This window comes from Clostridium saccharobutylicum DSM 13864, assembly GCF_000473995.1.
GTDB classification, from domain to species: domain Bacteria; phylum Bacillota; class Clostridia; order Clostridiales; family Clostridiaceae; genus Clostridium; species Clostridium saccharobutylicum.
In genome coordinates this window covers 4930001-4987671 of record NC_022571.1, presented here as the reverse complement: position 1 = coordinate 4987671, position 57671 = coordinate 4930001, and the positions used below count along the sequence as shown (strand labels likewise).

The following is a 57671-nucleotide window of genomic DNA, read 5'->3' as shown; positions in this document are numbered from 1 at the left end:
ATAATATTATATGAAAGAATTAGCATGAGATTTTACTTTTTACGGTATATTCCATAAATGTTAAATTACATTTACAAATATTAAAATTAAATTTATAATAGTTTACATTGCGTGAACTATATATTTAAATAAAACTTAGGAGGTCAAAATGTCTAATTCAAATACTAGAAAAATGCTCCCGCTGTTCTTATTAATGCTTAATTTGTTTATTGCTTTATTAGGTCAAGGGATGGTTATTCCTATATTACCTGATTATCTAAAACAATTTAATGCAGCTGGTACTGCAGCAGGGTATTTAGTAGCTGCTTTTGGAGCGGCACAATTTGTTTTTTCACCTATAGGTGGAAGTTTATCAGATAAGCATGGAAGAAAAATAATGATTTTATGTGGGTTATTTTTTACGGTTATTTCCGATTTTATATTTGCAATTTCACACACATTAATGCTTCTATATATAGCTAGAATTGTAGGAGGAATTGGAGTGGGAATTATGATTCCTTCTGTTCTTGCATATGTAGCAGACATTACTACAAAAGAAACTCGTGCAAAGGGAATGGGGTACTTAAGTGCTGCAATGAATTTGGGAATTGTATTGGGACCTGGAATAGGAGGAATTATAGCTCAATATGGAATACGAATGCCATATTTTTTTGCGTCAGCGCTAAGTTTTATTTCAACTTTATTAACTTTTATATTACCGGAAACTTTATCTTTAGAAAAAAGAAATATGGCAAAGAAATCAGAAAAGCAGGAATCTATAATTAATCAGCTTGTACAATCTGTTCGTAAATCATATTTTAGATATCTATTAATTATATTTGTGATGACTTTAGGATTAATTAGTTTTGAGACGGTTTATTCTTTATATGTTGAAAATAGATATGGATTTACATCGAGAGATATTTCAATTTTAATAACATTAGGAGCGGCTATTGGTATTGTTACTCAGATGTGGCTTATTGAAAAAGCAATAAAATGCTTTGGTGAACATAATTTGATTAGATTTTCGTTACTAATGAGTGCAATTGGACTTTTATTAATGATAGTAAAAGTTAATTTTATCTATCTTTTAATAGTATCTTCAATATTCTTTGCATTTAATTCATTTTTAAGACCAACAGTAACCACATTGCTTTCAAATGAAGCTGGAAGTGATGAACAGGGATTTGTTTCTGGATTGAACACAACTTATACTAGTATGGGGAGTATAGTTGGACCTATTATGGCTGGCTACCTATTTGATAAACAGATAAATCTACCATATATTATGGCTACCTTTATTCTTATTGGAACTATATTTCTAGTTAGAAAAGACAGAAAAATATATAAGAATGAGGCTGTTGGAAATGAATGATTCATGGGATTAAAATTTAAAGAGTAAAAATTGTAAAGAAATTATTTAAGCTGTAAGCGAATTGTTTTTAAATATTAATAGCTATGTAATTAGTGATATGAGGTTGTTTTACTTTTGATTGTAAAAATGTTATTAATGATATTCAAGAGTGTAGCAATCTCATATTTTTTGAATTTTATATAAAGTGAAAATGTATTATTGACAAATAAACTGATTTAAATTATGATATTTGTTAGAAACCTAACAAATTGATAGGAGAAGAAAATATGGATAGTGAAATACGTATTGGTAAAAAGGTAGGTATACTAGCTAAGAGAATTCATAGAAGAATAGATAAAGAAGCTTCAAAGTATGGTTTGACAGGCGTTCAAGCTAGAATTCTTGGATATATATGCTATCATTCTAGAAACAGGGATATATTACAAAAGGACATAGAAGAAGAACTTGATATTAGACGTTCTTCAGTAACTAGTGTACTTCAGCTTATGGAGAAGAATGGATACATACAAAGGGTGAGCGTTTCTGAAGATGCAAGGCTTAAGAAGATAATATCTACAGAAAAAGGATTAGAAATTCAAAGAAATGTATATGATTTTATCGTTGCGTTTGAAAAATCTTTAAAAGAGGAACTCAACGAAGATGAGATACATATATTAATTTCTTTAATTGATAGATTGTCAGAAAAAATTGCTGATTAATGCAATTTTTTTAAGGCACATGAAAGAAAATAACAAGTCCAATCTGTCATGAATATTTTTTATCAGACAAGGAGGTAGATTGGCTTTATAGCGAGCCTATTAGGGCAATCTGCTGACGAAGAATGATGAAAAATATGCTGTCAGATGGACTTGTTATTTTTTTGATTGTGCCTAAACATTTATTAGTTAGAAACCTAACAAATAAGGAGGAAGATTATGATAAAAAAATTAACAAATTATATAGCGGAGTTTAAAAGAGATACTATTCTCACTCCAATATTTGTTGGCCTTGAAGCAATAATGGAAACAATTATTCCACTTATAATGTCATTAATAATTGATAATGGAGTAAACAAAGCTGATATGAAATATGTATATATTTATGGAGCTATAATGATATGCGTATCATTTATATCTCTTGCATGTGGTGCTTTATCGGGGAAATATGCCGCAAGTGCATCAACTGGTTTTGCAAGAAATTTGAGGAGAGGAATGTATTACAACATTCAAGAATATTCTTTTTCAAATATAGACAAGTATTCTACAGCTGGACTTATAACTAGACTTACAACAGATGTAACAAATGTTCAAAATGCGTTTCAAATGTTGATAAGAATGTTTGTTAGAGCACCGTTTATGCTTATTTTTGCAATGGCAATGAGCTTTTATATCAATGCAAAATTAGCCTTAGTATTTTTGGGAGCAATAGTTTTTTTAGGTGCTGCATTGTATTTTATAATGACAAAAGCGCATCCATATTTCATGGAAGTTTTTAAGAAGTATGATGATCTAAACGCAAGTGTACAAGAAAATCTAACTGCGATTAGAACTGTAAAGGCTTATGTAAGAGAAGATCATGAAACAAATAAGTTTTACAAAGCATCTGAAACTTTATATAAATTCTTTATAAGAGCTGAAAAGTTAATAATAATTAATGCACCAGCAATGCAATTTGCAGTTTATACTTGTATTTTACTTTTATCTTGGCTTGGAGCAAAGATGATTGTTTCGAATACAATGACAACTGGAGAGTTAATGAGTATGTTTGCTTATACAACTAATATAATGATAAGTCTTATGATGATGTCTTTTGTATTTGTAATGGTAATTATGTCAAAATCATCAGCAGAAAGAATTATAGAAGTATTAGATGAAAAAAGTGATCTAACAAATTGTGAAAATCCAATTTGTGAAGTAAAAGATGGATCTATAGCATTTAATAATGTTAGTTTTTCATATAGCAAAAATAAGGATAAATGTGTTTTAGAAGATGTAAATATTAAAATCAATTCGGGTGAAACTATAGGTATCATAGGCGGAACTGGTAGTGCTAAATCTACATTGGTTCAACTTATTCCAAGATTGTATGACACAACAGATGGAAATGTTGAAGTCGGCGGAGTTGATGTAAGAAATTATGATATAGAAACTCTTAGAGATGAAGTTTCAATGGTATTACAAAAGAATGTATTATTTTCTGGAACAATAAAAGAAAATCTAAGATGGGGGAAAAAGGATGCAACTGATGAAGAAATAATCAAAGCTTGTAGACAAGCTCAAGCAGAAGAATTTATTGAAAATTTCCCACATAAATATGATACTTACATTGAACAAGGTGGAAGCAACGTATCTGGAGGACAAAAACAAAGATTATGTATTGCAAGAGCTCTTCTTAAGAAACCTAAAATATTAATATTAGATGACTCAACAAGTGCCGTAGATACAAAAACTGATGCTTTAATTAGAAAAGCATTTAAAGAAACAATTCCAGATACAACTAAGATTATTATTGCACAACGTATTTCTTCAGTAGAAGATGCAGATAGAATTATTGTATTAGATGATGGAAAAATAGATGGCTTTGGAACTCACAATGAGTTGTTAGAATCCAATGCTATATATCGTGAAGTTTATGAATCTCAAATGAAAGGAGCTGATAATAGTGAGTCAAAATAAAGATATGAAGCCTAGAACTATGCGTGGGCCTCGTAGCTCACGTGGACATGCCAAAATGAGTAAAGATTCTTTAAAGACATTAAAAAGATTATTAGTGTATGTGCTTAAAGAATATAAATTGTTATTTTCTATAGTAGTAATAACTATTATCATAAGTTCTCTTGCTAATGTTATTGGTACAACATTATTAAAAAATTTAATTGATGACTATATATCACCATTATTAAATACACAACAAAAAGATTTTGGACCATTGCTTAAAATGATAACTAGTATGGCATTGATTTATTATGTTGGAGTTATTGCAACATATGCATTTAGCCGTATGATGATAATAGTTTCTCAAGGATCACTAAAAAAAATAAGAGATAATATGTTTTCTCATATGGAGACTTTGCCAATAAAATACTTTGATACTCATGCTCATGGAGACTTAATGAGTCTTTATACCAATGATACAGATGCTTTAAGACAAATGATAAGCCAAGGCATACCACAATTGTTATCAGCAATTATAACTGTTATAGGTGTATTTATTGCTATGATACGTCTAAGTTTGCCACTAATAGTAATTGAAATATTAATTATCCTATTAATGCTTAAAGTAACTAAATTTATTGGATCTAAAAGTGGAAAGTACTTTGGACTTCAACAAAAGGATTTAGGTGCAGTTAATGGTTATATAGAAGAGATGATGGAAGGTCAAAAAGTTGTAAAAGTCTTTTGCCATGAAGAAGAAGCAAAGCAAGATTTTGATAAATTAAATGATATGCTTTTTAATAGTGCAAATAATGCAAATAAATACGCTAATGTTTTAATGCCTATTATGAGTAACATAGGATATATAAATTATGTAGCTGTTTCTATTTTTGGTTCAGTTCTTGCAATTGGAGGTTTTGGAGGTTTTACTCTTGGAGGTCTTGCAGCTTTCTTACAATTAACAAGAACTTTCAGTCAAACAGTAAACCAAATGGCTCAACAATTTAACTTTGTTATAATGGCATTAGCAGGAGCAGAACGTATCTTTAAGCTTATTGATGAGAAAAAAGAAATGGATGAAGGATATGTTACTTTAGTTAATGCAAAAGAAAATAAAAATGGAGAAATAGAAGAATGTAAGGAACGTACTGGAATGTGGGCTTGGAAGCATCCACATAGGGATGGTACAACTACTTATACAAAGCTTAATGGTGAAGTAGTATTTGATGATGTCGATTTCGGTTATAATGATGAGAAGATTATATTACACAATATAAAGCTTTATGCAAAACCTGGACAAAAAATAGCCTTTGTAGGGGCTACAGGTGCAGGAAAAACAACTATTACTAATTTAATTAATCGTTTCTATGATATTCAAGATGGAAAAATTAGATATGACGGTATTAACATTAATAAGATTAAAAAAGAGGATTTAAGAAGTTCATTGGGCATAGTACTTCAAGATGCTCATTTATTTACAGGAACTGTTGCAGATAATATCAGATATGGTAAATTAAATGCAAGTGATGAGGAAGTGCATGTAGCAGCAAAACTTGCAAATGCAGATCAGTTTATAAAACATCTACCAAAGGGATATGATACAATTCTTACAGGGGATGGAGGAAATCTTTCTCAAGGACAAAGACAGCTATTAACAATCGCTAGAGCAGCTATAGCAGATCCACCAGTTTTAATACTTGATGAAGCAACATCTAGCATTGATACGAGAACAGAAAAAATTGTTCAAGATGGTATGGATAAGCTTATGAAGGGAAGAACTGTTTTTGTAATTGCTCATAGGCTTTCTACAATTAAGAATTCTGATGTAATTATGGTACTAGATCAAGGTAGAATAATTGAAAGAGGAAATCATGATGATTTAATTGAACAGAAAGGTAAATATTATCAACTTTATACTGGAGCTTTTGAATTATCATAAAAATAGTGTAGCAAAAAACCACAGTAATTTGAACTGCACCCTGTCAAGTAGACAGATGAAAAAATAAAAATTATCAAACCAAGATCTGATTTCTATATTCAATAGGAGTCAGATCTTTTAAGTTTTTCTGCAATCTTTTTGCGTTATAAAAACTATGATTAATTTTGTTAACTGTATTATAAAAAGTGCAGTCCTATTAGATATGTATAATAGGTTAAATTAGTGGAATTATATTTATATAAAAATATCAGTTATTATTTATTTTTAATTAGTTCGTTCATTTCAAATTTAACATAGTGCAAAATCTTATCAGTAAATTCTTTGAATTCAGAATTAGTTAAATTCAAGGTGTTTTTTTCATCATTAATATAGACTAGAGGAATTGTATCATTTTCAATAGCAATTTTAAGGGACTCTTCAGCTTCATCATCTGTTCCTATGAATTCATTAAAATTAATTTTAAATCCACATAGTTTTATAATACTTGCTATTTTACTAATACTTTCATTATCATCAGGTAAACATCTATGTACTGTAGATGCATTTTTAAGATGACTTTGGATTCCTAGAAGATAAGATAAATTAACATTAAGGGCTTTTGCTATTTTATTTAACATTTCAGCGCTAGGTTCTCTATTATTATTTTCGTAATTTGAATATGTTGAGTAAGGTATCTTAAGTATAGCTGCCATATCCTTTTGAGATATTCTTTTCTCTTTTCGTAAAGATTTAATATTATCACCAACTTTAATAATATCATTAACGCCCATACGTACTCACACTCCTATAATATTATGTTAATAATAATTACAGAAATTTGCAACAATTATTTGGAAAAAAATTCAAAAAAATATCTAGTTATAGATTATATTATATATTAATAGCAGAACATACAATAACTTAGAATTATGTGATAAGTGTAGTATATAGTTTTTTCATTTAGGCTATAGAATAAATATGGTCACTGCTCACCTTATAAGTTTAGAATGTTTTGTTTTGATTTTTTGTTTTGATTTTTTGTTGGAAAAAGTTATTTTTTGGGAAAAGATATTACAATTAAAGTTATATAAAATAAGAAATGTGGAACTGATGTCATAGGGGGAAAAATAACCATTGGAAAATGATAGTCAAAAAATTTGGATTAATGATATATATACAAAAAATTAAAATATTATTCAATATAACTTTCATGATAACGATTCAAATGATAAAAATATTTTTTGAAATATAAAAAAATATATTGACATATAATGTGTGGAACTGGTATCATAAAAACAACACAGAGAGTTGTGGTATGTAAAGTATGAAAACGATTTTTAAATAGAGAATAGGGGGATGTTATCTATGAAAGAAAATGTAGTAGCAAAAGAGATATTAGAGAATATCGGTGGAAAAGAAAACATTAAATCCGTTGAACATTGTGCCACTAGATTGAGACTTATATTAAAAGATAAGGAAAAGATTAATGAAAAAGCTATTGAAAATATTGATGGAGTTAAAGGACAATTTTTTGCAGCAGCACAATATCAAATAATCCTTGGAACAGGATTTGTTAATAAGGTATATGATGTAATCGTTAAAGGAGAAGAAAATTTAGCAAATAGTAGTGCAAAACAAGATGCTTATAGTGATATGACATTATTACAAAAGATTTCAAGAACATTTGGGGATGTATTTGTTCCAATAATTCCTGTATTAGTTGCGACAGGATTATTTATGGGAGTAAGAGGACTTCTACAAAACTTAGGTGTACAGATGGGTGATAATTTTGTTCTTTTCACTCAAGTATTAACTGATACTGCGTTTGCATTTTTACCAGCTCTAGTTGCTTGGTCAACAATGAAAAAGTTTGGTGGGACACCAGTTATAGGTATAGTAATAGGATTGATGCTTGTATCACCAAGCTTACCAAATGCTTATGCAGTAGCAGCAGGAACTGCCACTCCAATTAACCTTTCTATACTAGGAATAACTATTCCGGTTGTAGGATATCAAGGTTCTGTATTACCTGCTTTAGTACTTGGAATTATTGCAGCTAAAACTCAAAAGGCACTTAAGAAAGTTGTGCCAGATGTATTAGACTTAATAGTTACACCATTTGTTACTTTATTATTCTCAATGATATTAGGATTATTAATAGTTGGACCAATCATGCATAATGCTGAACAATTAATATTTGGTGCTATTAAGAGCTTTATGGATCTTCCATTTGGAATAGGTGGTCTTATCATTGGAGGTGTTCATCAAATTATCGTTGTTACAGGAGTTCATCACGCATTAAATGCTTTAGAAGTTGAATTATTAGCAAGTACAGGAAAAGATGCATTTAACGCAATGATAACTTGTGGTATTGTAGCTCAAGGAGCAGCAGCATTAGCAGTAGCATTTAAGACAAAAGATAAAAAGAAACGTTCATTATATATTTCATCAGCAATACCAGCTTTCTTAGGAATTACTGAACCAGCAATCTTCGGAGTTAATTTAAGATTTATAAAACCATTTGCATTTGGTTGTGTAGGTGGAGCAGCTGGTGGTATGATTTCAGGAATGCTTCATTTAGCAGGTACTGGAATGGGAGTTACAGCTATTCCTGGTATGTTATTATACATGAACAGCTTAGGTAGCTACATTTTAGTTAATGCAGTAGCAATAGCAGTATCATTCTGCTTAACATATTTCTTCTTTAAGACAGAAGAATAATAAAAATAAATATAGCATATTAAAAATTATGCATTTGGATAGATTTAGTGGAGACTATAGGATTCTACTAGATCTATCTAAATATAATAGGATAATAATCTTACGAGATTATTATTACAAAATATATTATCTTTTTAGATTTATTTAGAAATTAATATGTTTTGTAATAATATAATATTATTCTTAACTAAATAAAGAGTCTAAGTAAATAAAAAAGTATTTAAATATATTTAAAACAAAATTAAGTATACTGATTTACTTGCATCATATGATTCATGTACCTAAATTAGTAATATTACATATATAACTTGATTTTTAATATTATCAAATAATAGGATATAATAATATTAATCAAAAATAACATTAGAAATAATAAGTTGTTATTTTATACGTTATATGGAGGTTATTATGGATCGAAAAGTTACAATTCAAGACATTGCTAACATGGTTAATGTATCCAAAAGCAGTGTTTCTAGATATTTAAATAATGGGTATGTAAGTGAAGAAAATGCTAAAAAGATAAAAGAAGCCATTGAAAAGACTGGCTTTCAAACTAATTTTTTTGCAAAGAGATTAAAAACTAAAAGAAGTAAGCTAATTGGTATTGTGTTACCGAGAATGGATTCAGTTACAGTTGGAAAATTGTTAACTGGAATTAACAGGAGGCTGGAAGAAAATGATTATCAAGGTTTAATATTGATAAGTAATTTAAGTATTGAAAAAGAACTAGAGAATATAAAGAGTCTATATCAACAAGGTGTTGATGGAATCATTATTAATTCTATTGCTATTACTAAGGAACATATAAAATTAGTTAATAAATTAAATGTTCCAATGATTTTTACAGGACAAAAAAATGAATTCACTGATTACATTAAGATAGATGACTATGAAGCTGGAAGAATTATGGGGAATTATTTTAAAGAAAAAGGCCATAGAAATGTTGTTTTTGCAGGTGTAACAGAAGAAGATAAAGCAGTTGGCGTGGAACGTAAATCTGGATTTATAGATGCTTTTACTGAAAATAATCCAGAAAGTAGTGTTGATTTTATAGAGACTGGATTCTCGTTTGAAAAGTCATATGAAATGGCAAAGGAAATGATGAAGTTTAGTCCAACAGGAATAGTTTGTGCAACTGATAATATATGCTTAGGAATACTTAGATATCTGCATGAAAATAATATTAAGGTTCCCGATGAAATTTCATTAGCTGGATTTGGAGGATATGATGTTGGAAGTGTTTTATATCCTACACTTACTACTGTAGCATTTAATTATGATTTAGTAGGAGTCAATACAGCTCAGGGAATTTTAGATCTGATTGAAGGAAAGAAGTTAGATAAACATAATAATGTACCATTAAAGCTCATAGAAAGAGAAAGTGTAAGAATTTTTAGTAGCAAATAAGACTTAGATAATCAGGAATTAGTAGATTTTAAGTGCCTTCAAGAGACTCTAGTTAAGTATATTCATTTATTATTAAAAAATGAACTTTAAGTTAAGGCACAATCCCAAAAATAATAGATCAATATGTTAACCTATTTTGCATCATACTGCGTCGGCAATTTCAGTTAATAGTCTACTATGAATTGAAATTGTCTCCTTGTCTGACACAAAATATACGTCTCATCTTTGAATTATTATTTTCTTTGATGTGCCTAAATGAGGAAAGAGGTAATTATGCTAAATCAAGATTTATATCAAAAGGTAGAAGAGAATTTAAATAATTATTATAGTAATAAAGACAACAACATATGGCGAAATAATTTTCATATAGAAATGCCATTTGGGTTAGTTAATGATCCTAATGGATTGAGTTACTATAATGATAAATTTCATATTTTTTATCAATGGAATCCATTTGGATGTGAACATAAGAATAAACATTGGGCACTAGTTAAAACAGATGATTTTGTTAATTTTACTAAGCCGGAAATAATTCTAAAGCCAGAAGAATGGTATGATAAAAACGGATGTTATTCTGGTGGTGCATATGTAAAAGATAATACTTTAAAATTATTTTATACAGGAAATGTTAAAGATGAAAATAATAATAGAGAATCTTATCAATGTATAGTTGATTATCATAAAGATGGAACTTTTGAAAAGAGAGGACCTATAATAACTAAGCAGCCTGAAGGATATACTGCACATTTTAGAGATCCGATGATATTTATTCAAGATGGAGTTTATTACATGGTACTTGGAGTTCAAACTGAGAATTTAAAAGGAAGAGCTCTGATTTATAAGTCGGAAGACATTGAAAATTGGGAACTTGTCGGAGAGTTAAAGACAAATATGAATGAATTTGGCTATATGTGGGAATGTCCTAATATGGTTAAGTTAGATAAAACTAAATATGCATTTTTATTTTCACCACAAGGATTAGAAGCTGAGGAATTTAGATATCAAAATATATATCAATCAGGATATATAATTGGAGATTTAGATTTAGAAGAAGTATCCTTAAAGAACCATAGTGAATTTAAAGAAATAGATATGGGATTTGATTTTTATGCACCACAAGTATTCACTCATGATGGTGAAAATATCATGATTGGATGGGTAGGTATGCCAGATAAGGACAATGAATATCCAAGTTCAGATAATGGCGGCTGGATGTTTCCGTTAACTTTACCTAGAGTTCTAGAATATAAGGATAATGTATTATATCAAAGACCATTAAAGTTAGTAGAAAATCTAAGAAAGTCACAAATTGTAAATATTAATAATTTAACTTTTTGTAATTATAACTTAAAATTAGATTCAAGAAATGTAGAAATAAAGTTAGATTTTGATTTTGATGAAAGTAATGTTATAGAGTTGAAGTTTAAGTTTAAAGATGAATATATATCTTTAGTTTATGACAAAAGAACTGAAATATGCATCATAGATAGAAATAATATGAAATTAGGCGGAAAAGGGATTAGGAAGTTTAAATTAAAGACTGATAAATCGTTAAGTTTACATATGTTTCTTGACAATTCTGTGATGGAAATATATTATGAAAAAGGTTTACAAACAACAACATTAATGTACTTCCCTAAGGAAGACGAATTAGAAGTAGAAATTAAAAGCGATAATAAACTAAAATTAAACGAAGCAATCGTTTGGAATTTGAGGGGTGTTAAGTATGAATAAAAACATTTTTTGCATTGGGGAACTTTTAATTGACATGGTTTGTGTTGATAATAAAGGCCTAAAATATGGTGAAAAATTCGAAAAGAAAGCAGGAGGAGCACCAGCTAACGTTGCGGCAAGTATTACTAAGTTAGAAGGAAATGCTTATTTCTTAGGTCAAGTTGGAGATGACTTCTTCGGAAAATTTTTAATTGGATTATTAAATGATTTGAATATAAATACTGAAATGGCAGTAGAAAAAGGAAGCACTACAATGGCCTTAGTTGGAATAGATGCAGATGGAGAGCGTAACTTCGATTTCTTAAGAGGAAGCGATGGAGAATATTCATTTGATAATGTTGATACATCAAAGATAACAGCAACAGATATAATTCACTTTGGATCAGCTACAGGATTTTTAGAAGGTGAATTAAAGAAAACATATTTTAAATTATTAGAATATGCAAAGGAAAACAATATTTATGTATCGTTTGATCCAAATTATAGAGATGCATTAATCAAAGATGATATGCTAGATCAATTTATAGCAGATAGTAAGAAATTTTTAAAGTATAGTGATTTCACTAAATTAAGTGATGAAGAATTATACTTAATAACTAAGGAAAAGGATCTTACAGCTGGAGTTAATAAGTTACATGAATTAGGAGTTGGTGTAGTAACTATTACTTTAGGAGCTGAAGGAACTTACTTAAGCGTTAAGGGTGAAAATGCAGTAATTCCATCAATCAAGATTAAACAAGTAGATTCAACAGGAGCTGGAGATTCATTTGTTGGAGCTGTATTAAAGCAAGTATCTGAATTTGAGGATAAGAAAAACATTAGTATGGAACAATGGAAAGAAATAGTTGCATTTGCTAACAAAGTAGGAGCAATAACATGTACAAACTATGGAGCAATAGCATCAATGCCTACATTAAGTGAAGTGCAATAATAAGTTATAGCAATTATTTACCGAAAGAAAGTGTTCTCTTTTTGCTCGGTTGCTAGAGAATATAGATGTGGATTTCTAACATTGTAAGTTGCATCCACTTTTGTATGTTCCCAATATTTATTGGGACAAGCAAAGGTAGAATAACTTATAATGAAGAAATGCTACATCCATATTTTCAAAGCAACACTGTGCAGAAGAGAACACTTTTTTCTAGTTAAGATGTATTTTCAAGCATATAAAATAAAACGATAAGTCCAAAAGGTTATGATTATTTTTTTCATAATGCAAGGAAGTGAATTGATGTTATAGTGAGCTTATCAAGGTAATTTGCTGACTTAACATGACTGGAAATAGGTTTGTCAGAAGGATTTTTTATTTTTTAAATGTGTCTTAGCTAAAAATTAAAGTAGAGTAATGACTTAATGAAATAAGAAAATTTGATATATGGTTCTAATACTATGTATTAATTCCCAAATCACTAAATATAGTAATATAAGTTAATAGGATGAAATTGGCAATTATATTACTTTGATTTATAATATGATATAATTAAAGTAAAATATAAATTTTGAAATTTTAGGAGAGTGATTATTTTTGGACCCTAGTTATACGTGGCAGATAATTAGTTTGATTTTACTGATAGTATTATCTTGCTTATTTTCAATGTCAGAAACTGCACTTATGTCTTTGAACAAAATAAGATTAAGACATATGATTGAAGAAGGGGTGCCAGGAGCTGAATTGGTAGAAAAACTTACTGAGGACCAAAACAAGCTTTTAAGTGCGATTTTAATAGGAAATAATGTAGCTAATATAGGAGCATCATCAATTGCAACAATGGTTGCAACAAATATTTTTGGAAGTAGTGGAGTTGGAATTGCCACTGGAATAATGACTATATTAATACTTATTTTTGGTGAAGTAACACCAAAATCTATAGCTAAACAAAATCCTGAATCAGTATCATTAAAAGTTGCCAAGTTTATAAGATTTGTAGTAGTAGTGTTTAAACCGATAGTTTACATTTTTGCAGCCATTTCTTCATTGGTGATTAGAATTCTTGGAGGAAATCCTAATGAATCTGAATCATCCATAACGGAAGAAGAATTAAAAACTATGGTTGGCGTTAGTGAAGAGGAAGGCGTTTTAGAAAATGTTGAAAAAGAAATGATATTTAATGTATTTGAATTTGCGGATCAACAAGTTAAAGATATAATGGTTCAAAGAGTGGATATTATTTCTATTGATGAAGAAGCAACTTATGATGAAGTAATGGAAGTAATAAAGAATGAGCAATTCTCTAGAATTCCTGTTTATAATCAAACTATAGATAATATTATAGGATTTTTAAATGTTAAAGATCTTGCTATGGTTGAAAATGCAAGGGAAAACTTTAATGTAAATAAATATATTAGAGAACCATTCTATACATTTGAATTTAAGAAAATTGTAGAATTGTTTAAAGAAATGAAAAAATCAAGAAATCATATTGCAGTTGTATTAGATGAATATGGTGGAACTGTTGGAATAGTCACAATTGAAGACTTAGTAGAAGAGATAGTTGGAGAAATTGAAGACGAATATGATGAAGAGAAGAAGTCTGTTCAAGTTATAAGGGATAACGAATATGTAGTTGAAGGAAGTGTGAAATTACATGAGATTAGTGAATTAATTGGGGTCGATATAGATTCTGAAGAATTTGATTCTGTTGGCGGATTTATGATTGGAGAGCTTGGTAGAATGCCAGAAGAGCAGGAAGAAGTTGCGATAAATAAAACAAAATTTATTGCAGAGAAGATAGAGAAAAACAGAATTAAAAAAGTTAGAATATTTACTAATGTTGAAGAGGAAAAATAAAATAAATGGATATTAGTATATTAATTAAAAAATAATGATTGAAGTGTTAGGATTAATATATAAGATAAAAAGATTACTGTATACATTTTTCAGTGATCTTTTTTTGTTGTAAGATATAAATTTTAGTTTTAATTTTTTATATAAACTTAAAATTTTATTTAGATAATATAATTTAGGTAGTAAGATATATGTGAAATAATATTTAAGAAATTTTAATATAACGATAAGGAGATTAAATATGATAGATTTCATGGAAATTGCTAAGAAACAAGCAATTTTAGCAATGGAAAAAGGAGAAATTCCAGTAGGGGCTGTCATTGTAAAAGATGGTGTAGTTATAGCAAAAGCTCATAACTTAAAAGAAACATTAAATGATACTACAGCACATGCTGAAATTTTAGCAATAAGAAAAGCATCGAAGTTTCTTGGCGATTGGAGACTCAATGGTACCGAAATGTATGTAACACTTGAACCTTGCCCGATGTGTGCTAGTGCTATTGTTCAAAGTAGAATATCTAAATTATACATAGGAACTTTTAATAAAGATATGGGAGCTTGTGGTTCAACAATTAATATTCTTGATAACAGAAGGTTAAATTCTTTTGTTAATGTTAAATGGACATATGATGATGAATGTTCTGATTTATTAGTTGAATTTTTCGACAAAAGAAGAAAACAATAATATTTAATGTAATAAACTTGATAACTTTAAGATTGATATGAATTATATAATTATAAATTGAGGATATGGTAAATAGAAGTATGATATTAATAGTAAAAGTGCTTTTTGTTTGATTTAATAAGGTGTATAATTATCTTGTGTGTTTATTTGTGTAATATATGTAAAATAAATGAATTGAAAAATTATATGGAGAGATGGCTGAGTGGTTTAAAGCGATGGTCTCGAAAATCATTGTACTCAAACTAGGGTACCGGGGGTTCAAATCCCTTTCTCTCCGCCAAAATATTTATTTGAGTTTAGCGCTTTAAACCTTATATTACTAAGGATTGTAGCACTTTTTATGTTTTAATATTTTACCTAATATAATCTTATGCTCAATAGTTATTTTAATAAAAAATTGCAAGCAAGAAATTGTGTTGAGGTCTATTTGAGTTTTTTATGGCATAAATTTTTTTATATGAAAATATATTAATATAAATGTATGTTAAAGCGGAAACACTACTGATTAACATAAATGCATGGAAAATGAAGTTAATGGAAAAAAACATTAGGAAAGTAACAGAAAAGGAAATGTTGTTATGAATTCATTTGTTGAATTATTAGAAAATATGTGATATATTAGCACTAACTGGTATGACCACTATGTCGGCGATTTTTACGGAATAAGTGACCTTTGAAATATTTTAAATAAGTAATTATTATTTTAATAGCATATTTTTTAGGAATAATAATACAATTGCTTTTTAACATTATCTGTACCGGAAATATTTTTAGAGTTAATTTTATTTTTTAACTTTGTTTTTGATATAGTTAAAACTGAAATTATTGAAGACATATGCGAAAGGTTAATATCGTGTATGTCATTTTTATTTATTACTATTTGAGTTGGTCTAATGATATTCTTTGAAATCATTAAAGATTAAGTTTTAATTAAATTATTTATGGAGGAATTATTATGATTACTAATAAAGAGAATTCAAAAAAAAATATAAGTCCGATTAATAGATTATTTAATTCTATTGATAATTTATTAATTGAAGAAAGAGAACAAAGATTAAAATCAAAATTGGGCAAGGAAATAAAAAACTGTATATTTACAGATGAAATTGTAGCGAGACTTAATGAAAATGATTTTTCGGGTGTAGTTGATGAACAAAACAATATAGTGGCGCTTTTTTCTAGTATATTTCCTGTGTTTATAAAAAATGGAGATATTATATTTAGATTATATAAGCATAAAATTGAAGTTGATTTATCTGATGAAATGCGTGATAGATACATATATATGTTCTCTGATGGAAGATTAACTTCTGGATTATTTCAATGTTTTACTCTTAGTGATGATGAATATATATATGGAATAAAGAGAATAATTGATTCTATTCCACTATTTAAAACTGCTATTATTGATACATTAGAAAACTTTAAAAAAAATATGGACATACATAATAATAAAATTGAGAATTCAAAAAACAGACAACCATTAGTAGAAAAAAATTATAATCAATTATTCAATTATTTATCAAAAAGTAAAGAGAATAACATTTAAAAGAAATATATAAATGGTAAACTGCGTTCAAAATGTAAAGCTATGTGAAATAGTAATGAAGCTAATAAAGTAAATCGTTAAATTTAATCTAATTTTTAGATTTGTTAATTAAATAAAAATGGGAGATGAATGTCATGATTATTGACAAAATATTTTACAAAACATTATTTAAAAATTTATTTTCAGATACCTTTGAACTAAAACTTTGGGATGGTAGTTCAGAAGTTTATGGACAAGGAGAAAGCCAATTTAAAATAATTTTTAATGAACCTATTCCTAAAGCTGATATTATTAAGGATCCTTCATTAACTTTTGGTGAAGCATATATGACCAAAAAAATAGATATCGAGGGAAGCGTTCAAAAAGTTATAGAATCTTTATATAATAATAAAGAGAGTTTTTTAAGCAATAGTGATAAATATGCAAATTTACTAAAGATGGCTACAAATAATATTAAGAATAGTAAAAAGAATATTGAATTTCATTATGATATTGGAAATGACTTTTATAAATTATGGTTAGATGATACCATGACATATTCTTGTGGTTACTTTAAATCTGCAAATGATTCACTAACTCAAGCTCAAAAAAACAAAGTAGAACATATTATTAAGAAATTAGATTTAAAAGAGGGTGAAACCTTATTAGATATAGGCTGTGGCTGGGGTGAATTGATTATTACTGCAGCTAAAAAATATAAAGTAAAGGCTATGGGGATAACTTTGAGTTCTGAGCAGTTATCTAAAGTTAATGAAAGAATAAAAAATGAAGGACTAGAGGATCTAGTTGAAGTTCAACTTACAGATTACAGAGAGCTAAAGAATAAAAAGTTCGATAAAATAGTTAGTGTGGGCATGTTAGAACATGTTGGGAAAGATCATCTTGCAGAGTACTTTTCAACTATAAATAATTTGTTAAATGAAAATGGAGTATCCTTACTTCATTGTATAACAGCCATAGAAACCGGAGGAAATAATACTTGGATAGATAAATATATTTTCCCAGGTGGATATATTCCAGCAATTACAGAATTAATAGAATATATGTCAAATGAGAAGTTTGATGTCATTGATGTAGAAAATCTAAGGTTGCATTATGGAAGAACTTTAGAAAATTGGGCAAGGAATTTCGAAAATGCACTACCTGAAATAAGAAAAACGAAGGATGAAACTTTTATAAGGATGTGGAGATTATATTTAAATTCTTGTGCAGCATCTTTTAATTGTGGAAATATAAACATTCATCAATTTCTATTTAATAAAGGGGTAAATAATGAATTGCAATGGACTAGAGATTATATGTATAAATAAATTTGTATAAAGCATTTTGTTCATTTAATTCTAGCTTGTTTATTAGCTGATTGATATTTTATTAGAAAATGTTTATTGTATTATAAGTGGTTTAAACCTTATATTTAGGTTTAAACCACTTATAATATTTAAATGTACTTTAGAATTTTAATATTACAATATTTTAGAAGTTAATTTTACTTTTTCTCATACCTACATTTAGCACCAATCCCAAAGACATAAAGTTAACGAGTATTGAGCTGCCACCATAGCTCATAAACGGAAGTGTAATTCCTGCAACCGGCATAATTCCAATAGTCATACCTATGTTTTGAAGTACTGAAAATAAGAATCCAGATGCTGTACCAACACAGATAAGGCGACCGATAATATCTTTAGACTGCTTGGCCAACTTAAGCATTCTATAAATCAAAATAACATATAATAATATAAGAAAAAGGGCACCTAGAAATCCCCACTGTTCTCCAACAGCTGCAAATATAAAATCTGTATGAACTTCGGGAATAAATCCACCAGATGATTTAATGCCTTTTAGAAATCCATCTCCAAATAAACCACCAGAACCTATACTTATTATAGATTGCATTAATTGGAAGCCTGAATTTTGTTGATATGATTCTGGATCTAAGAATACTAGAATTCTCTGCCTTTGATATGGTTTTAATATGTTGCTAAACCATAGAATAAAGCTTAATGGGACTGTAGATAGAAATCCTGCTGCAATAATTTTTAGATTTAAACCTGAAATGAAATATATACCTAGAGTAACAAAAAAACAAATAAGAGTCATTCCTAAATTAGGTTGAATTATTATTAGGAACATTGGAATAAAGGCATATATGGATAAAATAAGAAAGTTCTTTGGAGTATTTATATTTCCATCCATATCATCTAATTTTTTTGCTAGAATTAATATTAATCCCAACTTTACAAATTCGCCGGGTTCTATAGCTCTATTCCCAAGTCGTATCCATGATGATGCTCCTTTTACAGCTTTGCTAGTTATATCGTTATATAATAAAAGTATTACTCCAGACCAGTAAATTAACTTAGAATATATTCCTATCATATTATAATTAAATAATAAAATAAAATATATTATTGCTATGCCTAAAATTAACCATAATATTTGTAATTTAGCATAGTAAAATCCAAGAGTTGAATACGTTACACTATAAATATTTATAATTCCAAAAATAGTAATAAGAAGAGCTGTAATAATCATAGGAGTATCTAGTTGTTTAAGAAGTTTTTTGCTAACTAAAAATCTGTTCATCTTAAATTCTCCTTTAAAATTTTAACAAATAAATGTATTTATATGATAATTATGGAATACTAAATAATAATAATCAATTACTTGTATTAAAAATTAATTTATATGTAATATTTAATATTTAACTGACAGCTTTTTGAACTTAAGATAATTAATTGACGATATAATAGTTTAGATATAATTGCTTAATATCCAAGATGATTCAAGGATGTTATTTTTGTTATTGACTTACCAAGTAGTAGATAGTAAAATAAGTTGAAATTAAAAATAAAATCTTTGTTAGGTGAGGCTCCTATATAGATACATGCTGCTGCCCGGAAACGTCGAAAGACGCCAATGGGTCAACAGGTATTGCCGGATTAAGGTTCTACTTAATGTAGCCGAAGACCGTAGGTTTTCTATGCTATATAGTGCTAAAGCTCAACGAGTGAAGGAAATGTCGCAATTATATGATTAAAATAATTACGTGTATTTGTAACGTTATTGTTTAGGTTATTATCCCTTCACTTAAAGTGGAGGGATTTTTTTATTTTATAGAATTTAGCTTAACTGTTTAGTAAAGGAGGTGCATCCAAATGGATGACTATGATACGGATAAGTGTGATATGAATTTTTATTTAGGTTCAAGTAATACTATTTTTATGGGCATTAATTGGATGTACTTTTGATGCCCTAATTGAAAGGGTGAATAATATGGAAAAAGCAACAAGTTTCTTTTTTAGCAAAATTCTTCATAAGCCAATTCAAAATATATCAGGACAAGTAATTGGTAGATTAAAGGATCTTATACTTGATTTTAGTCAATCAAATCCTACTGTAATGTATATACAAATTACAAATGGAAGAAAATCTTTTTATGTATCAGCAGAAGCTCTTGATATATTAAGAGATGAAAAAGAAAGATATATAATTAAAATTAATAGTGAACGTCTTATAATAAAATTGCCACATGAAAAAGATATTTTTTTAGTAAGAGATTTTTTAGATAAACAAATAGTCGATATTAATGGTAAAAAGGTAGAACGTGTTAATGATGTAAGGCTTGGAAATATAAATTCTAAGTGGCAGCTTGTAGCTGTTGATATAGGAACAAGAGGCTTGCTCAGGCGACTTGGCGTAGAGTATCTTTTTATTAAGTTAATAGGAGCTTTTAAATGTAACTTAAGAAATAAGTTAATTATTTGGGATAATGTTCAGACTTTATCTACAAACGTTAATAATTTACAACTTCATATGCCGGCAAATAAAATTGAAACTTTGCATGCAGCAGATATAGCGGATATAATTGAGGACCTTGATAATACAAGTAGAAATATACTATTTAATAGTTTAAACAATGAAAAAGCAGCTGAAGTTCTTGAGGAAATAGAAACTGATGTCCAAGTAAATTTATTAAAATCCATGTCAGATGAAAAAGCTACTGACATTTTTGAAATCATGCCATCAGATGAAGTTGCTGATATCCTTGAGGAAATAGAGGAAGATAGAGTAGAAAAGCTGTTAACTCAAATGGATACAGAAAGCCAAGGCGAAATCAGAGAACTTATGGAGTACGAAAGAGAAACAGTGGGAAGTATAATGTCTAAGGACTTCTTAACATTTTTACCGGATGTAACGGTAAGTGAGGTTTTAAAGTGGATTGAAGATAACAGCCCTGATGAAGAGGAAAGTTACTATATATATATTACAAATGATAAAGATAATCTTATTGGTATACTTTCTCTATTTTCACTTATTACTTCAGATAAAAATACTAAACTCTATAATGTGATGGGGTCTCAGCCAAAAACATTAAAAGATGAGGATGAAATAGAGGATGCTCTTAGTATAATGCAAAAATATAATCTTATAGGTATGCCAGTTATAGATGATGAGGCTAAATTAATAGGAGTAGTATCATTAAATGACAGCATTTACGAGTATACAAGATTAAGGAGGGCAATAATATGAAGAAGACATTGTCTAATAGATTCAAAAAGTTACTTTTCATTATGACAATTATTGGGCCAGGACTAATTACTGTAAACGCTGGTAATGATGCAGGTGGAATTACAACATATGCATCAGTTGGAGCTTCATATGGGTATAAAATGTTATGGGGACTTTTGTTAATTACATTTAGTCTTGCAGTAATACAAGAAATGAATGCAAGAATGGCAGTAGTAACTGGTAAAGGATTGTCTGATTTAATTAGAGAAAAGTTTGGAGTTAAACTTACTTTTTTTGCAATGGCTATTCTTTTAATTGCTAATATGGGAGTTGTCTTTGGTGATTTTGCAGGTATTGCAGCAAGTTTAGAACTTTTTAATGTAAATAAATATATATCAATACCTATTGCATCTATAGCAATTTGGTTTTTAATAATGAAGGGATCTTATAAAAAGGTAGAAAATATATTCTTGCTATTTACATTTGTATTTTTTACTTATATTATTTCAGCATTTTTGACTAAACCCGATTGGGGAGTTGTTGCTAGATCTATGGCCACTCCAACAATTGAGTTTAATACAGGTTTTATTTTAACATTTATAGGAATGATTGGTACAACAATTACTCCATATATGCAATTTTATTTGCAATCATCAATAGTAGATAAAAAATTAAGTATATCTGAGTATAAGTATGAAAAACTTGATGTTTATTTAGGAGCATTTTGGGGAAATGCAGTAGCATTTTTTATAATTGTTTGTACAGCAGCAACACTTTATAAAGCAGGTATAACTATAGGTTCTGCACAGGAAGCAGCAATGTCTTTAAAGCCATTAGCAGGGGAATGGGCATACATACTTTTTGGTGCTGGATTATTTGGGGCATCAGTCCTTGCTACAGCTGTTATTCCGCTTTCAACATCTTATGCAATATGTGAAGCATTTGGATGGGAAAGTGGTGTTGATAATGATTATAAGGATTCACCAGCATTCTTTAGTATATATACTGGTATAATTGTAATAGGTGCTTTATTTATACTTATTCCTGGAATATCACTTATGCAAATTATACTTATAAGTCAAGAAATAGCTGGAATGCTATCTCCAATTATATTAACATTCATGATAATTTTGATTAATGATAAAAGAATAATGGGTAAGTATGTTAATAATAAAACGCAAAATATCATATCTTGGGCAACAGTTATATTTATTATAACTTTATCATTAATTTTATTTGTATCACCACTTATTTCATAATTTGAATATTAATCAATAAAAAACAAATATATATAATATGTTATTAAAATTATGTTAGTTAATAAATGAGTCTTTTTATTTTAATATTTTAATTATTAAAACATATTATAATAGCGTATATAAAATTTATTAAATAAATTTTATATACGCTTTTTCTTGTCTTAAGTACAATTTATTGCTGTTTAAGAAAAATAATAAAAATTTATATTATTATATGTACTATAAATTATAATAGTTAGTATGAATATTATTAATAAAAAAACAAATAATATAAAAGTAAATTTATATGTTTTAGATATTATCTTTGATTGAGTATAAAAACTAGTTAGTACAAGTTATGGAATTTAAAAAGTAAAACTTATAATATGTGTAATTTATTCAAGAGTAATTAGGTGGTGGTAATGTATTGAATTTTAACCACTATAATTTAAATAATTTTACTGTAGAATAATCTTGAATTTAGAAGACGTATATGTTATTATTAACAAGTATCCTTAATAACATATTTCAAATATGTTATTAATAAGTGATATTTAATTTACAAAGTATAGTGATATATATAGTATTACTATAAAAGTATGCATTTTATTAAAGACTAATGAGCAATGAATAATATGGTCTGATGTCCACTGGGGACTAGACTTTTTCACAAGAGTGAAAAGTTATGGAGGTTCAATCCCTCTTCATTCCACCATTGCCATGCTAGATGGGGAGTTAGCGGTGCCCTGTAACCTGCAATCCGCTATAGCAGGATTTAATTCCTCGCTTAGGTATTAGCGATCTATAGTCTGACTTTTGTAAGTGGTGTTGATGACTGGGTCCCACGCAACGGAAGCCCATGAACCTCGTCAGGTCCGGAAGGAAGCAGCGATAAGTGGTCACTTTCGTGTGCCGTGGATCAATCTGGTCTGAGCTAACTGCAAAAGTAACGTATGGAGAACTAATAACGAAGCGAGGTGCATGGTTCAATTTAAATCTTTAATAAGATTGATTAGAATTTTTCGAATAAAATAGGTTATTCTTCAATAGGATTAACAATATAGGACAAAAATCAATAGGATAAGAAAGTAAGGGAATTTCATTTATGAAATGCCCTTATTTTCTTTTATAAGCATAAATATTAAGTTGAATTAAAAAAACTTATATGATATTATAGAAAAGCATAAAGTTAGAAATAAATTATGGAGAGATGTCCGAGTGGTCGAAGGAGCACGCCTGGAAAGCGTGTATAGGGGCAACTCTATCAGGGGTTCAAATCCCCTTCTCTCCGCCAACTACGAAATACTTATAGTGTCACTTACGCACGGTATAAGAGAGCACACGCTTAGCTATGAAAAAATAGCTAGTGTGTGTTATTTTTTTGAAAAAATATATCTATTTGATATATTAATGAATGAAAAGTGTTAAATTGACTAACAAAGCGACTGTATAGACGATAGTTTTTAGTAACCAAAACAAATGCATGACTTTTATTTTGGTTAACTATAGTATAAGTTGTTTATCTATGCAATCCTATAACAAGCAAAGAGAAGGTATTATAATCTTTGTAAATAAAAATTATAATACCTTCTCTTTGCTTATTATATTACTCATATTATTAATCTCCAAACGGTGCTAAAGCTATGCAGTTTTTTTTATATGTTTTTCTTGATTTATGTCTTTTTGATCCATATTTTTAAGAATATTAGTTAAATTTTTATAGTCATCTGTAGTAAGATTTGGTCGACTAGATAAACTATATAGCATCGCTTTTTTAAAGTTTTCAAAACTAAATATTTCTTTAATAAATTTTATCATATATGCTTTTCTCCATTCAAAGTTTATTTACGATTACAATAGATATACTTCTTTGATGAATTTTATTATGAACTCATCAAAGAAATCAAATACCTTTTATGAAGCAGGCATTTGATTTTTGATTATTATATCATAATTTTAAGTTATGTTTTTTATTATTATAATGAGAATGTTTCAGGTTCTCCTGTAAATGAAGAAATAGTGGCAGTACCTTTTGTAAAATAAAGAACAGCAAAAATACCATCATTAATGTTATACATAGATTTTAAAACTGGAATAGTTTCAAGTGCAAGTTCTTTTACTTCACGTCTATCATCGTTTGCTACCTCACCACTAAGACGAATCCATTGACCTTTTTTGTTCATCCCACTGATTTCAACTTTTGGATTTTGAAGCATTTGTTTGAAACATTTTTTAGTATTGTTTGTTACGATATATAATTTGTGTTCATATTCAAAGACAGCACCAAATGGTCTTACCCTTGGTTGATCACCTTCATTAGTTGCTAGGTAAAAAGTACCACAATCTTTTAAGAATTCTAAAGCTTTATCCATATTTATTGCTCCTTTCATGTGCGTGTGTTAAAATTTAATTATACATAAATGATAACATGTACAAAAATAATAACAAGTACGATTATTTACTTTTGTTAGTATCAAATATATACTAAAGGAAGGAGATAAATGATGGAAGATAATAATGAGTTATTTGGAAAATGTCCATACTTTACAGCTCAAAAAGTATTCTCAGGTAAATGGTCTATATTGATAATTTATCATTTGAGTGAGGGGACTTTGAGGTATGGAGAACTTCAGAGGAAAATGGATAATATTACACAAGCTACGTTAACAAAACAATTAAGAATGCTTGAAGATTATGGGTTGGTTAGTCGTAAAATTTATTCAGAGATACCACCTAAAGTTGAGTATTCTTTGACGGAATTGGGAGTAGACTTTATTCCAGTGCTTGAACAGTTTAAAGTCTGGGGAGATAAATATATTGAAACAATAAATACTAAAAGCCACAATTGAATTGGTAGGTAAGATGGGAAATGTGATAATTTCTCAATGATATCCACAATAAGAGTACATAAGTTTGAATAAAATGTGCTCTTATGTGGATATTTTTTTAGATTCTAATTAGTATGAGATTTAACGATATGTATTACTTTCTTATTAAATTTATAAATGTGTAATTTAATCCGTTTTTTTCATCAGTAAATTTCTCAGAAGTAAATTCTGATTTAAATTCATCGTAATTAATTTGTGGAAAATATGTATCTCCTTCAAAATCAGTATCTATTTTTGTTAGATACAATTTATGAGCATAAGGTAAAAGTTGTTTATAAATTTCAGCCCCTCCAATTACAAAAACTTCATCTTCGCAGTTTGAATATTTTTCAATAAGAGTATCTAAATCATTAACTACTTTCACTTTATCAGAGTCAACTTTAAAGTTTTTGTCTCTAGTTAAAATTATATGTTCTCTATTTGGTAAGATTCCAGGAAGTGATTCAAAAGTTTTCCGTCCCATAATCATTGATTTTCCAGACGTTATGCTTTTAAATCTTTTTAAATCTTCTGAGATGTGCCATATTAACTTATTGTCTTTTCCAATAACATTGTTTTTGGCAATTGCAACAATTATTGATAGCATTTTTAATTCCTCCTTAGTGTTATTAATTTAAGTTATATATAATTTGGTAGCTAGTCACACAAGTTTGAATTTCAGAATAAAGTTTAGATTACACTGAAACAGGCATTTTTATTGATTCATGATGCTTATAATCCTCAAGTTTTATATCATCTGGAGTAAAGTCATAGAAATCTTTGATTTCAGGATTAATCCAAAGTTTTGGAGCATCAAAACCGTCATCTTTTCTTTCTAATTGAGTCTTAATACCTTCAACTTGATTTTCATATATATGTGCATTGTTTATTACATGAGTAAATAATCCAGGCTTAAGTCCTGTAACTTGTGCTAATAAATGAACCAATACAGCATATTGCGTTGTATTAAATGGTACACCAAGTGGCCAGTCGCCGCTTCTTTGAACTAACATACAGTTAAGTCGACCATCAGTTACGTCCCACATTGTGCACCAGCAGCATGGATATAATGCACCAGTATCTAGGTATGATATTTGCCATAAATTAAGCATCATTCTTCTATCTTGTGGATTATTTTTTAATGAATCTATTAATTTATCAATTTGATTGAATTTCTTAACAACCCATCCATAAGAGGTACCGATAGTTCCATCATCCATCATCCATTCGTCCCAAATCTTAACATTTTGCTTATGAAGATCATTTACATCATTTGATTGATCTTTAAAAATCCATAAAAGTTCTTTAACAGCAGTTTTAAAGGCAACAAATTTAGTTGTTAAGATGGGAAATTCTTTTTCTAAATTAAATTGCATAATTTGATGAGGCAGTTTATAAGTTGATATTCCAGTCCTATTAGTATCAAAATATCCATTTTCTAATATATCTTTAGCGATTGATAAATATTTATCATCATATGTACTCATTGCTACATCCTCCTATAAAATTAATTAAACTTAAAGTAAATGAAAATAATAAATGGAATATGAGTTGCATATTTTATTATAAGCCAAATGCTAGATTCACTAATAATAGTAGAACATTATTAAATTTGACTAGCGCAGCATAATATAAAATATATAATCATACTAATATATTATTTTTCTTAAATGTGTATAAATTTTTGTGAATTTAGAGTATATTATCAACTCATTTTAGCATATATATATATAGTTAACAAAGTTAGGTTTATTAAAAAATAACAGACAAGTTTGCATGCTTATTTTGTGTGGCACTTTCTTCAAAATTTCTGCTGAAAATATGTTATGAGCAAATCTTACCTCCTTGATTTTGCACAAAATGCGAGCAGCATTTTGTTTGTTGTTTTCTTATGTACCTAAACAAAAGATTTAGGAGGTATATGTTATGAAAATATCATTTAATATTGCAGTGCAAATTATATCAGAAATTTTAAAGGATAAACGAGATATGATGAGTTTAGAGTTAGCTATACAAGATGTCGCCAGTAAGTATGAAATTCCAGAAGAAGTAGTAGTCCATGCGTGTAACATAGGAAACGTTTCATATTAATTATAGTTTAATTTCTATATGTTTTAGATTGTTTGCCTTTTAATTTATATTTATTTTGAATTTTAAACTATACTATAAGGCCTCATTATAATGATAGGGCCTTATAATACGTTAGAGAGAGCTTTTTTGTATAGTTTGTATATATAAGTATAAATATTTTATCCACTTATACTAATTATGTAGTCATTAGTGTATAATAATATTATATTTAGGAACATTAAAAATAATGGGTTATTATGCCAATATATTTTATGATACATTTTGTAAGGTTTTTATAGTAGTACTTCAACTATAAAAAAGTTTACCTGATTAATTATGTCATAAAATATATAATGCATGTTAATCTGTTATTTTAATTTTATATGTCTTAAGAAGAATAGTGAGGTGAGAGCCTTTGGGTTATACAGCATTATATAGAGAGTGGAGACCAAGGACTTTTGATGATGTAGTTGGTCAAAAACATATTACTATAACATTAAAAAATGAAATTTTAAATGACAGAATAGCACACGCTTATCTTTTTTGTGGTACAAGAGGAACGGGGAAGACATCTACAGCCAAAGTAATGGCAAAGGCCTTAAATTGTCTTAATTCTGAAGATGGTGAACCATGTAATGAATGTGAGATGTGCAGAAAAATAAATGACGGATTAGCGATTGATGTAACTGAATTGGATGCAGCATCTAATAATGGTATTGATAAGATTAGAGATATTATAGATGATACTAAATATCCACCACAGGAAGCTAAATATAAAGTTTACATAATGGACGAAGTTCATATGTTATCAGTTGGAGCTGTTAATGCATTTCTAAAAACTTTAGAAGAGCCGCCTAAGAATGTAATATTCATATTAGCAACAACAGATCCACAAAAATTACCTATAACAATTTTATCTAGATGTCAAAGATTTGATTTTAAGAGAATAAACCAAAAAGAAATTTCATCTAGACTAAGAAAAATTACTGAAGCTCAAAATATACAATATGAAGAAAAAAGTTTGGATTTAATTGCAAGAGTATGTGACGGTGCGATGAGAGATGCAGTAAGTATACTTGACCAAGCAATTGCTATGGGTGAAAATCAGATTAATTATGACGATCTAGTAAGTATGTTAGGCCTTGTAACTAATGAATACTTATTTGACATAACAAATGCAATTGTAGATAGAAGTGTTGAAAAGGCTATGGTTATAGTTGATAAGCTGGTGTATTCAGGTAAGGATATGCAATTGTTTATAAAGGATTTAATATCTCATTTTAGAAATCTTTTAATGGTTAAGGTCACTAATAATCCTGAAGAAGTTTTGGATATGTCTCTTGAAAACATTTCGCTAGTTAAAGAGCAAGGACGTCGAATTAGAGTTGAAGAAATAATGAGAGGTATTAGAATACTTCAGGAGGCTGAAGCAAATTCTAAGGCAAGTAAACAAAGTAGATTATACTTAGAGCTTGCAATAATAAAAATGTGCAAAATTGAATATGATACTTCAAATGAAGTTATACTATCAAGAATAAATAAGCTTGAGGAATCGTTAAAAAGCGGAAAAATACAAATGGTTCAATCAGGAACTGCTAATGAGGCATCAGAAGGAGAACATCGTAGTTCTAATCATAACGCTCATGATAGTAATCAGCTGAAAAATATTGTACATAAAGTTAATGAAGCCAGTGAAAATAAACTAGAAGTGAATCCTAATTCATCATTGACACTTGATGATATAGGAAGAGTCTGGACTGAAGTTTTAGAGAAATTTAAAGCTAAGAGAGCAATGATTGTTTATGCATCAATTGTTACAGCTAAACCATATTCATTTAAGAATGGAGTAATTACATTAGAGTATGAGTCGATGTATGCATTTAATAAAGATAGATTAGAAAAACAAGAGTATAAGGAAATTGTAAATGGTGTATTTTCTGAATCCTTAGGTGAAAAAGTCATTGTGAACTATATAGTTAAAAAAGAAAAAGAGCAACAAGATAAAGAAGATTTATTAAAGCAAACACTGGAAGGAGTTCCATTTGAAGTATATGATGAGTAATTTGTAAAGATTATTTATGATCATTTAAACAATTTAATATTGTTGTAAAGTTTAAGAATAGTATAATAATTATATTTTCATAACTACATGATGTGAAGTTTATAAGTATTGAGTATTATATAAAGATGTTTTATAATTAAAAAATGATATTTAGGCATATTTTAATATAAGTAAGTGTATCAATTGGTTTCGTATCATAGAGTGTAAATCTGTTTAGCGTAATGGTGAATGTTATGTGAATAGGATTATGGTTTATGATGTGGAATATATGCATTTTTGAATTATTACTATATATGCTATATAAGAAAGAGGAGGATTTTTTTATGGCAAAAGGTGGATTTCCAGGTGGTTTCGGTGGAGGAAACATGAACAATCTTATGAAACAAGCACAAAAACTTCAAAAGCAAATGGAAGATATGCAAAAAGAGCTTGAAACAAAAGAGTTTGAAGCGTCAGTAGGCGGTGGTGCTGTAGTAGCAAAGGTATCTGGTAAAAAAGAGTTAACTTCTATTAAGATAAAACCAGAAGTTGTAGATGAAGATGATGTAGAAATGCTTGAAGATTTAGTAGTAAGTGCTGTTAATGAAGCATTAAAGAAGGCTGATGAAGAAACTACAAGTAAAATGGGTAGATTAACAGGTGGAATGCCAGGTGGATTATTCTAGGAATAATTACATTGGATAAATTAAAAAATAACAATTTTCACTTGTTTATTTTAAATCCTATTTATGTGGATAAATATGGGCGATTTTATAATCAAAGAAATTAATAGTAAAGTTTAATTTCTTTTCTGTTATTTTTTCTATGTGCCTTGGTTAGCATACAGAATGTTGGAGTGTACTCCATCTGTATGCTTTTTTAGGCACATTAAAAAATAACAAGTCTATCTACAAAGCCTGTTTTTCATAATACTAAATTAGCAGATTGCTCTAATAGAACCGCTATCAGATCAATCTGCTTCTGCTTGCTTGATGAAAAATAATCATCGTATTTTGGACTTGTTATTTTCTTTCATGTGCCTTAAATGAACAATTTATAAGGTGCATATAATAAAGATAAAATATATATTAGTATTTTTGAATATACCTATTGCTAAATTTTATTATAAATTTTAATAAGTCAAAATTACAAAAATAGTTATAGATTCATAAAATTGATAAGATGAAGGGAGATGTTTTGGTTATGATGGAATTTTATCCTGTAGCCATAGAAAAGTTAATTGAAGAATTTGCAAAGTTGCCAAGCGTTGGACAAAAAACTGCACAAAGACTAACTTTACATATTTTAAATCTTCCAGAAAATGAAGTTAAGGAATTTGCAAATGCATTAGTTCAAGCAAGAGGGACAATTAAATATTGTTCAGTATGTGGAAATTTTACAGATAAAGATCCATGTCCGTTATGTTCAAATCCAAATAGGGATAAGGGAACTATATGTGTTGTAGAGCAACCTAAAGATATCATGACTATGGAAAAAGTTAAAGAATATAATGGAGTATATCATGTTTTACATGGAAATATATCTCCAATGCAAGGTAGAGGTCCACAAGATATTAGAATTAGAGAACTTGTTTCAAGAATGAGTGAAGATATAAAAGAAGTTATATTAGCAACTAATCCTAATATAGAAGGTGAAGCAACGGCAATGTATATATCAAAGGTACTTAAACCTTTAGATATTAAGGTGACTAGAATTGCAGCTGGAATACCGGTTGGAGGAGATTTAGAATATGCAGATGAGGTTACATTGTCTAAAGCATTAGAAGGAAGAAAAGAAATTTAGTTAGGTAAAAAATTTAATAAATGAAGGAACCCAGTTAATTGGGTTCCTTAAAAAGGTGTTACATAGATGGGAGTTAGAAGTTTTTGTTTGACATGAGTGAAAAGCTTCTTATACCATATAATATATGGATAACTTATAAATGTGTTACAACTTATTTAAAAATTATATAAAGAAAAAACATGTATATTCCTCTATACAATTGGATAAAATTGTAATAAGAAGTTTTTGGAGGGATTTGCATGAACAGGAAAAAAGTAATAGAGTACCTGGCGAATAAGAGTGACGAGTTATCTGTATATAGAAAGCTCATTGAAGAAATGGAAGTTGCAAAAATGGAAATAAATGTAGCACGGAGTATGTTTAACAATGTTAATGATGATGCACTTATTGAAGTAGCTATTTATTCAGAAAATGTAGCAAGAAAGCGTTATGATTATCTGTTATCAATTGCTAAAGCAAAAGGTATAAGTGTAGACGATAGTTATGTAATAGAGAAGAATGTACAAATAGCAGAATAAAAAAATGGGGGACATTAAAACATGAATGGGCAATATTTAATATATGGCTTAATTGGAATAGCAGCACTATTTTTAGTAGTAAAATTATTAAAATGGCCAATAAAAATACTTGTAAATGGAATATTGGGAGTTGTAATATTATATTTAACAAATTTTGTGATCGCACATCTTAGTTTAATAGGCATAAATGTTAATTTTGCATTAGCAATTAACCCAATTACAGCTTTAATTGCGGGATTTTTTGGAATTCCGGGTGTTATTGTATTAATCATAATAGGATTATTTTTGTAATTAAATTGTGATATTATACGTAAATGAAGTTGATGTGTTGAGAACTTATAAACCCAAAAAGACGCCTGTCTGATTTTTATAAGAATTTTCTATAAAAGATCAGGCAGGTATCTTTTTGTATTGAAATTTTTTGATAAAAATAATAGTTATACAATCTAGAAAAATTTATACGATAATAGCTGAATATAATAATTAAATTGTAATGTGGATGAGGAGGAATTAATATTTTAATATAGAAATTAAGAATAGATTGGGTAAAGATGAAAATATATCATTCGATATTATAATCAGTATTAACTTTAACACATTTCAAAACAACGTAGATTAATTAGGTTATAAACAGTATAAAAGGGAGGGAACAATAGATGAAAAAGATGTATATTAAGCAGATAATAACAATGGGAATCGTTGCTCCAATTATAATAAGTATGTATTCAGTACCAGTTTCGGCTGCTTGGTCTAAAAACTCTCAAAATCAATGGAATTGGTTAGAGGAGAGCGGAAAAGCCAAGGGTTGGAAGGAAATAAATAATAAATGGTATTATTTCAATGATGATGGAGAAATGTGTACAGGTTGGCGTCAGGTTAATGGAATTTGGTACAACCTATCTGATGAAGGAATAATGAATACAGGCTGGCAGAATATTGGTGGTCATTGGTATCGTTTCGAGCAAAGTGGGGCTATGAATACAGGATGGATACAGGAAAATGGAAATTGGTATTTCATGAATCATAATGGACAAATGGAAACTGGAACAATTGAAGTTGACGGAAAAATTTATACTTTTTCAGACAATGGAGTTATGAAAAATGACAATGAAACAATAAAAAATGTAGAAACTGATGAATTTGAGCAAGATATTAATGATGAAAAAACTGATGATACAACTAGCGCTACAGATGAAAAGCGTAAAGGATATGTATGTACAAATGGGGACTCATTAAATATACGATCATCAGCTTCAGTATCTTCATCTATAATAGGAAGTTTGCCTAAAGGTAGTCAAGTTATGATTACAGATAAAGAGAAAAATGGTTTTTTACCTATAAACGCTGATGGAACTATTGGTTGGGTTAGTGCAGATTGGATTAGTTTCAATAAAGTACAAGCTTATACTGAGCAGTCAGATAATGATAATTTTCAATCAAAAAAGGATTCAATTAATATAGGAGAAGCAAGAACTAAGCAACCAGATTTAGATGACAATCATTACTATTCTAATGAAAATGTTTTTTATAAGGCTAAACTTTCGCCACCGTTTACTAGTGGAGGAAGAGTTATTAAAGGAAATTGTACATGGTATGCGTGGGGGCGTGCATGGGAAATTACAGGCGTTAAACCGACTGATGCAGGACTTATAGGCAATGCGTATGAATGGTGGGAGGCAAATAAAAGTCATGGAAAATATCGATATGGTTCTGAACCTAGGGTAGGTGCAATTGCAGTATGGAATTCTAATTTGCCTAATTCAGGCGGCTTTGGACATGTTGCCATAGTTGAAAAAATTGATAATAACAAAGTTTATATATCAGAATCAATGTGGCATGGAGATGTTTTTAGATATGGACCAATATATGATACTGATTATTTAAAAGGATATATTTATATAGATCAACCGAATTTTTAAAATTAGATATTAATATAGAAAATTAAAATTACGTTATTACCGAAGTAAGATGCACATATGCAACTTATTTCGGTTTTCTATTGTTTTAAGCTAATAAATAATAATCTTTGATTGTTGTTTATATGAGAATAGATAAGTTTAAATTAGAAAAATACTTCCAAAAAAAATTATCTAATTTTAAAGCGTAAAAAACAAATAAATAACAAATAGTTATAGTGAAAGGTAATAAAAAACTAAATAAATTTAGAAGTTAAAAACATAAACACTATGTATACAATAATTGTAAAATTGTATATAATCATCCTACATGGTAAATTATATAAAGAATTTATTTTGAAATTTAGAGGGGGAAATAAAAGTGAAAAAAGCAAAAAAAATAGTAGCTATGGCGACAGCATTAATAATCACATTAATGATGAGTCCAATATCATATCATAAAGTATTTGCAGCAGAGCAATTGTCAGATCAAATGGCAACAGAGTCTATAACAAAAAATAATAAGATAGGATTAAGATTACAAGATGATTTTTATGGTGCAATTAATAATGAATGGCTCAGTACTACAAAAATAGAACAAGGTAAAGATCAAGCTTCAGTGTTTCAGGAAGTTAGTGATATGGTAATGAAGCAAAAAAGGGATATAATTAATGAGTTATTAGAAAAGCAAAATCAATATGGCGAAAATACTGATCAAAAGAAAATAATAAATATATATAATAATACTTTAGATACAGAAGATAGAGATAAAGAGGGAATAAAACCTGTTCAGAAGAATTTAGATAAAATTAAGAATATAAAAACAATACAAGATATAACAAATTTATGGAGCAACAAGGAAATATTAAATTCAACAATAAATTTTACTGTAGGTAGCGATGCAAAAGATGCTACAATGAATGTGTTATATATAGAACCTACAACGATTAGTTTAGGTAATTCAGATGAGTATAATAATCCAACAGAAAGTACAGCAAAAACTAAGGCGTTAATACAAGAATATTATAATAAAATTCTAATGTTAGATGGATATACGCAAGAAGAAGCACAAAGTAAAGTAAATGATATGTTTAAATTTGAAGGAATGATTGCAAAATCTATGACTGGGCACAAAGAAGAACTTGCAGATTCAAATATACAACAATCAATTTATAATGTATACACATTGGATGAGTTAAATGCTTTGGCACCAAATTTAGATTTAACATCTGTTATGGCATCATTAGGAATAGAAAAAGCAAATAAAATTATTTTAGAGGAACCTAAATGGTTAGAAGCATTTAATAATTTATATACTAATGAAAATGTTCCACTTATAAAAAATTATCTTGAAATATTAAATTTATCAAATGCGTCTGAATTTTTAAGTGAAGATTTTGAAAAGGTAGGCACAGAGTTTAATAATAAGGCAGCAGGTATAGTAGGATCACGTCCTAAAGAAGAAGAAGCTGTTAGTATGGTAAATGGATTAATGGGAATGGGACTTGGAAGAATCTATGCAGATAAATATGTATCACAAAAGACTAAAGATGATGTAGAAAATATAACTAATGAAGTTATAGAAACATATAAAAGTAGAATAAATAATCTTAACTGGATGAGTAGTGAAACTAAGAAAAATGCTATTGAAAAATTAGAAAAGTTAGATGTTAAAATTGGTTATCCGGAAAATTGGATTGATTATTCCAATGTAGACATTAAATCTTATAAAGATGGTGGATCACTTTATGAGAATGCCATGACAATTTACAATTTTTCAAGAAACGAGATGTTTAGTAGATTAAATAAGCAAGTAGACAAAAAGAATGACTTTTTCCAACCTCAAACAGTTAATGCTTTTTATAATGCAACAAATAACTCAATTATGATTCCAGGAGGAATAATTCAAGGTCATTTTTATGATCCTAATGCAAGTAGAGAAGTAAATTTAGGTGGAATTGGTGCTGTTATTGGTCATGAAATTAGTCATGCTTTTGATAACAATGGAGCAAAATATGATGCAGATGGCAATTTTAAAAATTGGTGGACAGCAGATGATTACAAAGAATTTGAAGATAAAACTCAAAAAGTGAAGGATTTTTATAGTAAAATAGAAGCATTACCAGGAAAAAATATCAATGGAGCACTTACAGTTGGTGAAAATATTGCTGATATGGGTGGCATGGCTTGTATGTTAGATATACTAGGAACAATGAAAAATCCTGATTATAAGGCATTTTTTGAAAGTTATGCAACTACATGGCGTCAAGTAGTTACAAAGGAATATGAAGAGTACTGTCTAAATGTAGATGCTCATTCACCTAATAAATTTAGAGTAAATGCAGTATTACAGCAATTTGAAAAGTTCTATGAAACATATGGAATTACTCAAAATGATGGTATGTATGTTAAACCTAAGGATAGAGTAGCTATTTGGTAATGGAGTTTAAGTTTTTATATAAATTTGAGTTAATTTTTTGCAGATAGAATATCTATATAAACTATAATCAACTTATTATGTAAAACTTTAATTGACATTTACTAGTTTTTAGTTAGTATTAATTGTAGTATATGTAAGGCACAATCAAAAAAATAATGGACCAGTATGCTTACCTATTTTGCGTCATACTGCTTCAGTAAAATCAACTAATGAGCTTACTATGAGCTGATTTTACTTTCTTGCCTGACACTAAATATGCGTCGCATCTTTGGTCTATTATTTGTTTTCATGTGCCTAAAGCAAAGGAGTTGTGAAGTTGATATGCCAGCAGGTAATGGAGTAAATTGTAGTGATTGTACAGAATTAAAAAAAGGGAAGTGTGATGGAAAAGATTTAACTTGTTTATGTTATAAGTGTCCTAGAAAATTAGCTCAATGTATGTGTGTAAAATATTGCAGAGAAACGGAATCTGTACTATTTTTCGATGAAGAGTACTAAAATATATAGATAATAGTATTATTAATATAATTCAATAAAGAAATGTATAGAAGCTCCCCCATTAATATTTTTATAAAAATATTAATGGGGGAGTTTTTTGATTCTTTAGGAAATTATAATGCAGTCAAATCTGTGGATAACTTTTAGAAGTAGACAAACTCACAGTCTGCAAAGCAGGGTTTCTTGTGTTTAATTATATTTTTATTAAAAAAGTGCATACAATTATTATTGAAAATAATAAGCATTGAATGGTATATTTTTAAATATAAGTAATAAAGAAGAATTTAAAGTAAATATTGACAAATGGCGTTAAAAATAATAATATTATTGTAAATGAAGCACTGATAATTTTTTAAGATTGTTTAGAAAAAATTAAAATTTTAATAGCAAAATAACAATGTGGTTATTAAACTATAGAAATAAAAAGTTTAATGACTTTTTTTATATTTTGAATTAATAAAACTAAAGTGAATAAATATAACCAAAATTGAATAAATATAACTTAATATATAAAATTTAAGATGAGGAGATGAATAGATGTTAAAATATATTGGAAAAAGATTAATTACAAGTTTATTCACAATATGGATTGTAATAACAATTACATTTTTTCTAATGAGGCTTATGCCAGGAGGTCCATTTGATGGTGAAAAGTTAACACCGCAAGTTAAAGCTAATATTGAAGCTAAGTATGGAATGGACAAACCTTTAGCGGAGCAATATGCCATGTATATGAAAAATTTGGTTAAAGGTGATTTTGGTGAGTCAATGGTTTTCAATGGAAGAAAGGTATCAGATACTATATCAAAATCATTTCCGGCATCTGCAGAAATTGGTATGGTAGCGGTTGCTATAGCAATAGTAGGAGGCATAGTTTTGGGAACTCTTGCTGCACTTAAAAATGGAAAGTGGCCAGATAAATTAATAGTATTTATTGCAACCTTAAGTAGCACTATACCAAGTTTTGTAATAGGAGCTGTTTTAATTTATGTACTAGCTGTTCAATTTTCTATATTACCTGCAACAGGATTTAATGATTGGAAGAACTTGATAATGCCAAGTATAGCTTTAGCAGCAGTACCATTTTCATTCATTTCAAGACTTACAAGAAGTAAACTAATAGATATATTAAAATCAGATTATATAAGAACTGCAAAAGCAAAAGGTTTAAGTAGAACTACAGTTATATTTAAACATGCATTAAGAAATTCATTGATTCCAATAGTTACATATGTTGGACCATTGGTAGCTACGATATTAACAGGAAGTTTTGTAACAGAAAAAATTTTTGCTATTCCAGGGCTTGGAAATGAATTTGTACAATCAGTTACAAACAGAGATTATACTACTTTATTGGGAGTAACTGCATTTTATTGCACATTGTTAATAGGTTTTGCTTTTATGGTGGATATATTATACGTAGTAATTGACCCAAGAATAAAATTGCAAGATGCAGAAGTTTAGGGGGATAGTAAGATGGAAACTAAATTAAAAATTGAAAATGATTTGTTTACGCCTCTAAGCGAAGAGGAGAAAAAGATTAAAGCAGTAGTTCGACCTAGTATTGGATATTGGAAAGATGCTTGGATGAGATTAAAAAGAGATAAATTTGCAATAATATCACTTGTAGTAATATCAGCTATTATTGTAGCAGCTATTTTTGTCCCAATGCTATCGAAGTATGATTATGCAGCAAATGATTTATCAGCAACTTATTTAAAACCCTCAGCAGAGCATTGGTTTGGAACAGATAATCTTGGGAGAGATTTGTTTGTTAGAAACTTTTATGGAGCAAGATATTCATTGCTTATCGCAGTACTTGCAGCATTTATAAATTTAGTTATAGGTGTATTATATGGTGGAATAGCAGGATTTTTTGGTGGAACTGTTGATAATATATTGATGAGAATAGTGGATATATTATATTCAATACCATTAACAATTTATGTGATAATATTCATGGCTATTTTAAACAAGCCGGGAGCTTCTGGGAGCGGTCTTTTAACAATTGTATTGGGACTTTCTATATCATATTGGATTGGGATGGCTAGAATAGTAAGAGGTGATGTACTTCAATTAAAACAACAAGAATTTGTTCTTGCTTCCAAATCATTAGGTGCATCAAACGGTAGAATTTTAATAAGACATTTAATTCCTAATTGTATAGGATCAATAATGGTAACGCTAACCTTACTGATTCCAGAAGCTGTATTTACTGAAGCATTTCTAAGTTTCATTGGTCTTGGAATTGCAGCTCCAAGAGCGTCTCTTGGGACATTAGCAAATGAAGCTATGGCTGGCATCTATACATATCCATATCAATTAGTTTTCCCATCGGTAATGATTTGCATAATTATATTATCATTTAATCTTTTTGGTGATGGATTAAGTCAAGCATTAGATCCTAAGAACAAGAGATAGGAGCGTGGGAAAGTAATGGAAAAGTTATTAGATATAAAAAATTTACAAACTTCCTTTAAAACTAGTGCTGGTGAAGTGCATGCAGTAAGAGGGGTATCTTTTTATTTAGAAAAAGGAGAAGCATTAGGAATAGTTGGCGAATCAGGTTGTGGTAAAAGTGTTACTATGATGTCAATTATGAGGTTATTGGATGGCAATGGAAAAATTGTTGATGGAGAAATATATTTTAATGGTAGAGATATTTCGAATGTTAAAGAAATTGAAATGGAATCTATAAGAGGTAATGATATAGGAATGATATTTCAAGATCCAATGACATCATTAAATCCAGTTTATACAATAGGAAATCAATTAATGGAGCCATTATTAAAGCATAAAAAAATTAGTAGAGCTGAAGCCAAAAGAGAAGCTATAAAGATGCTTGGATTGGTTGGAATACCAAGCCCTGAAAAAAGAATGAATCAATACCCACATGAATTTTCAGGAGGTATGAGACAAAGAGCAATGATAGCTATGAGCTTAATTTGTGCACCGAAACTTATTATAGCTGATGAACCAACAACAGCACTAGATGTTACAATTCAAGCTCAAATTTTAGATTTAATGAAAGAGTTAAAAAAGAAGTTTAATACATCAATAATATTAATAACTCATGATTTAGGTGTTGTTGCAGATGTTTGCACTAGAATAAATGTAATGTACGGCGGAACAATAGTAGAGACAGGAACTAGTGAGGATATATTCTATAGAGGAAAACATCCTTATACATGGGGGCTTTTAAGAAGTGTTCCAAATCCTAAGGATGATGCTAAAGAAAAACTTATTCCAATTCAAGGACAACCACCAGATTTGTTAAATCCACCAGTTGGATGTCCATTTGCAGCTAGATGTGATTATGCAATGAAAATTTGTATTCAAAAGCAGCCACCACAATTTGAAGCAGGAGAAAAACATAAAGTTGCATGTTGGTTATGCCATGAGGATGCGCCAAAAGTTGAATCACCTATAAGGAGGATAAAGTAGTGGAAGATAATAAAGATGTAATTTTAGAAGTAAAGGATTTATGTAAATACTTCCCTGCAAAAAAGGGCTTGTTTAAAGGACGCAGTTATGTTAAAGCGGTAGATAGAATTTCATTTACAATAAAAAAGGGTCAAACTTTAGGATTAGTAGGTGAATCAGGATGTGGTAAGACTACTACGGGAAGGACTATATTAAAGCTTTATGAACCAACAAGTGGTCAAATAATATTTAATGGAAAAGATATAACAAAAAATTCAATAAAGGAAATGGTACCGCTTAGAAAAGAAATGCAAATGATTTTTCAAGATCCATATGCATCATTAGATCCTAGAATGACAGTTGGAGATATAATTGGAGAGGCAATTGATATTCATAAATTACTTACAGGTGAGGAAAGAACAGAAAGAATAAGAAGTCTTTTGTCAAAAGTTGGACTTGCAAGTGATCATATAAATAGATATCCTCATGAATTTTCAGGTGGACAAAGGCAAAGAATAGGTATAGCAAGGGCTCTAGCTGTAGAACCATCTTTAATAGTGTGTGATGAACCAATATCGGCTCTTGATGTTTCGATTCAAGCTCAAGTTATAAATATGCTTGAGGAACTTCAAGAAGAATTAGGATTAACGTACCTTTTTATAGCTCATGATCTTTGCATGGTTAAGCATATATCAACTCATATTGGAGTTATGTATCTTGGAAGAATGGTTGAGAGAGGAGAAAGTAACGATGTATATTCGGAAGCTTTACATCCATATACAAAGGCATTGCTTTCAGCTGTACCAATACCAGATCCAGATGTAGCCAAAAGTAGTCAAAGAATAGTATTAGAAGGAGATATTCCTTCACCAATAGACCCACCACCAGGATGTAGATTTAAAGGAAGATGTAAATATGCAAAATCAATTTGTGGTGAAATAGATCCAGAATTAAAAGAAGTTAAACCAGGACATTTTGTGGCATGTCATTTATATAATGAGCATTTAAGCAAATAATTATAAGCAATAAAGAGTGTAATCATTAAAATAAGGCACATGAAAATTATTAATTGATAATAGTATACTGTTAAGGGGTTTTTGATAATAACTTAAACAGATATTATAAATAATAAATTTAAGGGGGCAATATAAGTGAAAACAAGCAAAGTAAAAAAACTATGTGCAGTAGCTTTAGCTGTTACACTTGGCGTATCAGTTTTAACAGGTTGTGGAGCTTCAAGTGGAAATAAAGCAGGCGCAGACAAACAAGAATTAACTTTTAATTTAGGATCAGATCCAAAAACATTAGACCCAGCATTGAATCAAGCAGTTGATGGAACTATTGTATTGGATAATGCATTTGAAGGATTGTGTAGGTTAGATGATAAGGACAAAGCTCAACCAGGACAAGCTGAAAGTTGGGATGTATCTTCAGATGGACTAACATATACTTTCCATCTAAGAAAAGATATTAAATGGTCAAATGGGGATCCGGTTAAAGCAAGTGACTTTGAATATGAATGGAAGAGAGTATTAAATCCAGAAACAGCATCTGAATATTCATATCAATTATTATACTTAAAGGGAGCAGAAGCATATAATAAAGGAAAAGGATCTGTAGATGATGTTGGCGTAAAGGCAACTGATGATAATACGCTAGTAGTTAGTTTAACACAACCAACTCCATATTTCTTAGAGTTAACAGCTACTACACCTTATTTACCAGTAGATAAAAACGTTGTTGAAAGTAATAAAGATTGGGCAGGTACGGCTTCAACTCTTGTGTCTAATGGTCCTTTTAAATTCACAGATTATACAATGAAGGATAAAATAGTATTAGAAAGAAACGATAGTTATTATGGTAAAGATTCTGTTAAACTTGACAAAGTAACAATGAAACTTGTTTCAGAAGAAACATCTGCATGGGCAAGTTATAAATCAGGTCAATTTGATATGGTTTATTCAGTTCCAAAGTCTGATGTACAGGCAGCTGCAAAAGATGGAAGTGCTACAATATTCCCTAATTGTGGAACATATTATTTATCAATAAATGTTTCAGATAAAGCAAAAGAAGTAGACCCAAATGCAGCTAAAGTTTTAAGTGATCCAAAGGTAAGAAAAGCATTAAATCTTGCTGTAGACAGACAATCAATTGTTGATAATGTAACTAAAGGAGGACAAATTCCTGCTTATAGTATGGTACCTCAAGGTATTACAGGTTCTGATGGAAATGATTTTGCAAGTAAACAATATTTTGATCCTAAAGGAAATGTAGAAGAAGCTAAGAAGTTATTGGCTGAAGCTGGATATCCAGATGGACAAGGATTACCACAATTAGTATTACTTTATAATCCTGAAACAGGTCATGGTGACACAATGCAAGCTATTCAAGCTATGTGGAAAGATATAGGGGTGAATTGTGAACTTCAAAGTCAAGAATGGAAAGTATTCCAAACAACAAGAACTCAAAAACAATATGAAATTGCAAGAGATGGTTGGAATGCTGATTATGTAGATCCTATGACTTTCTTAGATTTATTTACATCAACTTCAGCATTAAATAACTCAGGATATAATAATCCAGCATTTGATAAAATAATTGATCAAGCAAAGAAAGAAGTAGATACTAGCAAGAGACTTGAGTTATTACATCAAGCAGAAGATATGCTTATGGAAGATATGCCAGTTATTCCTTTATACTATTATACTCAACCAATTGCAATAAAGAGTTATGTTAAGGGTGTAGTAGTTACTAAACTTTTAAATATATATTTTGATAAGGCATATATTGAAGGGAAGAAGTAGTTTGTAACAAATATATATTAAGTTGATTAAACGTAATAATATTAAATAGGTGAAGCTGTTTCAAGTATAAATAGTATACTTGAAACAGTTTCTTTAATTTTTCAGTACATTAGCCCATATAATGAAAAATAATAAATGATCAGTCTCATTAAGAGATTGGCATACTATATATTGCACTTGTAGATAAAATGCAAATTCAATATGTTATAGAATATACTCTTAATACGACAGCTCATTTAAATTTATAGACATTAGGCACATTCAAATAAATAATAGGTATTAAAGAGATGAAATAAGCTTTTTAATTAAAGCTATTCTAGGAATAATTTTTTGAGAAAACATAAGTGTAGTTTTCAAATAAATGGAAAAAATAAGAAAATTAATATTGATTTAATATAAGCATGGGATATTTTTAAACAGTTTAATCAATATATGTATACTAAATTATAAAATTAATATAGAAAAATAATAATTTAGTATAATAAGTATTGAACAGAATACAAATTAGTAGTAGAATATAAAAAACAATTAGTAGTAATAAGCATGTAAAAAGCAAATAAAATGTGAATTAATTAAATATTGTTTATTAAGGGCAAACTATGGATTAATATGAGTTACAAGTTATAATAATGCATTAAATTCTTAAATAATAGAATTTAAATAATTAGTAAATAAGTTGATAGATTCTAGTTTATTTATTTTATAAGGTATTTTAGAATCTATAAATCAGATAATTTTTGTTGGATATTAAATTTGAATTTATTAATTAATTTAGTATTATTTTGTGGGGAATTATTAACTCTTAATTTGAAGTAGTTTAATATAACAATGTTTATTAATTATAAATTTTAGTAATAAGTATTTTTAAATTTAAGGGGGATTCATAAAGTGATTAGAGTATTAACAAACGATGGATTAGAAAGTGCGGCAATTGATGCACTAAAAGACTTAGGTGTGGAAGTTGTCAACGAACATATAGAAAAGGATGTATTAGGAGAAAAGTTAAAGGATTTCAATGCGGTAGTTATAAGATCAGCTACAAAACTTACAGCAGATGTATTTGATGCAGAAGCAGGTGGAAATTTAAAGTTAGCAATCAGAGCTGGTGTTGGAATAGACAATATAGATATACCTGCAGCACAAAGCAAGGGTGTGACTGTTAGAAATACTCCTTCTGCAAGTTCAGATTCAGTTGCAGAACTTGCAATTGGTCATATGTTTGCATTAGCAAGATTTATTGCTATATCTAATTACACTATGAGAAATGGCGAATGGAATAAAAAGAAATACCAAGGAACTGAAATTGCAGGTAAAACTCTTGGAATTGTGGGAATGGGAAGAATAGGACAATCTTTGGCTAAAAAAGCTACTGCTTTAGGTATGAAGGTTGTTTATTATACAATTGAAGGAAAACATGATGAGTTAAATTATGATTTTGTATCATTAGAAGAAGTATTAAAGACTTCAGATTTTATTTCACTTCATGTTCCATATGATAAAGTAGCAGGTTCATTAATTGGTAAGAAAGAATTAGAATTAATGAAAAATACTGCATATCTTATTAACTGTGCTAGAGGTAAGGTTGTAGATGAGGCTGCATTAATAGAAGCTCTTGATAATGGAAAAATTGCTGGAGCTGGTATTGATGTATTTGAAGAAGAACCAACAAAAAATGAGAAACTAGTAAATCATCCAAAAGTTAGTGTTACTCCTCATATTGGAGCAGCAACAGAGGAAGCTCAAACAAGAATTGGTGAAGAAGTAGTTTCAATTATAAAAGAATTTTTTAATCTTTAATAATTTAGGAACAATCAAGAAAATAATAGACTAGTATGCTTGTTATTTCATGTCATAGAGGAAGCTCAACTCTTATATGCTTGCTCAGTAAGTGATTCAAAATAAATTATAGAATTGAGTTTTCTGCTCATGAGCAAATTCTAATAATAGTCCGATATGAGAAGAATTTACTTTTTGTTTGACATGAAATATGCATCGCATTTTTGGATTATTATTTTCTTTCATGTGCCTTATAGATTTGAATTAAGAAAATTTAACGCTCGGATGGAGTTTGTTTATAGTGTATGTTTTAACTCCAGTGAGTCTTGATAAGGTATATAAAGAATAGATAGTATTATTTTTTACTAGTTATTTTTATACCTTAAAATCTGATGTTAAAAATTAGCTACATAATTATTAAAATTATATTTAAGTGAAATTTAAATATATAATAGTACCAATAATTATACATAAGAATTATAATAGAATAGTGGTAGTAAGTTTTTTAGAATCTATAGAATTAGAGAGAATATAAATTGTTGGGAGGAGTTTTTATGGCTATAATTAAGCCTTTTAAAGGAATAAGACCAGTTAGTGAATTAGCTTCAAAAATAGCAGCTTTACCATATGATGTTATGAATAGTGATGAAGCAAGAGAGATGGTAGCGGATAATCCATACTCATTTCTTCATGTAGATAGAGCAGAAGTAGATTTAGATCCTTCAATAGATGTACATGATAAGAGAGTTTATGAAAAAGCAAGAGAAAATCTTGATAGAATGATTAAAGATGGAGAATATATTCAAGATAAGAGACCTTGTCTTTATATATATAGACAAATAATGAATGGAAGAGCTCAAACAGGAATAGTATTCTGTGCATCTATTGATGATTATATGAATAATATAATCAAAAAGCATGAGTTTACTAGAGCTGATAAGGAAGAGGACAGAATTAATCATGTTGATTATTGTGATGCAAATACAGGACCAATATTTTTAACATACAAAGAAGACCAAATAGCATCAGAGATAATAGAAGCTTGGATTGAAAATGAGAGTAAAAGAAAGCCTATATATAATTTTGTGGCTGAAGATGGAATAAGCCATATTGTTTGGATTATTGACAATGAAATCATTATCAACGAATTAATAGATTTATTTAAAGAAGTTGATTATTTATATATAGCAGATGGACATCATAGATCAGCTTCAGCTGTAAAGGTTGGATTAAAGAGAAGAAAAGAAAATCCTGATTACACTGGCGATGAAGAATTCAATTATTTTTTAGCAGTTGCATTCCCAGATAATGATTTAATGGTAATGGATTATAACAGAGTAGTTAAAGATTTAAATGGATTGACAAGAGATCAACTAATAGAAAAATTAGAGGAAAAGTTCACTGTCACAGAATCAACTAGCAAGGAGCCAGTTAAACCAGCAAAGAAGCATACATTTGGAATGTATTTAGAAAATAAATGGTATGTATTAGAAGCTAAAGATGGAACGTACAACGCTGAAGATCCTATAGACAGCCTTGATGTTGCAATTCTTCAAAACAATGTATTGACTCCTATTTTAGGAATTGAAGATGTAAGAACATCGGACAGAATAGATTTTATTGGTGGAATTAGAGGGCTTAAAGAACTTGAAAGAAGAGTTAATAAGGATATGAAAGTTGCATTTTCAATGTATCCAACAGAAGTTAGAGATATAATGAGTGTTGCAGACATTGGAGAAGTAATGCCACCAAAATCAACTTGGTTTGAACCTAAATTAAGAAGTGGACTATTTGTTCATCAATTAAAATAATTGTTAATATCAAAAGAAATTAACTAAGAAATAAAAAATGAGCATTATAGATTGTAAGAGAAAAATAAAATTTTTAAAAATGAATGGATTATAATTTACAATATTTGATTAAGTGATAGATTTATACTAAGTAATAGTGAGTTATAATTTAATGAAGATGGCTATTACAAAATAGAAATTAATTTTCTATTTTGTAATAGCTTTATTTTTTTAATTAATATTTTAAATTTTAAAATTCATAGGACATAAATTATTATGTATCAAAATTTCATAACTTGACAAATAGGAGTTGAATGATATACTGTATGGTATACAGTATATCATTCAGAAAAATAAAAATATCAAAAGAGGTGATAGTATGAGTGAAAATGACGCTAGAGAAAAGCTGATAGACGTGACTATAAAAATGATTTGTAAGGTGAAAAAACCAAGTGAAATTACAGTTAAGGATATTACTGAAAAAGCAGGCTTAGGAAATGGTATGGTCAACTATCATTTTCAAAGTAAGGACAATTTAATTCGTTTAGCGGTAAAAAAGGTTATGTCTTGTGCAACAAAAATGCTAAGCGAAAAAATGAAAGATAGAGAAAAAGAATCGCCAGTCCAAAGACTTATCATTATTTTAAAGGAAGTAGTAAACTTTATTGCTAATAATCCTGAAATATCAAAGATTGCAGTTTTAGATGATTTAGAAAATAATCAAGAAACAGCACATTTGTTGAGTTCGGAAGAAACATATAATGAATGTCTTAAGGAATTATATGGAGATAATAATCATAAAATTCAACTTAAAAATTATTTAATTGCTGGATATATAAATTATATATTTTTAAAAGCTGAAAAGATAAAAAGCGAAATGGGCTTTGATTTTTATAATAAAACAGACAGAGATAAAGCAATTGAAAATTTAGTTGAAGAGCTAGTTAATTGCGATAAATTTAAATGTAGAGAGAATAATAAGGCAAATGAAAATAAATAGTAGTATTAAATTTTAAAGGAGTTAATGAAAATGATGAAAGTAAATAGTGAAAAATGTGTAGGCTGTGGATTATGTGTGAAGGATTGTTTTCCACAAGATATAGAAATAGTTAATGGAAAGGCTAAAATTAATAATATTAAGTGTTTTAAATGTGGACATTGTATAGCAGTATGTCCTAAAGGTGCAGTATCTACAGATGAATATAATATGGAAGATGTAAAAGATTATAATGAAGCTGAATTTAAAATAGAACCAGATACACTTCTTAATTTTATAAAGTTTAGAAGAACTGTAAGACAATTCAAAGATAAAGATGTAGAAACAGAAAAACTTTTAAAAATTATAGAAGCTGGGAAATTCACTCAAACAGCAACTAATAGTCAAAATGTTTCTTATATAGTGGTAAAGGATAATATTGATCAATTAAAAGAAATAACTTTAGAAAGTCTTAAAAATAGGGGTGAGGAGTTACTTAAAAATTTAAATCCACAAACTATGCCTTTTAAGAGATATGCAGAAATGTGGATAAGAATGTATAACGAATATAAAGAAAACCCTAAAAAGAATGATAAATTATTTTTTAATGCTCCAGCTTTAATTCTTGTAGTATCTGATTCACAAGTGAATGCAGCATTAGCTTCTTCTAATATGGAATTAATGACTAATGCTCAAGGTCTTGGTACATTTTTTAGTGGATTTTTTGCACTAGCAGCGCAAGGAAATGAAAAGATAAGAAATAGTCTTGGATTAGAGGGAAATAAGGAAATAGTAACTTGTATGGTTATTGGATATCCAAATGTAAAATATGCAAGAACAGTACCTAGAAAAGATGCAGAGATATCATGGAAATAAAAATAGTCTAATTTTATACTTTTAGGAATATAAGACACAAGCAAAAAATAATAAGTCTATTTGCTATACTATTTTTAATCAAAGGAAGCTTTGCTAACATAGGTTTACTGAGTGCTAGCGGAGTAAGTAACCATCATCAAATCGTAGATTTGAGATGTCTGATTAATCAAGTCACACCAAATTACAGATTTTTGTTTTTTGTTCATCAGTAAAGTCCCATAATAGACGTACTATTATGGGACTTTAATTCCTTACCTGATAAAAATATTCATGGTAGTTTGGCACTTATTATTTGTTTTTATGTGCTTAAAAAATAATGAATTAAATATGTAATATATATTACATAAGGTTAAGCATTTTATTCAATATTCTAGTTGAATTTTTAACAGCAATAGGAGTGAATTTTTCATAATCCATATGAGCACCATTATTAGCATTATCAGAGATTGATCTAATAACTACAAATGGAATTGAATTTAAATAACAAACTTGAGCTATACTAGCCCCTTCCATTTCACAAGAAATTGCTCCAAATTCTTTTTCAAGCCATTTGATTTTTTCTATATTAGCAACAAACTGGTCTCCGGAAACAATTCTTCCAGTAAAACTATTTATTTCTGAAATTTCTTCACAAGCTTTTTTTGCTAAATTAATCATTTCTTCATCACATTTGAAGTCGAATGTAGATAATCTTGGAATTTGGCCCATTTTATCTCCAAATGCTGTAGTATCCATATCATGTTGAACTAAATTTTCAGCAACAACTATGTCACCTGGATAAATTTCTTTGCCAATTCCACCAGCAACACCAACGTTTATAACTTTGTCCACATTGTATTCAGATGCTAATATTTGAGTACAAATAGCTGAATTAACTTTACCTATTCCGCAGACTACAGCTACAACATCTTTTCCGTACAATTTACCTTTATGAAAAGCCATATTAGCTTTTTTCCTTTTTTCATCAAGTACTAAGTCCTTTAATAAAATTTCTAATTCTTCTGCCATAGCAGCAATTATTCCAATAGTCATTTGAGTAATCCTCCTAAAATATTAATTTAAAAAGTTTCCTTTAATTAGATAATATATAAACAAAGTAAACTTTAATAATACTAATTGTTATTTTATATGTTAAATATTTAGACATTAAATATAACACTAATCTATATTATAAACATTATTTCATGAATTTAATAGTACAAATAACGATTATAGAATACATAAATAATTTGGGATTTAGATTTATGCGACGATTAGTGCAAATTGGAAATAAGTCTTATTTCGATATAAGTTGAGTTAAAGATTTTACAGTACATACTTAATTGTTAGTTCTATGCTATTAACTGTAATATAAGCTTATTGTCCCAACTTATATATGAGATATTAACCACAAATAAATCTAAATCTTAAAGTATAGTATACACAAATAAAAAATGAAAAATATAAAAACAAGCTATTAAAAAATAAAATGTCAACTCAGATTATAACAAAGTTGACAATCTTAAAAGATAAGTATAATATGTGAAGTATATCATTAAAAAGAAAAATATGGAATATATTTATTGAGGTATTATTGTAAAATTTGTAATGGATACAGTAAATAAATATGCTTGAAATAATTACTATGTTTAGTAGGTAAATAATTATTATGTTTCAATAAAAAAGTATATTAATGATAAAGGTTAGTAATTAAGACATAGATTTGGGGGAAGAAAAGATGAATTTTTCAAATGAATTAAAAGATAAAGTATTGAAAGGATATAAAATAACTAAAGAGGAAGCTTTACGATTATATTCAGAGCCTTCGCAAGAATTATTCATGGCTGCAAATGAGATAAGAGAAGGTTTTATGGGTGATAAAGTAGATTTATGCTCAATTGTAAATGGTAAAAGCGGAAGATGTACCGAAAATTGCACGTATTGTGCTCAATCTATTCACTTTAATACTGGGGTAAAAGAATATTCATTATTGCCATATGAAGAAATAAAATCTCAAGCAAAAGAAAATCAAGATGAAGGCGTAGATAGATTTTCAATAGTGACTTCAGGGAAGGCGTTAATTGGAAAAGATTTTGAAGGCATTGTTGATTATTATAAAAGATTAAATGATGAATGTTCAATAAGTTTATGTGCATCTCATGGAATATTAGATGAAAATTCTTTGGTTAAATTAAAAGAAGCTGGAGTAAAGAGATATCATCATAATGTGGAAACGTCAAAAAACTATTATAATAAAATATGTACTACCCATACTTATGAAGATAGAATAAATACAATAAATATAGCTAAAAAAGTTGGATTTGAAATTTGTTCAGGCGGAATCATAGGATTGGGCGAATGTAGAGAAGATAGGATTGATATGTCCATTGAATTAGAAAGATTAGAGGTATTCTCAATACCTATAAATATATTAATGCCTATGAAGGGAACTCCACTTGAAAATCAAGAACCGTTGAGTGAAGATGAGATTCTTAGGACTATAGCTATATTTAGATTTATAAATCCAAAGTCTAATATACGATTAGCAGGAGGAAGAAACAAGTTGGAGAATTATGGAGACAAAGCATTTAAAGCTGGTGCCAATGCAACTATAACAGGAAATTTATTAACTACATGTGGGAATAATGTATGTGATGATAGAAAAATGATCAATAATTTGGGGTTGAAAGTAAAAGAAATAATATAGGTTATGTAAATAAAATGTAACCCGAATTTATTCATACAACTTAATGAAATAAAATTGCAAAAAATGCATTATCTACACAATTTTAAATTTGAATTTAAAGATGTGTAGATTTAGAAAATATTTATTTAACTAATAGTTTAAAAATGTTATAAAAAACTTTAAAATAGTTTGAATGTGATAATAATAAATATAGAGTTATTATCATATTTGAACTATTTTATTTTTTATAACAAACTAAAATAATATTTAAATTATAGGTATAGTAGGAATTTGTATTTATGGTATAATGACAATTAACAACTGAATTAAAATTATAAGGAGAGAAGAAATATGACAACTCAGCATTCTTTATCAAGAACAGAACTTTTAATAGGTAAAGATGGATTAGATAAATTAAAAAATAGCAAAGTAATTGTTTTTGGGGTAGGTGGAGTAGGAAGTTATACTATTGAAGCACTCGCAAGAGCAGGAGTTGGAGAATTAATTATTGTTGATGATGATACAGTTTGTTTAACTAATTTAAATAGACAAGTGCATGCTACATATAAAACTATAAGTAAGCCTAAAGTTGAAGTTATGAAAGAAAGAATAGAATCTATAAATAGACAATGTAATGTTATAACTCACCAAGTTTTTGTTACTCAAGAAAATTTAGCAGAAATAATTCCAAGTGATGTTGATTATGTTGTAGATGCGATAGATACAGTTTCAGCGAAATTAGGATTAGCAGAATATTGTTATAAGAATAATATAAGAATAATGAGTTCTATGGGAACAGGAAATAAGTTAGATCCAACTCAATTTAAAGTTACAGATGTTTTTAAAACTAAAGTATGTCCGTTAGCTAAAGTTATGAGATATGAATTAAGAAAACGAGGCGTTGAAAAATTAAAGGTTGTATATTCGGAAGAAATACCTATCAAGCCTAATTATGATGAAGTAATTACTTGTAAAACAGGATGTGTTTGTACAGGTGGAACTAAAAAGTGTGCAGCTAAAAGGCAAATACCAGGAAGTATATCTTTTGTACCTCCAGTAGCAGGAATGATAATAGGTGGAGAAGTAATCAAGGATATATTAGGAATAAATAAGTAGTTTAAAAATAAGAAAATCCACAATATATTGACGAAAACAAAAAAGTTATCAACAATATATTGTGGATTTTGTGCATAACTATAAGATTATAATAAGAATGTGGATAAAATATTAATAAAATTTTTTATAAAAAATCTACTTTAAATAACTTTGGGTAAATGATATTTTTATAATAAGTGAATTTTATTTAACAATGACTATAAATAGTTATAAAATAAATGTGAATAGTAACATTTAGAATTAGTAATATAAGATATAAGAGGATTGTTATTTAGTACATAGTAGAACCACAGATAAAGTGAAAAAAATTAACATGTATATATAAAACATGAACTTAAATATGTAGGTCTATAATTAGGAGAGGGATATATGGAATCAAACTTAATGGTAAAAATACAAGCAGATAAATTAACTCAAACAGAATATTTAGTGAAAGATATAAATGATATTGTTATAGGTAGATTTAGAATATTAGAATTAAATAATATAAGTAAAAGGTGTGATATAGATCTTAAATTTTATAGAGATTACAATTACAATTTATTAAAGGATGCGCTAAATATTATTTTAAAAACTGTATTTAAAAATGTTAGCATTTTTAAAATTAATATCAAAGTTTTTGAAAATGTAAATATAAATGCATTTTTGGATTTGGGATTCACGTTACAGGGAATACTTTCTGAAAATGAATATTTCAAAGGTGAATATTTAGATGAATTATCTTTTGGAATAACTAGAAAAGAATATAATCAATTAGGAAGATACTCAATAATACAATTAAACGGAAAAAATGTTGTACTTAAAAATCTTACACCTGGAGATGCAGAAAAATTATTAGAATATTATAAAAAGAATAAAAATCATTTAGCTCCTTTTGAACCTGACAGAGATAATAGCTTTTATACGTTAGAAGCTCAGCAAAACCTTTTAAATGAAAGTTATAGACAATTTTTAAATGGAACTAATATAGAGCTTGGCATTTTTAAGGAAGATAGGTTAATAGGAAAAATGAAACTATCAAGTATTGTATATGGTTCATTAAAAAGTGGAGTTTTAGGGTATTCTATAGATAAGGATGAACAAGGTAAAGGATATATTAAGGAAAGTGTAAAACTTTTTATTGATTATGCATTTAATGAATGTGAACTTCATAGAATAGAAGCATCAGCATTAATAGATAATAAAAGATCAAGACATGTTTTAACATCATGCGGATTTAAATTAGTTGGGATAAATGAACAATATCTTTTGATTAATGGTAAATGGAAGGATCATGCAACATATTGTATTATAAAAGAATAATTGTTTAATTTTAAATATAACTTTAGATTAATTTAGACATATGAGAGAAAATAACAAGTCCAAAAGCTATGATTATTTTTCATAAGGTAAGGAAGTGTAGGTATTTCATAGCGAGCTTATTATGGCAATTGGCTGACTGAGTATGATTTGATATAAGTTTGGTAGATGAAATTGTTATTTTTTAAAATATGCGTAAAAGAGGATTAACAAAAGAAAATATAATTTGAAGGGAAACGATATTATGGATACTGTACTTAATAATGATGAAATTGTATTAAAGGTATTTAATAACAATATTGTATTGGTAAATTCAAAGGAGAAAGAAAAAATACTTTTTGCTAAGGGTATAGGTTTTGGAAAAAAAAGCGGAGATGTAATTCCAAAGAATACAAAAATTGATAAAGTATTCGCTATAGAAAATGATGAAAATAGAGCTAATTTAAATGAGCTGGTCGGAAAATTTGATGAAAGATTTCTTGCTGTTTGTGAGGAAGCTATTTATGATGTATCTAAACAGTTAGAGACTGAATTGAATGAAAGAATACATATTGCATTAATTGATCATTTATCATTTGCAATTGAGAGGTTAAAAAGCAAAGAAGAAATCGAAAATCCATTTTTGATTGAAACGAAAACTTTATATCCTAAGGAATTTTCATTGGCTAAACTTATAGCTTTGAAAATAGAGAAGTATTCAAATGTAAAAATTCCTGAAGGAGAAGTTGGTTTTATAGCATTACATATACATTCATCTATAAATGATGGAAAACTATCCAATACAATTAAAAATACAAATTTAAGTAATATAATAGTTAAATTTGTTGAGCAACGACTAGATATACACATAGATAGAAATTCTTTGGATTATGCAAGATTTTGTACTCACATTAAATTTGCAATTCAAAGAATAATGGTTAATGCACCTGCTCATAATGATTTATCTAAAATGATTAAAAAGACTTATAAAGAGACGTATTCAATTGCAGAAGAAATCGGTAGAATTATAGAAAGAGAACTGAATGTGAAAGTTACTAAGGATGAGGTGGCATTTTTGACCATACATATTGAAAGATTCAAACTATGTAAAAAAATACAATAAGAAAACATTTACTTAAAACCTTTACAAGAAAAAAATCTTATGTTAATATACTAATATAGTAAACAGCAAAATGAAATAATTTAAGGTGTCACTGGTTATGCAGGCAAGACTTAATATAATGAAAGAAATTTATTGATCTTAGTTTAGTACAAATAAATTTTAAAAATTATATTTAAGTCTTTTTTTGTTGTTAACTTTAGGTCTTTTGATTTTAATTTTTTAAAGCTGGCCAGCTTAATAAGAATAAAATAAATTAATATTACAAAACATATTTATATAAAATTATTAAAGAACATTAGGAGGAATTATTTATGCTACAATATTTACAAAGAATAGGTAAAGCAATAATGCTACCAATAGCAGCATTACCTATAGCAGGTATATTATTAGGTGTAGGTGGCGCATTACTTGGAATTTCAGGATTAAATAACCCACCAGCAATTTATCAACCACTTATTGCATTTGTTACAATTCCATTTGTTACTGCAGTATTAACAATAATGAAAAATATTGGAGATATTATATTTGGAAACTTACCAATTTTATTTGCAGTAGGTGTTGCAGTAGGTCTTGCTAAAAAGGATAAAGGAACAGCAGCATTAGCATCAGTATTTGGTTTTATAGTAATGAATCAAGTTATTTCAACATTACTTGGTTTAGGAACCACTCAACTTGGAGTACTTAAGCCAGGCAGTGTTGGAGATTTTGGTACATATGTTACAACTAATCTTGGAATATTCACATTAAATATGTCAGTATTCGGAGGTATTATTACAGGTATTATAACAGCTTTATTACATGACAGATTCCATGAAATTCAATTACCACAAGTAATCGGTTTCTTCTCAGGTTCAAGATTTGTTCCAATAATAACAGCAATTACTATGGCATTTGTAGGAGCATTACTAGCATTTGTATGGCCAATTGTTCAAAGTGGTATTGGTGTTATAGCTACTTTGGTTAGAGAGTCAGGTCCATTCGGAACATTCTTATTCGGAGTTATTGAAAGATCTTTAATTCCATTTGGATTACACCATGTATTTTATACTCCATTCTGGTTTGGATCATTTGTTAATGGTCAAATCTTAGTAGATGGAACTTGGAAGACAGTTGCAGGTGCAAATACAGCATATTTTGCTCAATTATCAAGCATGGGTGATTTAGTAGGTGCATCATCAGATACAATGTCAACAATAGTTGGAGGAACTACAAGATTCATGGCAGGTAAATTCCCATTCATGATGTTTGGATTACCAGCAGCAGCGTTTGCTATGTATAGAGCAGCAGCACCAAGTAAGAGAAAAGAAGTTGGTTCATTGTTATTAGCAGCAGGTATTACTTCATTATTAACAGGTATTACAGAACCAATAGAATTTACATTTATATTTGTTGCTCCAGTATTATATGGTGTTCACTGTTTATTAGCAGGTTTATCATTCATGTTAATGGATATATTCCATGTATTTATAGGAATGACATTCTCAGGTGGATTAATTGACTTTAGTTTATTTGGATTACTTCCAGCAGGTGCAGGAGTTCCAACTAGATGGTTTATAGTTATATTAGTTGGTTTAGTATATGCAGTAATTTACTATTTCTTATTTACATTTATGATTGTAAAATTCAACTTAAAGACTCCTGGTAGAGATGAAAATGAAGGAGAAACTAAGTTATATACAAAAGCAGACTTCCAAGAAAGACAAGGAAAAGGGTCAGATTCTACAAGTAAAGCTGGTGGAGCGAAAGGTGAAATTGCTGAAAAAGCACCAGCAGTATTAGAAGCATTAGGTGGAGAAGGAAATATCGTAAGTGTTGATGCTTGTATAACAAGACTTAGAGTTGAAGTTAAAGATAAGTCAAAAGTAAATAAAGGAGAATTAAAAGCATTAGGTGCTGCTGGAGTTGTTGAAGTTGGTAATGGAATTCAAGCTATATTTGGAGCTAAAGCTGATGGATACAAGAATGCAATTAATAATATATTAGGAAACGATTAATAAATACAGTTATATACTTTAAATTTTAAAATATATAATATCCTACAAGTGAAGATGGAGTCCATATTATTGGGCTCTATCTTTATTTTTGTGTGCAATTATGTGTAACAAATCTGATGTGAAAGTTGTTGCATATAATTGGTATTGCAAAAAACTTAATAAATATGTTTATAGTAAAGTCTGATTTGTACTATTATTTATTTAGTAGCGGAAAAGATTATATATATTTAAGAATGATAAAAGATCAGCATATTTTAATATACTGATCTTTTATCATTATAATATATTAATTGTTTATTAGCGTGTATATGTAACTACTGTAGTTTCACCAGCAATTGTATCAATGTTTTCAAGTGTTTCTATAGAAGTTAATTCATCTGCATTTGTTATTAAAACAGGTGTGACTAAAGGAAGTCCTTTTGCTTTAATAAATTCCTTATCAAACTTTATTATAGGAGTTCCAGCTTTAACCTTAGTTCCTTGTTCTACTAATTGTTCAAAACCTTCTCCATTTAAAGAAACAGTCTCAAGACCAATGTGAACTAGAAGTTCTGCTCCGTTTTCTAATGTTAATGCAAAAGCATGTTTTGTATTAAATACTAAAGTTAATTCACCATCAGCTGGGGCAACAGCAACATCGCCAGTAGGATTAATTGCAATTCCATCACCAGCCATTTTTTGAGCGAATACAGGATCTGGAACCTCAGATAATGGCATTGATTTTCCAGAGATAGGAGCTACTAATTTAAATGTAGTATTTGTAGAATTGTTTGTTGTTTCATCTTGTTTTTTCTTTTTAAAAAATCCAAACATAGTTAAATCCTGATATACAGGATTATTCACATCCTTTCATTATATATAATATTTATAGTTTTGCTAACCTTACAAAAAATATAAGGCAAAATATATAAAAATATATAAAAAAGGCATAAGTTTTTTTAAACTTATGCCTGATTTAACAGTAACACGTGTAAGTTAATTATATAGTTAGTATATTTAAGTGTCAATAAATTTATACAAGTTTATCACTATCAAAAAAATATTAATTTACACATATAAACTATATTATGCGATATTGAATTTATATAGTTTATATATAGTTTTGTTTATTAAAGAAAGTTTGATTGTTAATATTTAATAGTGAAGATTAAAGTCATCTTTGTTTAATATAGACAAATATAG

Annotated in this window: 47 protein-coding genes, 2 tRNA genes, 1 other RNA gene and 1 riboswitch; of the genes, 41 read left to right on the top strand and 9 right to left on the bottom strand. The window is 28.5% G+C overall.

The annotated features are described in order from the left end of the window. Positions 1-148 precede the first annotated feature (148 nt). From CLSA_RS21320 to CLSA_RS21305, 4 genes are all read left to right on the top strand, one after another. Positions 149-1354, top strand: coding sequence for an MFS transporter (locus tag CLSA_RS21320; RefSeq protein ID WP_022750710.1), 1206 nt, complete (start codon positions 149-151; stop codon positions 1352-1354). 266 nt (positions 1355-1620) lie between these two features. Further along, on the top strand, positions 1621-2052 hold the full coding sequence (locus tag CLSA_RS21315) for a MarR family winged helix-turn-helix transcriptional regulator (protein ID WP_022750709.1): 432 nt from the start codon (positions 1621-1623) through the stop codon (positions 2050-2052). Positions 2053-2268: 216 nt separating this feature from the next. After that, on the top strand, positions 2269-4008 hold the full coding sequence (locus CLSA_RS21310; RefSeq protein WP_022750708.1) for an ABC transporter ATP-binding protein: 1740 nt from the start codon (positions 2269-2271) through the stop codon (positions 4006-4008). 19 nt (positions 4009-4027) lie between these two features. Continuing rightward, the gene (locus tag CLSA_RS21305; RefSeq protein WP_144079391.1) at positions 4028-5926 is read left to right on the top strand and encodes an ABC transporter ATP-binding protein; all 1899 of its coding nucleotides are present in this window, start codon (positions 4028-4030) and stop codon (positions 5924-5926) included. Between the two features lie 73 nt (positions 5927-5999). Here the strand turns inward: CLSA_RS21305 and CLSA_RS24630 are convergent, their stop codons facing one another. Together CLSA_RS24630 and CLSA_RS21300 are read right to left on the bottom strand one after the other, a co-directional pair. Continuing rightward, positions 6000-6089: an IS3 family transposase gene (locus CLSA_RS24630; RefSeq protein ID WP_140395216.1), complete on the bottom strand. Its 90-nt coding sequence runs from the start codon at positions 6087-6089 to the stop codon at positions 6000-6002. Between the two features lie 91 nt (positions 6090-6180). Beyond that, positions 6181-6696 carry a helix-turn-helix domain-containing protein gene (locus CLSA_RS21300; protein WP_022750706.1) on the bottom strand — a complete coding sequence of 172 codons (516 nt, stop codon included), beginning with the start codon at positions 6694-6696 and terminating at the stop codon, positions 6181-6183. 574 nt (positions 6697-7270) lie between these two features. On the opposite strand from CLSA_RS21300, the gene CLSA_RS21295 reads away from it, so the two are divergent. The 9 genes from CLSA_RS21295 (at position 7271) to CLSA_RS21255 (ending at position 18096) form a co-directional block, all read left to right on the top strand. After that, positions 7271-8626 (top strand): sucrose-specific PTS transporter subunit IIBC, encoded by a 1356-nt coding sequence (locus CLSA_RS21295; RefSeq protein WP_022750705.1) that lies wholly within the window; start codon positions 7271-7273, stop codon positions 8624-8626. 408 nt (positions 8627-9034) lie between these two features. Beyond that, on the top strand, positions 9035-10033 hold the full coding sequence (locus CLSA_RS21290) for a LacI family DNA-binding transcriptional regulator (protein ID WP_022750704.1): 999 nt from the start codon (positions 9035-9037) through the stop codon (positions 10031-10033). Between the two features lie 273 nt (positions 10034-10306). Further along, a complete protein-coding gene (locus CLSA_RS21285; protein ID WP_022750703.1) occupies positions 10307-11767 on the top strand; it encodes a sucrose-6-phosphate hydrolase in 1461 nt (486 codons plus the stop codon). After that, entirely contained in the window at positions 11760-12698 is a 939-nt protein-coding gene (locus tag CLSA_RS21280; protein ID WP_022750702.1) for a carbohydrate kinase family protein, read from the top strand. The genes CLSA_RS21285 and CLSA_RS21280 overlap by 8 nt, the downstream gene beginning before the upstream one ends. Positions 12699-13292: 594 nt before the next feature. Beyond that, the gene (locus CLSA_RS21275; RefSeq protein ID WP_022750700.1) at positions 13293-14555 is read left to right on the top strand and encodes an HlyC/CorC family transporter; all 1263 of its coding nucleotides are present in this window, start codon (positions 13293-13295) and stop codon (positions 14553-14555) included. Between the two features lie 238 nt (positions 14556-14793). After that, the gene (locus tag CLSA_RS21270; RefSeq protein WP_022750699.1) at positions 14794-15237 is read left to right on the top strand and encodes a nucleoside deaminase; all 444 of its coding nucleotides are present in this window, start codon (positions 14794-14796) and stop codon (positions 15235-15237) included. A gap of 188 nt (positions 15238-15425) precedes the next feature. Then, positions 15426-15517 (top strand) — tRNA-Ser (locus tag CLSA_RS21265). A 675-nt stretch (positions 15518-16192) separates the two neighbouring features. After that, positions 16193-16786 carry a hypothetical protein gene (locus CLSA_RS21260; RefSeq protein ID WP_022750698.1) on the top strand — a complete coding sequence of 198 codons (594 nt, stop codon included), beginning with the start codon at positions 16193-16195 and terminating at the stop codon, positions 16784-16786. A gap of 134 nt (positions 16787-16920) precedes the next feature. Continuing rightward, positions 16921-18096, top strand: coding sequence for an SAM-dependent methyltransferase (locus CLSA_RS21255; RefSeq protein WP_022750697.1), 1176 nt, complete (start codon positions 16921-16923; stop codon positions 18094-18096). Between the two features lie 163 nt (positions 18097-18259). Here the strand turns inward: CLSA_RS21255 and rodA are convergent, their stop codons facing one another. Then, positions 18260-19372 (bottom strand): rod shape-determining protein RodA, encoded by a 1113-nt coding sequence (gene rodA / locus CLSA_RS21250; protein ID WP_022750696.1) that lies wholly within the window; start codon positions 19370-19372, stop codon positions 18260-18262. A gap of 265 nt (positions 19373-19637) precedes the next feature. After that, positions 19638-19808, top strand: a riboswitch (M-box (ykoK) riboswitch). Between the two features lie 254 nt (positions 19809-20062). Here rodA and CLSA_RS21245 point away from each other — a divergent pair. From CLSA_RS21245 to CLSA_RS21235, 4 genes are all read left to right on the top strand, one after another. Then, positions 20063-21319, top strand: a complete 1257-nt coding sequence (locus CLSA_RS21245) for a magnesium transporter (RefSeq protein ID WP_022750695.1) — start codon at positions 20063-20065, stop codon at positions 21317-21319. After that, on the top strand, positions 21316-22557 hold the full coding sequence (locus CLSA_RS21240) for an Nramp family divalent metal transporter (protein ID WP_022750694.1): 1242 nt from the start codon (positions 21316-21318) through the stop codon (positions 22555-22557). The genes CLSA_RS21245 and CLSA_RS21240 overlap by 4 nt, the downstream gene beginning before the upstream one ends. Before the next feature lie 697 nt (positions 22558-23254). Then, positions 23255-23521, top strand: an RNA gene (gene ffs, locus CLSA_RS22715) — signal recognition particle sRNA large type. 219 nt (positions 23522-23740) lie between these two features. After that, positions 23741-23830, top strand: a tRNA-Ser gene (locus CLSA_RS21235). Positions 23831-24177: 347 nt separating this feature from the next. Here the strand turns inward: CLSA_RS21235 and CLSA_RS23545 are convergent. Next, positions 24178-24354 carry a hypothetical protein gene (locus CLSA_RS23545; protein ID WP_022750693.1) on the bottom strand — a complete coding sequence of 59 codons (177 nt, stop codon included), beginning with the start codon at positions 24352-24354 and terminating at the stop codon, positions 24178-24180. 158 nt (positions 24355-24512) lie between these two features. Further along, positions 24513-24908: a pyridoxamine 5'-phosphate oxidase family protein gene (locus tag CLSA_RS21230; protein WP_022750692.1), complete on the bottom strand. Its 396-nt coding sequence runs from the start codon at positions 24906-24908 to the stop codon at positions 24513-24515. Positions 24909-25040: 132 nt separating this feature from the next. On the opposite strand from CLSA_RS21230, the gene CLSA_RS21225 reads away from it, so the two are divergent. Next, positions 25041-25385: a winged helix-turn-helix transcriptional regulator gene (locus CLSA_RS21225; protein ID WP_041716410.1), complete on the top strand. Its 345-nt coding sequence runs from the start codon at positions 25041-25043 to the stop codon at positions 25383-25385. Positions 25386-25518: 133 nt separating this feature from the next. Here the strand turns inward: CLSA_RS21225 and CLSA_RS21220 are convergent, their stop codons facing one another. Together CLSA_RS21220 and CLSA_RS21215 are read right to left on the bottom strand one after the other, a co-directional pair. Next, positions 25519-26010, bottom strand: coding sequence for a dihydrofolate reductase (locus CLSA_RS21220; RefSeq protein ID WP_022750690.1), 492 nt, complete (start codon positions 26008-26010; stop codon positions 25519-25521). A gap of 88 nt (positions 26011-26098) precedes the next feature. Then, positions 26099-26890 (bottom strand): thymidylate synthase, encoded by a 792-nt coding sequence (locus CLSA_RS21215; RefSeq protein ID WP_022750689.1) that lies wholly within the window; start codon positions 26888-26890, stop codon positions 26099-26101. Between the two features lie 439 nt (positions 26891-27329). Here CLSA_RS21215 and CLSA_RS23270 point away from each other — a divergent pair, with 439 nt between their 5' ends. From CLSA_RS23270 to CLSA_RS21130, 18 genes are all read left to right on the top strand, one after another. Continuing rightward, positions 27330-27494, top strand: coding sequence for a hypothetical protein (locus CLSA_RS23270; RefSeq protein ID WP_022750688.1), 165 nt, complete (start codon positions 27330-27332; stop codon positions 27492-27494). 394 nt (positions 27495-27888) lie between these two features. Then, positions 27889-29535: a DNA polymerase III subunit gamma/tau gene (dnaX, locus tag CLSA_RS21210; protein ID WP_022750687.1), complete on the top strand. Its 1647-nt coding sequence runs from the start codon at positions 27889-27891 to the stop codon at positions 29533-29535. A gap of 323 nt (positions 29536-29858) precedes the next feature. Then, complete coding sequence (locus CLSA_RS21205) at positions 29859-30200, top strand: YbaB/EbfC family nucleoid-associated protein (protein ID WP_041716409.1); 342 nt, start codon at positions 29859-29861, stop codon at positions 30198-30200. A gap of 520 nt (positions 30201-30720) precedes the next feature. Further along, positions 30721-31317 carry a recombination mediator RecR gene (recR, locus tag CLSA_RS21200; RefSeq protein ID WP_041716875.1) on the top strand — a complete coding sequence of 199 codons (597 nt, stop codon included), beginning with the start codon at positions 30721-30723 and terminating at the stop codon, positions 31315-31317. Between the two features lie 239 nt (positions 31318-31556). Then, positions 31557-31835, top strand: coding sequence for a YaaL family protein (locus CLSA_RS21195; protein ID WP_022750684.1), 279 nt, complete (start codon positions 31557-31559; stop codon positions 31833-31835). Positions 31836-31856: 21 nt separating this feature from the next. Further along, positions 31857-32126, top strand: coding sequence for a pro-sigmaK processing inhibitor BofA family protein (locus tag CLSA_RS21190; RefSeq protein WP_022750683.1), 270 nt, complete (start codon positions 31857-31859; stop codon positions 32124-32126). A gap of 365 nt (positions 32127-32491) precedes the next feature. Next, positions 32492-33754: a CHAP domain-containing protein gene (locus tag CLSA_RS21185; protein ID WP_022750682.1), complete on the top strand. Its 1263-nt coding sequence runs from the start codon at positions 32492-32494 to the stop codon at positions 33752-33754. A gap of 358 nt (positions 33755-34112) precedes the next feature. Beyond that, positions 34113-36170 carry a M13 family metallopeptidase gene (locus tag CLSA_RS21180; RefSeq protein WP_022750681.1) on the top strand — a complete coding sequence of 686 codons (2058 nt, stop codon included), beginning with the start codon at positions 34113-34115 and terminating at the stop codon, positions 36168-36170. Between the two features lie 321 nt (positions 36171-36491). Then, positions 36492-36668: a hypothetical protein gene (locus CLSA_RS23540; protein ID WP_041716408.1), complete on the top strand. Its 177-nt coding sequence runs from the start codon at positions 36492-36494 to the stop codon at positions 36666-36668. A 537-nt stretch (positions 36669-37205) separates the two neighbouring features. Then, positions 37206-38132 carry an ABC transporter permease gene (locus CLSA_RS21170; protein WP_022750679.1) on the top strand — a complete coding sequence of 309 codons (927 nt, stop codon included), beginning with the start codon at positions 37206-37208 and terminating at the stop codon, positions 38130-38132. Positions 38133-38144: 12 nt separating this feature from the next. Next, entirely contained in the window at positions 38145-39089 is a 945-nt protein-coding gene (locus CLSA_RS21165; RefSeq protein WP_022750676.1) for an ABC transporter permease, read from the top strand. Between the two features lie 15 nt (positions 39090-39104). Beyond that, entirely contained in the window at positions 39105-40112 is a 1008-nt protein-coding gene (locus CLSA_RS21160; protein WP_022750674.1) for an ABC transporter ATP-binding protein, read from the top strand. After that, complete coding sequence (locus CLSA_RS21155) at positions 40112-41107, top strand: ABC transporter ATP-binding protein (protein WP_022750671.1); 996 nt, start codon at positions 40112-40114, stop codon at positions 41105-41107. The genes CLSA_RS21160 and CLSA_RS21155 overlap by 1 nt, the downstream gene beginning before the upstream one ends. Positions 41108-41242: 135 nt before the next feature. Then, on the top strand, positions 41243-42895 hold the full coding sequence (locus tag CLSA_RS21150; protein WP_022750669.1) for a peptide ABC transporter substrate-binding protein: 1653 nt from the start codon (positions 41243-41245) through the stop codon (positions 42893-42895). A gap of 888 nt (positions 42896-43783) precedes the next feature. Continuing rightward, entirely contained in the window at positions 43784-44692 is a 909-nt protein-coding gene (locus CLSA_RS21145) for a D-2-hydroxyacid dehydrogenase (protein WP_022750668.1), read from the top strand. 533 nt (positions 44693-45225) lie between these two features. Next, complete coding sequence (locus tag CLSA_RS21140) at positions 45226-46482, top strand: DUF1015 domain-containing protein (protein ID WP_022750666.1); 1257 nt, start codon at positions 45226-45228, stop codon at positions 46480-46482. 358 nt (positions 46483-46840) lie between these two features. Then, positions 46841-47461, top strand: coding sequence for a TetR/AcrR family transcriptional regulator (locus CLSA_RS21135; RefSeq protein ID WP_022750663.1), 621 nt, complete (start codon positions 46841-46843; stop codon positions 47459-47461). A 30-nt stretch (positions 47462-47491) separates the two neighbouring features. Further along, the gene (locus CLSA_RS21130) at positions 47492-48313 is read left to right on the top strand and encodes a nitroreductase family protein (protein WP_022750661.1); all 822 of its coding nucleotides are present in this window, start codon (positions 47492-47494) and stop codon (positions 48311-48313) included. 339 nt (positions 48314-48652) lie between these two features. Here CLSA_RS21130 and CLSA_RS21125 read toward each other — a convergent pair whose 3' ends face one another. Continuing rightward, on the bottom strand, positions 48653-49345 hold the full coding sequence (locus tag CLSA_RS21125) for a 5'-methylthioadenosine/adenosylhomocysteine nucleosidase (protein WP_022750659.1): 693 nt from the start codon (positions 49343-49345) through the stop codon (positions 48653-48655). A 685-nt stretch (positions 49346-50030) separates the two neighbouring features. On the opposite strand from CLSA_RS21125, the gene bioB reads away from it, so the two are divergent. The 5 genes from bioB (at position 50031) to CLSA_RS21100 (ending at position 56489) form a co-directional block, all read left to right on the top strand. Further along, complete coding sequence (gene bioB, locus CLSA_RS21120) at positions 50031-50999, top strand: biotin synthase BioB (protein ID WP_022750657.1); 969 nt, start codon at positions 50031-50033, stop codon at positions 50997-50999. Positions 51000-51329: 330 nt separating this feature from the next. Then, positions 51330-52094 carry a tRNA threonylcarbamoyladenosine dehydratase gene (locus tag CLSA_RS21115; protein ID WP_022750655.1) on the top strand — a complete coding sequence of 255 codons (765 nt, stop codon included), beginning with the start codon at positions 51330-51332 and terminating at the stop codon, positions 52092-52094. A 369-nt stretch (positions 52095-52463) separates the two neighbouring features. Beyond that, positions 52464-53396 (top strand): GNAT family N-acetyltransferase, encoded by a 933-nt coding sequence (locus CLSA_RS21110; RefSeq protein WP_022750653.1) that lies wholly within the window; start codon positions 52464-52466, stop codon positions 53394-53396. 241 nt (positions 53397-53637) lie between these two features. Continuing rightward, on the top strand, positions 53638-54495 hold the full coding sequence (glcT, locus tag CLSA_RS21105) for a glucose PTS transporter transcription antiterminator GlcT (RefSeq protein WP_022750650.1): 858 nt from the start codon (positions 53638-53640) through the stop codon (positions 54493-54495). Positions 54496-54806: 311 nt separating this feature from the next. After that, a complete protein-coding gene (locus CLSA_RS21100; RefSeq protein WP_022750648.1) occupies positions 54807-56489 on the top strand; it encodes a PTS transporter subunit EIIC in 1683 nt (560 codons plus the stop codon). 297 nt (positions 56490-56786) lie between these two features. On the opposite strand, the gene CLSA_RS21095 is transcribed toward CLSA_RS21100, so the two are convergent. Next, positions 56787-57302, bottom strand: a complete 516-nt coding sequence (locus CLSA_RS21095; RefSeq protein WP_022750646.1) for a PTS sugar transporter subunit IIA — start codon at positions 57300-57302, stop codon at positions 56787-56789. Between the last annotated feature and the right edge of the window lie 369 nt (positions 57303-57671).

Coding starts and splice junctions, on each gene's coding strand:
- CLSA_RS21320 (WP_022750710.1), top strand. CDS start 149: ATGTCTAATTCAAATACTAGAAAAATGCTCCCGCTGTTCTTATTAATG.
- CLSA_RS21315 (WP_022750709.1), top strand. CDS start 1,621: ATGGATAGTGAAATACGTATTGGTAAAAAGGTAGGTATACTAGCTAAG.
- CLSA_RS21310 (WP_022750708.1), top strand. CDS start 2,269: ATGATAAAAAAATTAACAAATTATATAGCGGAGTTTAAAAGAGATACT.
- CLSA_RS21305 (WP_144079391.1), top strand. CDS start 4,028: ATGCGTGGGCCTCGTAGCTCACGTGGACATGCCAAAATGAGTAAAGAT.
- CLSA_RS21300 (WP_022750706.1), bottom strand. CDS start 6,696: ATGGGCGTTAATGATATTATTAAAGTTGGTGATAATATTAAATCTTTA.
- CLSA_RS21295 (WP_022750705.1), top strand. CDS start 7,271: ATGAAAGAAAATGTAGTAGCAAAAGAGATATTAGAGAATATCGGTGGA.
- CLSA_RS21290 (WP_022750704.1), top strand. CDS start 9,035: ATGGATCGAAAAGTTACAATTCAAGACATTGCTAACATGGTTAATGTA.
- CLSA_RS21285 (WP_022750703.1), top strand. CDS start 10,307: ATGCTAAATCAAGATTTATATCAAAAGGTAGAAGAGAATTTAAATAAT.
- CLSA_RS21280 (WP_022750702.1), top strand. CDS start 11,760: ATGAATAAAAACATTTTTTGCATTGGGGAACTTTTAATTGACATGGTT.
- CLSA_RS21270 (WP_022750699.1), top strand. CDS start 14,794: ATGATAGATTTCATGGAAATTGCTAAGAAACAAGCAATTTTAGCAATG.
- CLSA_RS21260 (WP_022750698.1), top strand. CDS start 16,193: ATGATTACTAATAAAGAGAATTCAAAAAAAAATATAAGTCCGATTAAT.
- CLSA_RS21255 (WP_022750697.1), top strand. CDS start 16,921: ATGATTATTGACAAAATATTTTACAAAACATTATTTAAAAATTTATTT.
- rodA (WP_022750696.1), bottom strand. CDS start 19,372: ATGAACAGATTTTTAGTTAGCAAAAAACTTCTTAAACAACTAGATACT.
- CLSA_RS21245 (WP_022750695.1), top strand. CDS start 20,063: ATGGAAAAAGCAACAAGTTTCTTTTTTAGCAAAATTCTTCATAAGCCA.
- CLSA_RS21240 (WP_022750694.1), top strand. CDS start 21,316: ATGAAGAAGACATTGTCTAATAGATTCAAAAAGTTACTTTTCATTATG.
- CLSA_RS23545 (WP_022750693.1), bottom strand. CDS start 24,354: ATGATAAAATTTATTAAAGAAATATTTAGTTTTGAAAACTTTAAAAAA.
- CLSA_RS21230 (WP_022750692.1), bottom strand. CDS start 24,908: ATGGATAAAGCTTTAGAATTCTTAAAAGATTGTGGTACTTTTTACCTA.
- CLSA_RS21225 (WP_041716410.1), top strand. CDS start 25,041: ATGGAAGATAATAATGAGTTATTTGGAAAATGTCCATACTTTACAGCT.
- CLSA_RS21220 (WP_022750690.1), bottom strand. CDS start 26,010: ATGCTATCAATAATTGTTGCAATTGCCAAAAACAATGTTATTGGAAAA.
- CLSA_RS21215 (WP_022750689.1), bottom strand. CDS start 26,890: ATGAGTACATATGATGATAAATATTTATCAATCGCTAAAGATATATTA.
- CLSA_RS23270 (WP_022750688.1), top strand. CDS start 27,330: ATGAAAATATCATTTAATATTGCAGTGCAAATTATATCAGAAATTTTA.
- CLSA_RS21205 (WP_041716409.1), top strand. CDS start 29,859: ATGGCAAAAGGTGGATTTCCAGGTGGTTTCGGTGGAGGAAACATGAAC.
- recR (WP_041716875.1), top strand. CDS start 30,721: ATGGAATTTTATCCTGTAGCCATAGAAAAGTTAATTGAAGAATTTGCA.
- CLSA_RS21195 (WP_022750684.1), top strand. CDS start 31,557: ATGAACAGGAAAAAAGTAATAGAGTACCTGGCGAATAAGAGTGACGAG.
- CLSA_RS21190 (WP_022750683.1), top strand. CDS start 31,857: ATGAATGGGCAATATTTAATATATGGCTTAATTGGAATAGCAGCACTA.
- CLSA_RS21185 (WP_022750682.1), top strand. CDS start 32,492: ATGAAAAAGATGTATATTAAGCAGATAATAACAATGGGAATCGTTGCT.
- CLSA_RS23540 (WP_041716408.1), top strand. CDS start 36,492: ATGCCAGCAGGTAATGGAGTAAATTGTAGTGATTGTACAGAATTAAAA.
- CLSA_RS21170 (WP_022750679.1), top strand. CDS start 37,206: ATGTTAAAATATATTGGAAAAAGATTAATTACAAGTTTATTCACAATA.
- CLSA_RS21165 (WP_022750676.1), top strand. CDS start 38,145: ATGGAAACTAAATTAAAAATTGAAAATGATTTGTTTACGCCTCTAAGC.
- CLSA_RS21160 (WP_022750674.1), top strand. CDS start 39,105: ATGGAAAAGTTATTAGATATAAAAAATTTACAAACTTCCTTTAAAACT.
- CLSA_RS21140 (WP_022750666.1), top strand. CDS start 45,226: ATGGCTATAATTAAGCCTTTTAAAGGAATAAGACCAGTTAGTGAATTA.
- CLSA_RS21135 (WP_022750663.1), top strand. CDS start 46,841: ATGAGTGAAAATGACGCTAGAGAAAAGCTGATAGACGTGACTATAAAA.
- CLSA_RS21130 (WP_022750661.1), top strand. CDS start 47,492: ATGATGAAAGTAAATAGTGAAAAATGTGTAGGCTGTGGATTATGTGTG.
- CLSA_RS21125 (WP_022750659.1), bottom strand. CDS start 49,345: ATGACTATTGGAATAATTGCTGCTATGGCAGAAGAATTAGAAATTTTA.
- bioB (WP_022750657.1), top strand. CDS start 50,031: ATGAATTTTTCAAATGAATTAAAAGATAAAGTATTGAAAGGATATAAA.
- CLSA_RS21115 (WP_022750655.1), top strand. CDS start 51,330: ATGACAACTCAGCATTCTTTATCAAGAACAGAACTTTTAATAGGTAAA.
- CLSA_RS21110 (WP_022750653.1), top strand. CDS start 52,464: ATGGAATCAAACTTAATGGTAAAAATACAAGCAGATAAATTAACTCAA.
- glcT (WP_022750650.1), top strand. CDS start 53,638: ATGGATACTGTACTTAATAATGATGAAATTGTATTAAAGGTATTTAAT.
- CLSA_RS21100 (WP_022750648.1), top strand. CDS start 54,807: ATGCTACAATATTTACAAAGAATAGGTAAAGCAATAATGCTACCAATA.
- CLSA_RS21095 (WP_022750646.1), bottom strand. CDS start 57,302: ATGTTTGGATTTTTTAAAAAGAAAAAACAAGATGAAACAACAAACAAT.